Here is a 56,740-nt window from a genome sequence, read left to right on the forward strand (position 1 = left end):
CCCACCCCGCTCCGCGTCGCGGATCGACCCTCCCCACAAGGGGGAGGGTAAAGAACTCTCAGAACTCGATGCCTTGCTGCGCCTTCACGCCGGCCGAGAAATGGTGCTTGGTGACGCCCATCTCGGTGACCAGATCCGCCGCCTCCACGAGCGCCGGCTTGGCGTTACGGCCGGTGACGACGATGTGCAGGCCTTCGCGCCGCGCCTTCAGCGCCGCAACGACCTTGTCGAGATCGAGATAATCATAGCGCAGCGCGATGTTGAGCTCATCGAGCACGACCAAGCTGATCGAAGGATCGGCGATCAACTCCAGTGCCTTGGCCCAGGCGGCCTCGGCGGCGGCGATGTCGCGCTTCAGGTCCTGCGTCTCCCAGGTGAAGCCCTCGCCCATCGCGTGCCAGACGACACGGTCGCCGAAAGCAGCGAAGGCATCCTTCTCACCGGTGTGCCATTTGCCCTTGATGAACTGGACGACACCGACCCGCTTGCCATAGCCGAGCATGCGCAGCGCCAGGCCGAAGGCGGCTGTCGTCTTGCCCTTGCCCGGCCCCGTATTGACGATCAGCAGCCCCTTCTCGACGGTTTTGCTCGCCACCTCGGCATCCTGCACCGCCTTGCGCTTGGCCATCTTGGCGCGATGGCGTTCCGCATCCTTGTCTTCGGTCATGTCATTTCACCTTCAGCGGCAGCCCCGCCACCATCAACAGAACCGTGTCGGCAACCGCCGCGACCTGCTGGTTGAGCCGTCCAGCGTCATCGCGAAAACGGCGCGCCAGCGCATTGTCCGGCACAATGCCTTGCCCGACTTCATTGGACACCACGAACCACGGGCCGCGCGGCCGTGACAACACGTCCGCCAGCCGCCGGCACTCGGCGGCGACATCGTGATCGGCCAGCATGTGATTGGTCAGCCATAGCGTCAGGCAGTCGACGAGCACCGGCTGGTTGTCGGGCAAAGCCTCGAGCGCACCGGCAAGGTTGAGTGGCGCGTCGATGGTCGTCCAGCCGTCGACGCGCCGCAAGCGGTGCAGCGCGATGCGCTCACGCATCTCGTCGTCATAGGCTTCGGCTGTGGCGATATAGATCCATGGCGAGGGTAAAGTCGTCGCCAGGATTTCGGCGTGCGCGCTCTTGCCGGAGCGCGCACCACCGATGATGAAGGTCAGCTTGCTGCGATCAGGCAAAGCTGTCGCGCAGGCTGCCGGCGGTGCCGGTGAAGCGTCCGCGCACCACGCCGACGGCGGCGCCGAGCACCAGCCAGAACACCAGATTGGTCAGCGTCACCGCCACCACGAACTGATGATGCAGGCCCTCCGGGATCGGCGTCTCGAAACTGTCGGGCTGCGGCGCGCCGATGACATGTGGGGCGATGATCAGCAGGACGGCAAGGATGGTCAGCGGCGGCGATCTGCGGAACGCGATTAGGCCCAGTCCGATTGAGGTCGCGACCACGGTCGCCGCCCACCAGATCTGGCGCTGCATGAGGTCAGCCGCGGGCATGGCCGGCAGTTCCGGCGGCAGGCCGAGGCCGGGCGCCAACGTGAACACGGCAAAGCCGGCCAGGCCCCAGAACACGCCCTGGCGCCAGTTGCCGATACCGCCAGCGAATTCCGAGACCGCCACGAGGACCAGCGCGAAGCCGACACCGGTGACGATATTGGCAAGCACGCTGAAGCCAAAACGCTCGAAACCGTCGGCCGGAGCCCAGCCTTCGTCTTCCGCCGGGGCGGCTGCTTCAGCCGGTGCTGGCACGGCGGAGCTCATGGCGTTGGTCTCTGCTGCTGCCGGTGCGGCGTGGTCGTGATGGTGGCCGCCGCCGGCCTGCTCATAGACTTCAGCCTTGAGGATCAGCGGCACGGTGGCATAGGCCTGCATACAGGCGAGAACGACGCCAGCAACGAGCCCTGCGATCGCCGCGATGAACACGACGTTGCGAAATAGGTTCATGATGTCAGATCCTCGTCAGTGGCAGGGAAACGCCATCGAATGACGGTAATCGTGGGCGGCATTGTGGACCGCATCGATATGCGAGAAGCCGACAAAGCCAACAACGAAGAGTCCGAGCAGCGCCGCGAGCACAAGCTGCATGAGGCGCGACTGCGAGGAGACGGAGGCGCCGAGGGAGACGGAAGCGGTATTCATGTCTTGTCCTTTCACCCTCCACCCGAGGGCATCGAAGTCAGTTTCCTGTCGCCGGCAGGTCTCCTGGCTCGCGGATCAGCGCCCTTCCCCACCTTCCCAAAGAAAAATCTTCAGTGGCTTATGGAGAGGACTACCGCATACAGTTGCGGGGGCAGCCACGGCATTGGGCAACAACTCGAGCCCGCACCGCATTCCCTCTTGGCTCCAAACGGAACCGACGACAGCTTGGACTATAGGCAGAATCGATGCGTCCGGCAAACCCAATTCCGCCGGTGACCATTGTGAATGCGCCATGTCGAGATCAGTCGCTTGTACCGTATTTGACAATTCCGCTGGCCGGGTGGCGGCTTCCGTCTTCACAGGAAGCCAGCCATGCAGCCCGGTGGCAGCGAGCGCGCTCCTTACAACGGCCTTGCCCGGGCCGAACCGACGCTGCCGTCATCGGCCTACTTGGACGCGGAAGCCCAAAATCGCGACAGATGTCCGCCAGAGCGAATTCTGAAGGCCGGCTAAAGCGACTTCGGCAGATATCGCCAGGTCACGAAGCCGCAAAACGCCGCCAGCAGGCCGAGCGTCACGAATACCGAGCCAAGCCCGAAGAACGCCAGCACGACGGAATAGACCAGCGGCGGTGTCAGCTCGGAAAAATCGAGATAGGTGCGGTAGACCGCGGCCATCTGCGCGCGCTCATAGGTGCGCACCGAGCGCATGAAAGCGGTCGAACCCAGCGCGTCGAGCGCGATGGTGAAGAAGGCGCCGCACAGCAGGAAGGCGCCAGTGAGCAGCGGGGCGCTCTCGCCGACCGTGCCTGCCGCCAGAAGCGTGGCCGACATAGCGAAATAAGCGAAGGTCATGGTCTTGCGGCCACCAAAGCGTTTGCCGGCCTTGCCCCAGAAGATCGCCATGAACAAAAGCGCGTTGCCGGCCGAGACCAGGAGACCGCCGGCGAGATCGCCCTGCCCGGTGATGACCATGAACAGCGGTCCGTAGACGAAGAACGTCGTCCAGAAGCAGGAGCGGCCAAAGGCGATCAGCCAGGCGAGCCTCAGCCTGGGCTGTGCGATGAAGCGGCCGATATTGGCGAGCGGATTGGCCGGACGCGTCTTGCCCGGCTGGATCGACTGGTTGTCGCTGAGCCGGTAGAACCAGAACAGCGCCAGCAAGATCGTGGCAAACACCGCCACCGCACCATGCGCGGCATAGATGCCGAAATGCGCGTAAAGAAAGATGCCGAGTGTCGGCCCGCCGGTCCAGGCGAACATCGACCACGCCATGCGAAGCGATTCGGCCTGCATGAAGTCGGTCTTGCGGATGTGGTCCATGATGTAGAGGTTGAGCGTGATCGACAACGCACTGGCGCCCATGACCCGGCACAGCATGCCGGCCAGTTGTCCGGCAAGCGTATGGGTGACGAAGAACAGCGATCCGATGGCGAGCAGGCAGGCGCCGGCGGTGTAGACCCAGCGCCGCGCAAAGCGGCGGATGAGCATCGGCATGAACAAGGTTACCGACAGGCCGAGCAGCGCAACGATCGTATAGAGGATCGAGACGATCTGCTCATTGTGCAGGATCTCGTAGGCCTGGATCGGGATGACGCTCGACACCGTGGCGCGGGCGAAGGACTCGACCGCGTACAGCGAGGCGAAGGTGCGCGCATCCGCGGCCTTGAGGGCCGGGAGCCAGATCGGATGGCGCACATGGGTGGACATCGCTTCCCCAAAGCAGAATCACCGGCCAAATCTGCCTTAGCGATTTCAGTGCCAATAAGAGGAAACCGACGCGCGCGCGGTGAAAAACGAAGCTGGTCAAAGGCTTTCCGGCGCTGGCCTAAAGCGGGATCCCAAGCGGCCGGCGCGGCTCGGCGCTATGCCGACGGTCCCGGCCTTCTTCTGTCTGGTTGAACCGTGATAGTCCTCAAGCGGGCTGAATCAGATCGCGAGACCATGACCATCCATACACCGACCGCACCCGTTCCGGAGCCATCGAAGCGCATCGTCGCCATCGACATCGTGCGCGGCATCGCGCTGCTGGCCATGGCGAGCTATCACTTCACCTGGGACCTGGAGTTCTTCGGCTATACCGATCCCGGCCTCACCGCCTTCGGCTGGTGGAAGATCTACGCCCGCTGCATCGCTTCGACCTTTCTGTTCCTGGTCGGCGTCAGCCTCTACCTCGCCCATGGCAAGCAGATCCGCTGGAACGGCTTCTGGAAGCGGTTCGCCATGATCGCGGGCGCGGCGATCGCCATTTCGGTCGTCACACGCATCGCCACGCCCGACGGCTTCATCTTCTTCGGCATCCTGCATGAGATCGCGCTCGCCAGCCTGCTTGGCCTCGCCTTCCTGCGGCTGCCCGCGCTGCTGACGCTTGTCGTTGCCGCGCTGATCATAGCCGCGCCCGTCTACCTGCGCTTCGAGGCCCTGGATCATCCCTGGCTGTGGTGGATCGGCCTGTCGGCGATCAATCCGCGTTCCAACGACTACGTTCCGCTGTTTCCATGGTTCGGTGCGGTGCTCATCGGCATCGGGACGACGAAGCTCATGACCTCCTCCGGCATGCGAACGCGCCTGGCGAGTCTGATGCCCGGTCGCTGGGCCAACCCGCTGGTCTTCATCGGCCGCCACAGCCTCGCCTTCTATCTGATCCACCAGCCGCTGCTGATTGGCTGTGTCTGGCTGTTTTCGCAGGTGATGCCGGCCGAGGTCGAAACCCCGCAGGTCAATTTCCTGAAAACCTGCCAGCGCTCGTGCGAGCAGACGCGCAACGCAACCTTCTGTTCGAGCTATTGCGGCTGCATGCTCGATACGCTCGAAGGCGAAGCCTCTCTTGATCGGCTCTACAACAACGACCAGACTGCGGACTGGAGAGCCCATCTGTCCGATCTTGCCGGCATGTGCACCGGCAAGACCGAGGACAAGATGACGGAGGGAGGGACGCAATGACCGACAGCCAGCCGAAGCCCGGAATGATCCCTTGGCCACCGGTGATCTACGCCGCCGCCATCGCCATCAGCGTCATCCTCGGCATGCTCTATCCCTTGCCCTGGATCGACGATCTTCTGGGCGACATCCTGTTCGCGGCCGGCTGGGTGGCGCTGTTCGGCGCCGCGGCGCTCTGGGTCACCGCCATCCGCGCCATGATGCGGGCCAAGACCACGCTCAGCCCCACCGCCCTGCCGGACCATCTCGTCACCTCGGGCCCGTTCGGCATCACCCGCAACCCGATCTACCTGGCACTCACCCTGATGCTGATCGGCGTCGCCTTCGTCTCGGGGATAGCCTGGTTCTTCCTGTTTGCCTTCATCGCAGCGTTCGTTACGCAGAAGGTCGCGATCGAGGGCGAGGAAAAGATCCTGGCGGCGAAGTTCGGCAAGAAATACCGCGACTACACCAAACGGGTGCGACGCTGGATTTGAGGCAGCGTCGCCAGGCTCTGTAATGCCGTCAAGTGACCTTGGCCGCCAGACCGGTCATCTTGGTGGCGTTTGGCCGGAACCCGATGCTTTGCTTCGTCTCGTCATCCTAGGGCGGAGCAAGGAGCGAAGCGACGCGCGCAGACCCTAGGATCCATGCCGTGACGTTAAGGCGTTTGCAACGGTTCAGAATTCTGCCCCGTGGCACTCTACGATCAAGGTCACAGCATGGCTCCTCGGGTCTTCGCTCCGCTTCGCGTCGCTACGCCCAAGGATGACAAAGTTCGGGGGGCTCCGGCAAATCTCGAACGTCTGCGAAAGTTGGCCTGGACGAATGCTGAAGTCTTCCGCTGAGAGCGGGTTTACGTGTTCACACCCAGTTCCACCAGCCGCTCGACGCAGGATTCCTCGGCCTGGTCGAGTTCCGCCAGCGTCTCCTCGAGGTCGCGGCGCTTTTGCCGGAGGTCCTCGCGCTTTTCCTCGATGCGCTTGATCATCAGCTTCAACTGCCCGACCTCGCCCGGCGGCTCTTTATACATCTGGATGATCTCGCGGATCTCGTTGATCGAGAAGCCGAGCCTTTTGCCGCGCATGATCTGCCGGATGAGATGGCGGTCGGACGGGCGAAACAGCCGCGTGCGCCCACGCCGCACGGGCTGCACCAGTCCCTCATCCTCATAGAAGCGCAGCGTCCGCGTTGACACGTCGAATTCGCGGGTCAGTTCGGTGATCGAATAATATTCCCGCATTGTCACTCCGTGCCGGAATCCCGGGCGATCGTCATGCGCCGCCTTCTGTCCCGAACCAACCCTCGCCTCGCCGGAATCGACGCGGCACCCCATGCAAGCCTCGCACGGCATTTACGTAAAAGTCAATTGAGACAGCTACCTGACGCCGAACCACCAGCTTGCAAGGCCGAGGAAAGCGAAAAAGCCGACGCAGTCGGTGACGGTTGTGACGAAAACCGCCGACGCCACGGCCGGGTCGATCTTGAACCTGTCGAGCAGCAGCGGGATCAGGATGCCGGCTAGTGCGGCCGCGAACATGTTGATGATCATGGCGGCTCCTATGATCCCGCCGAGATTGGGATCGCGAAACCAGACGGCGGCGACGATGCCGATCAGAACGGCAAAGACAATGCCGTTGATGAAGCCCACACCCACTTCGCGGCGAATGATGCGGGCGGCATTGTAGATATCGAGGTCCTTGGTCGCCAGCGCCCGCACGGTGACGGTCATGGTCTGCGAACCGGCATTGCCGCCCATGCCGGCCACGATCGGCATCAGCACGGCGAGCGCTACGATCCGCTCGATCGTGTGGTCGAACAGGCCGATTACCGATGCCGCCAGGAATGCCGTGACAAGGTTGACCAGCAGCCAGGGAACGCGCGAACGCGAAGTTGCCAGCACGGTGTCGGAAAGCTCCTCGTCGCCGACACCGCCCATGCGCAACAGGTCTTCCTCGGCTTCCTGCTGGATGACGTCGACGACGTCGTCGATGGTCAGCACGCCGACCAGCCGCTGGTTCTCGTCGACGACGGCGGCCGAAAGCAGGTCGTACTGTTCGAACTCCCGCGCCGCTTCTTCCTGGTCCATGGTGGCCGGGATGGCGTGGCGCGTCTCGTGCATGACCTCCTCGACCTTGACCGCGCGCTTGGTGCGCAGGATCTGGTCGAGGTCGATGGCCCCTAACAGCTTGAAGGTCGGATCGATGACGAAGATCTGGCTGAAGCGATCGGGAAGGTTCTTGTCCTCGCGCATGTAATCGATGGTCTGGCCTATGGTCCAGAACGGCGGCACCGCGACGAACTCCGTCTGCATGCGCCGTCCGGCGGTCTCTTCCGGATAGTCCAGCGAGCGGCGCAGCCTGATCCGTTCGGTGAACGGCAGCTGCGACAGGATCTCGTCCTGGTCTTCCTTCTCAAGGTCTTCGAGGATGTAGACCGCGTCGTCGGAATCGAGTTCCTGCACCGCCTGCGCGATCTGCGCGTTGGGAAGGTTATCGACGATCTCCATGCGGATCGCCTCGTCGACTTCGGTCAGCGCGGAAAAGTCGAAATCGGCGCCCAGGAGTTCGACCAGAGCCCGCCTTTGTTCGGGATGCAGCGCCTCGATCAGGTCGCCGAGTTCCGACTGGTGCAGATGGTCGACTTCACGCTTGAGGGACAGCGTGTCGCGGTCGGCGATCGCAGCCCCGATCTGGGCAAGGAAGGACGAAAGCACCGCGCCGTCCTCGCCATAGATGTCGGCGTGGACCTCGTCAGCCGCCTTGGCGGAGGTCGTCTGCTTGTCCTGGCCTTCCACCAGCGCCTCCCGCCATCAGAATCCCGAAAAGGTGCCTGTCAGGTCTAGACCATGATCTTGAAAAGTGGAAACCGGTTTTGGGGTCCGACGCTGAAACAAAAGAAAGATAGAGCCACAGCATGATTCGAGTTCGCAACCTGTTGCTCTAACCCACGGAAATCCTGAACGAAACGGACACTTTCCATTGACGATGATTTGCGCCGATGCGGTGCTGGCAGTCGAGCCCGGACCCTGTCGAATTCACGAGAACAAGCTGCGCTTGGTGTTCAGGCGGCGCGACAGTGCATGTCGCAGGGGAAAGAGCACCCCTATGCAATTGGGGCAGAATTGTCATGATGCAGGTCCACGCATTGGCTGGACCGCCCAGGCCGTAACCCGAACAGCCGGAAGCCCTTGAAGATCAGCTCGCAGACATCGAACAAGACAATCGAAGAGCGGCGCGTTCGCGTGGTCGTCGCCGAACGCAATCCGCTCGTCATATCGGCCTTGCGCGAAATGCTGGAATGCGACGGCCGCTTCGAACTTCTCGCCTCTGTCCAAAGCGGCAAGCATTTCCTGGAGCTGGCAATGACGGGCGAATTCGACGTCGCGGTCATCGGCTGGAAGCTCTCCGACATGGATGGCGCGGATGTTCTGGCCGAGGTCCAGGGCCGCAAGCTCGATGTGCGCGTCACGGTGTTTTCAAACGACCATGACATCGGCATCCTGAAACAGTGCGTGCGGCTGGGAGCCCAGGGCTACTGCTTCCAATTCGACGATCCGGCCATCATCTTCGAGACGATCCTGGCCGTCGCCCACGGGCGCATCTGCATCCCCTTTATCGACATCAACAAGGTCAACGACACGCCGCTGGCGCAGCTCACGGTCCGCGAGCGCGAATTGCTGGCGGTGCTCTCCGACGGCTGGACCAATTTGCAGATCGCAACGCGGACGGGCATTTCCGAGAACACGGTGAAATACCACCTCAAGAACCTCTACGACAAGCTCGACGTCCGCAATCGGGCGATGGCCGTCGCGCTCTACGCGCGCGAGAAGCGCACTCAGAAACAGCCTTTCGGGTAGGCCAAACGGGTAGGCCAGTCCCACCCGCACGCGGCAAGATCTTACCCGCCAAGGTGTGGCTTCCATTCGCCATCCAAACGAAACTCCCCGTCACCGCTTTGCTTGATCAGGAGGAGTTCGCATCATGGCCGGTTTCACCCATCTTTTCATTCCGGGGCCGACCAACATCCCCGAACAGGTCCGGCAGGCGATGAACCTGCCAATGGAGGACATGCGCGCCGCGTCCTTCCCCGATCTCACGCTGCCACTGTTCGGGGACATCAAACGAGTCTTCAAGAACGAGACCGGCCGCGTCTTCATCTACCCATCCTCGGGCACGGGCGCCTGGGAAGCGGCGATGACGAATGTTCTCAGCCCCGGCGACCGCGTGCTGATGTCGCGCTTCGGCCAGTTCTCTCATCTGTGGGTCGACATGGCCGAGCGCCTCGGCTTCGAAGTCGATGTCATCGACTGCGAATGGGGGACCGGCGTGCCGCTTGAACTTTACGCGGAGCGGCTGAAGGCCGACAAGACGCACCGCATCAAGGCCGTCTTCTGCACGCAGAACGAGACGGCGACCGGCGTGACGAGCGACGTCGCTGGCTGCCGTGCGGCGCTCGACGATGCAAACCACCCTGCCCTCCTCTTCGTCGACGGCGTGTCGTCGATCGGCTCGATCGACTTCCGTCAGGAGGAATGGGGCGTCGACTGCGCGGTCAGCGGCTCGCAGAAAGGTTTCATGCTGCCCGCAGGTCTCGGTTTCCTGTCGGTCAGCAAAAAGGCGCTTATCGCTTCGAGAACCGCCACCCACCGGCGCTGCTTCTTCTCCTTCGAGGACATGATCCGCGCCAACGATGCCGGCTATTTCCCCTACACGCCGGCGACGCAGCTGCTGCGCGGCCTGCGTGCCTCGCTCGACCTGATCGAGGACGAAGGCCTGGACGCCATCTTCGCCCGCCACCATCGTCTCGCCGAAGGCGTGCGCAAGGCGGTCGACGCCTGGGGCCTGAAACTCTGCGCCAAGGCGCCGAAATGGCATTCCGATACGGTGAGCGCCATCCTGGTGCCGGAAGGCATCGACAGCGGCGACGTCGTCAAGCGCGCCTATGGCACCTACCAGACGTCGCTCGGCGGCGGCCTCAACAAGGTGTTCGGCAAGGTCTTCCGCATCGGCCATCTCGGCTGGCTGAACGAGGTGATGGTGCTTGCCTCGCTGTCGGCGGCCGAAATGGCGCTGCTCGATTGCGGCGTGCGGCTGGCGCCGGGCTCCGGCGTCGGCGCGGCCATCCAGCACTTCCGCGCCTCGGCGCAGGTGCCGGTCGCCGAAGCGGCATAAGGGGGAGCCGACGATGAGCCACACCATCAACCACCTCAAGAAATTGCGGCTGCAGCGCAGCGAGCTGGCGGTTCCCGGCTCCAGCCCGGAGATGATCGGCAAGGCGGCGAACAGCGCCGCCGACTTCGTCTTCCTCGATATCGAGGATGCCGTCGCACCACCCGACAAGGAACGCGCCCGCAAGAACATCATCCAGGCGCTGAACGACATCGACTGGCGCGCCAAGGGCAAGACCGTCTCGGTGCGCATCAACGGTCTGGACACCCATTACATGTACCGCGACGTGGTCGACGTGATGGAACAGGCCGGTGACCGCCTGGACACCATCCTGGTGCCGAAGGTCGGCGTGCCGGCCGACCTCTATATGGTCGAGGCCATGGTCAACCAGATCGAGATGGCCAAGGGTTTCAAGACCCGCGTCGGTCTCGAAGCGCTGATCGAGACCGCGCTCGGCATGGCCAATGTCGAGGCCATTGCCGCGACACCCGGCCGGCTGGAGGCGATGCATTTCGGCGTCGCCGACTATGCGGCAAGCTGCAAGGCGCGCACCGTCAACATCGGCGGCCTCAATCCCGACTATCCCGGCGACCAATGGCATTTCGCCCTGTCGCGGATGACGGTCGCCTGCCGGGCATACGGCCTGCGCGCCATCGACGGACCGTTCGGCGATTTCTCCGATCCGGAGGGTTATGTCGCTGGAGCCAGGCGCGCCGCAGCCCTTGGCATCGAAGGCAAATGGGCGATCCACCCCTCGCAGATCGCACTCGCCAACGACGTCTTCTCGCCTCCGGAAAAGGAGGTGACGCGCGCCAGGCGCATCCTCGAAGTGCTGAAGGAGGCCGAGGCGCTCGGCAAGGGAGCGGCCGCCCTCGACGGCAAGATGATCGACGCCGCGTCGGAGCGCATGGCGAGGAACGTCCTGGTGGTCAACGAAGCCATCGAACGCGCCGACCAGGCGCGCGCCGCCACGCATTGACGGTAATGGGAGGACAACAATGGACATCCACGAATATCAGGCCAAGGAACTGCTCGCCCGTCACGGGGTGCATGTGCCGCGCGGCGGGCTGGCCTACAGCCCCGAGCAGGCGACCTACCGGGCACGCGAGATCGGTGGCGGCAAATGGGTGCTGAAGGCGCAGGTTCATTCGGGCGCCCGCGGCAAGGCCGGCGGCATCAAGCTGTGCACCAACGACGAGGAGATCTCGAGCGCCGCCGAAGCGATGCTCGGCCGCAAGCTGGTGACCCAGCAGACCGGTCCGCGCGGCAAGCTGATCTCGCGGCTCTATCTGGAAGAAGCGGTCGACATCGCCCAGGAGCTCTATCTTGGCTTCGTACTCGACCGCAAGGAAGAACGCGTCATGATCGTGGCCTCCGCCGCCGGCGGCATGGAGATCGAGGACATCTCTGAGAAAAAACCTGATTCCATCATCCGCGCGACCGTCGATCCCGGCGTCGGCATGCAGCGCTTCCAGGCGCGCGAGATCGCCTTCGGGCTCGGGCTGGAGGACAGCCTTATCGGCAAGGCGACCGAGACCATCTTCAGCTGCTACCAGGTGTTCCGCGACTACGACGCCTCCATGCTGGAGATCAATCCGCTGGTGGTGACCCGCGACGGCAATCTGGTCGCGCTCGACGCCAAGATGTCGTTCGACGAGAACGCGCTGTTCCGCCGGCCGGAAATTTCGGAGCTGCGCGACAAGAGCCAGGAAGACCCGCGCGAGACCTTCGCCAGCGACCGCGGCCTCTCCTATGTCGGGCTCGACGGCAACATCGGCTGCATTATCAATGGCGCCGGCCTCGCCATGGCGACCATGGACATGATCAAGATCGCCGGCGGCGAGCCGGCCAACTTCCTCGACATCGGCGGTGGCGCCTCGCCCGAGCGGGTGGCGAAATCCTTCCGCGCCGTGCTTGGCGACAAGAATGTCGAGACCATCCTCGTCAACATCTTCGCCGGCATCAACCGCTGCGACTGGGTCGCCGAAGGCGTCGTCAAGGCGATCCGCGAGGTGGGCGTGACCGTGCCGCTGGTTGTGCGGCTCTCCGGCACCAAGGCCGAGGAAGGGCGCCGTATCCTGGCCGATTCCGGCGAGGCGGTGATCGTCGCCGACACGCTGGCCGAAGCCGCCGAAAAGGCCGTCGCCGCATGGCGTGCGGCCAACAAGAAAAAAGCAGCCTGAGGGAGGTCGAAAACATGGCAATCCTGCTCAACCGCAGCACGCGCGTTATCGTGCAAGGCTTCACCGGCAAGATCGGCAGCTTCCACGCCGAGGACATGAAGCGCTATGGCACCAAGCTCGTCGGCGGTGTCACCCCCGGCAAGGGCGGCCAGGCACATCTCGGCCTACCCGTCTTCAACACGGTAAAGGGCGCGGTGCGCGAAACCCGCGCCGAGGCCAGCATCGTCTTCGTGCCGCCGCCCTTCGCCGCCGATTCGATCATGGAGGCGGCGGATGCGGGGATAAAACTCTGCGTCTGCATCACCGACGGCATCCCCTCGCAGGACATGATGCAGGTCAAGCGCTACATGCGCCGCTACCGCTTCGAGGACCGGATGCGGCTGGTCGGCCCGAACTGCGCTGGCATCATCACGCCGGGACAGGCGCTGATGGGCATCATGCCCGGCTCGATCTACCTGCCCGGCCGCATCGGCATCGTCGGGCGCTCCGGCACGCTCGGCTACGAGGCCGCCTCGCAGATGAAGGCGCTCGGCATTGGTGTGTCGACCAGCGTCGGCATCGGCGGCGATCCGATCAACGGCTCGTCCTTCAAGGACATTCTGAGGCTGTTCGAGCAGGATGACGAGACCGATGCCGTGGTCATGATCGGCGAGATCGGCGGGCCGCAGGAAGCCGAAGCCGCGATCTGGGCGCGCGACAACATGCGCAAGCCATTGATCGCCTATATCGCCGGCCTTTCGGCGCCGAAAGGCCGCCGCATGGGCCACGCCGGCGCCATCATTTCGGCCTTCGGCGAGTCGGCGCAGGAGAAGGTCGAAATCCTGAAAGAGGCCGGCGTCGTCATCGTGCCGACGCCATCCTCCTTCGGCGAGGTCGTGGCCGACACGCTGGCACGCATAAAGAAGGCGGCTTGATGGCCAAGCGGCCGAAGACCGCATAGCGCGAACGCAAGCGGTGCATAAAAACAAATACTTGGAGCGGTTCAGCGTCTCATGCAGTCACTGAACCGCTCCAAGGGCGCGGCCACAGTGGCAATCGATGGACGGGTCAGGAAACTGATTTGGAACAGAGTAGGCGCATCAGATTTCGTGAGGACGAGCGCAGCCTTTTGTTGCGCCTGCTGCTTCAGGTCGCAAGCGCGCGTGAGCCCGAGATCGCCGCTGTTCTAAGCGGACGCAGGTCGCTTGTCTCGCTTGCCGCGGAGCAGCGCATCCCGGCACTTCAGGCGAGCGGCGTGTGGTTCCAGTTGCTGACGATTGCCGACGAGTTGCTTGCCATGCGAACGCGTCGCGAACTCGAACAAGGCGCCGGCGTCGACGAAGTGCCCGGGTCGTTCGCCAGCGTGATCGCGCAGATGGCGGCGAACGGCCACTCGGCGGAGGAAGTCCAGGCGGCGCTCGATGAGCTTTGCGTCGGCCCGACCATGACCGCGCACCCGACAGAGGCCAAACGCGTCACGGTTCTGGAAATCCACCGCCGTATCTATCGCAAGCTGACCGAACTCGACCAGCCGCGCTGGGCGCCGGGCGAACGCGACCTGTTGGTCGCCGATCTGGAAAGCGAGATCGAGCTTCTGTGGATGACGGGCGAACTGCGGCTGGAGCGTCCGACGGTCGAACGCGAAATCGCCTGGGGCCTGCATTTCTTTCGCGAAGTCATCTTCGAGGCAACGCCGCAGCTCTACGGCAAGCTTCAAGGCGCTTTCCAGCGTCACTATCCGGGAGAGCCGATCAGAATCCCTTCTTTCATGCGCTATGCCTCGTGGATCGGCGGCGACCGCGATGGCAATCCAAACGTGACGGCCGCGGTCACCGTCCATGCCGTGGCCGAGTACCGCAATACCGCCATAGGCTGGTATCTGACGCAGGTGCAGCGGCTGGTGACGGTGCTCAGCGCCAGCTCGAACGTCATTGAGCTGCCGGCCAGCTTCAAGCCGGTGCTGCAAACGGCGCTTGATAAAAGCGGACAGGCGCGAGAGATCGCCACCCGCAACCCTGACGAACCGCTTCGCCAGTTCGCTTCGGCCTTGCTTGCCCGGCTGGAGGCCACGCGAGACGGCGGCACGGCGGCGTACCTCTCGGCGGAGGCGTTTCGTGCCGATCTGAACAGCCTGTCATGCGTTCTCGAAGCGATTGGAGGGCGCGCGGTAGCCAGGCGTTTCGTGCAGCCCCTGCTTTGGCAGGTCGGAAGCTTCGGCTTCCGTACCGTCTCGCTCGACATCCGGCAGAACTCCACGGTCGTCAACCGGGTGCTGGCCGAGCTGTTTGCGCTGACAAATCCCACAGATCCGGTCGCGGCCGGCACACCGCAATGGTCGGCGCGCATTCGCGCGGCCTTAAGTGGGGGCGAACGGCTGGAGATCGACACAGGCCGGCTTTCGCCGGAAGCAGGTGAACTGCTTTCGACATTCTCCGTCATCCGCGAGCAGATCTCCAGCTCGGATGCCGACGCCTTCGGCTCTTTCGTTCTCAGTATGACCCGCTCGGCCGACGATCTGCTCGCGGTCTATCTACTGGCCCAATATTGCGGACTTTCAACCGCGCCTGGTGGCGGCGGCGCAATCAGGCTGCGGATCGTGCCATTGTTCGAGACCATCGCCGATCTGCAGGCAGCACCCGTCATCCTGAACGAATTGCTCGGCGTTTCGCTGGTGAGGCGGACGGTGCAGGATTTCGGCGCGCGCCAGGAGATCATGCTTGGCTACTCGGATTCCAACAAGGACGGCGGTTTCCTGGCCTCCAATTGGGAACTGGCAAAAGCGCAAAAGCGCCTCGCTGCCATCGGCCGTAAGCATAGGGTCAGGATCAGCTTCTTTCACGGTCGCGGCGGCTCTGTCAGTCGTGGCGGCGCGCCGACCGGCCGGGCAATCGCGGCACAGCCGGCAGGCACCGTTGCCGGAGCCATGCGGGTGACGGAGCAGGGCGAGGTCGTATCGTCGAAATTCGCCAATCGCGGCACCGGCCTCAACCAGCTCGAGGTTCTCGCCGCCGGCGTACTGGCCCATAGTGTCGGATCGGCGGGCGATGTCGTGCCGAAGGAAACGCCGGAGTTCGACGAAGCGCTGGAAGCGCTGGCGGGCATGTCGCAGGCATCCTATGCCAGGTTGATGGCCGAGCCGGGCTTCCTCGATTATTTCAACCAGGCGAGCCCGGTCGCGGAATTGGCGCTCCTGAAAATGGGCTCACGGCCGGATCGCCGTTTCGGCGCCAGCGGCATTGCCGACCTGCGCGCCATTCCCTGGGTGTTCGCCTGGAGCCAGAACCGGCACCTGTTGACCGGCTGGTATGGCATCGGCAGCGCACTCAGCTCGTTCGTCGCGGTGCGCGGCGAGGCCGGGCGCGAGCTTCTGGCCCGCATGTTCGAGCACTCGCGCTTCTTCCGCCTGATCGTCGACGAGGCCGAAAAGACGCTTTACCAGTCCGACATGGGGATCGCGCGGCTCTACGCCGGCCTGGTGTCCGACAGCCAAGCGGCTGGGCGAATCTACGCCCGCATCGCCGCCGAATACGAGTTGACGCGGCGCCTTATCGGTGACCTCACGGGAGGCGATCTTTCCGCCCGCTTTCCGATGTTCAAGCGGCGTTTCGACAATCTGCGGCGGCAGATGGATGACATTCACCGGCTGCAGGTCGAGCTGCTGCGCGAAGTCAGGTCAAAGACCGGGACAGCGGATCAAAAGCGGGCGACCGACGCTCTGCTCGTATCGATCAATTGTATCTCGGCTGGCCTCGGGTGGACGGGATAGGCGAGGTTTTCGTTGGGCTACCTACGTCACCTAGCGTCGTTTGCCCTTCGATTGGAAAGTCGGGTGTGCTGGGGCGACCCGGCGACCCCGATTCGCAGATTTCTGTGATTAGGCCTAAACGTAGGAACATCAGCTTCTAATCGTGTCAATTTCGTGAGTCGGTTCATGTCCTTCGAAATGCGCCTCCGCCGTATTGAGCAAATTGAGCAAGAAATTCTTCGGAAGGCATCGGCGCTGATGGAAGACGGCGCCGGCGTCTATCAATCAGATTTATTTGTCCTTGGAGCTACGAAGCGCGTTCTTTCGCTCGCATCCGGGTTCAGGATACTGATGGCCGCGCGAAATTTCACTTGCGGCGCCGCGCTGCTTCGAATGCAAATCGATACTGCGGCAAGAGTCCACGCGTTGAAACTCGTGGATAGCATGGACGCCCTCTGCAAGGCAGTGCTCTCCGGTCAGCGATTTGATAAGCAGAAGGATAGAGAAGGTGAATTCCTGAGGGACAATCGGCTGATTTCGAAGCTGATGGAAGAATTTCCATGGGTCGAGAATGTCTACAAAGAAACGTCGGGTTTCGTCCATCTATCAGAACGGCACATATTCTCTTCGATCGCCAAAACCGACGACGCCAGCAGAACGGTTCAGTTCGTCATTAGCGCCGAAGACCCTGAACGACCGGACGAGGACTATTTTGAGATACTGGACTGCTTTTTTGAAGCTACCAAGATGGCTGCAACCATCATACTTGGATATGTCAAATTCCGGAGCCTAACAGCGCAGGAGAAAGAGTTGACCGCAGAGGCTTCATAGCCGTGAGAGACCAAAGCCAAACCCGGCGCAGACTGCTAGGTCAACGGGTGGAGGAAAACCTTCATTTGCAAAGGTTTCAAGGCTTTGGCTAAGCGAGCATTTGGTGCGGTCGAGAAGACTCGAACTTCCACGGGTTGCCCCACAGCGACCTCAACGCTGCGCGTCTACCAATTCCGCCACGACCGCACGTGGTAGGAGCCGGAACCGACCGGCTCGCGGCGTGTAGCAAATCGTTTCCGGCGAAACAAGTGCGTGGCGAGCAATAATCTCAAGCGATTGGCATAACGGTCCACAGGATTGGAATGAGCGCCCGCAACTGGACGTTTACGCCCGATATCGCCATATGAGAGCGGATGCATGTCGCCCGGACACATGCTTCGGGCCTGACCCATGGGATGCACAAGCGAAAAACGAAAAAGCCATGCCAGAACGCAGCCAGATCGCCACGTCGTTCCTGCCGCTCCCCGGTTCGGCGCCGGTCGAATGGCTGGTCGAGCCTGGCCTCACCGCTTATCCCGATGCGCTGGCTTTCATGGAGGCGCGCGCCGAGGCGATCCGCAGCGGGGCCGCCGGAGAAATGGTCTGGCTGGTCGAACATCCCCCGCTCTACACCGCCGGCACCAGCGCCCGTATCGAGGACCTGATCGATCCCGACCGCTTTCCGGTGTTTTCGGCCGGGCGCGGCGGCGAATACACCTATCATGGGCCGGGCCAGCGGGTCGCCTATGTCATGCTCGACCTGAAACGGCGCCGAGAGGACGTTCGCGCCTTCGTCGCCGCGCTCGAACAGTGGATCATCGGCACGCTCGCCGCCTTCAACGTGCGCGGCGAACGGCGCGAAGACCGTGTCGGCGTCTGGGTGGTGCGGCCGGATCGCCCTGCCCTGCCGGACGGCTCGCCGGCCGAGGACAAGGTCGCCGCGATAGGCATCCGGCTGCGGCGCTGGGTGAGTTTCCACGGCATCGCCATCAATGTCGAGCCGGACCTTTCCCATTTCGGCGGCATTGTGCCGTGCGGTGTTCAGGACCATGGCGTCACCAGCCTCGTCGACCTTGGTCTTCCCATCACAATGGGGGACCTCGATCTGGCACTGAAATCCGCTTTCGAGGACGTCTTCGGCCCCACCGAGGCTCTGCCCGCCGAAGAGGCTCGCAAAGCCGGTTGAATCTTCCCGGCCCGGAGAACCTGCCTAGATCAGTTGCGCCGACGCCCACAGGACGCCGCAGCCATGGATGACGAACACCGCCAGCAGCGCGCCCGCGATAGCGAAGCGGTCGACCGTGCGGATCGGCTCCAGTTCGTGGCGCGGCTTCACCCCGCTGCCCATGGTCAGCAGGCTGAGGATCGAGAAGACCGCTCCCGCCGCGAGCAGAAAGCCGGACGAGAAACCCGCCTGCCGGCCAAGCATCAAGAATGCCGAGAGCAGGAAGAACGAGGCCAGCGCCAGCGCGATCGGCCCGGGGCAGATCTGGCGCAGCACCTGGCCGCCATCGAACTTCCACACCGGCACCAGATTGGCGATGTTGAACAGGGCCGCGCAGCCCGCCAGCGCCGCGAGCAGCGCGGCGGCGGCCTTGTGCCCCTCGGCGCCGGCAAGCGCGCTGCCGGCAATGACGATCGGCACCAGGAAGGCTGAGAACCCCGCCCCCATCAATGCCACGAAGGCCACTTCGAACCGGCTGTTGTAGGGCCGGCCGCCAATGGCGATGCCGCCGAGCAGCGGGATGAAGATCATTCGCGCCTTGCGGTGTCCCATCAGCCGGAACGCCGCCATGTGGCCGAGTTCGTGCAAGGCCACGACCGACGTCAGGATCGCGGCCAGCGCCAGCCCGCCAAGATGGAGACCGAAGAACGGCCACAGGATCAATGCCGACAGCACCGCAAAGCCGATCTGGCTCAGCGGATGCTCGAACCAGCCGCCTTTGCGATAACGCCCGGTCGTCGCCCAGCCTTGCAGCTTGGAGAGCTCGCGGCGCATGGCGAAGTAACGGAACACCAGGAAGGCGATGCCGCGGTAGCGGTCGGTCCGGCCAAGGGTCACCCTTGTGCCATGCCCCTCGCAAACCAGTTCGGTGGTCTCCCGATAGTCCTTCCAGAAAGAACTATCGAGCGCGGTATCCTCGATGACGCGCATCGAAAAGCGGCTGCCCTCGACAACGTCCTCAAACCTTGACCTTCGCTCGATCGGCTTGCCGTCGCGGCCTTCCCACGACAGCATGATGCGGGCCACGCCCTCCTTGTCCAGCGCTTCGGCCGACAGGATCTCACCGGACCAGCCGGCATCGCTGCCAAGCGGCCACAGCGCCTGCCAGAGGCGCTGGCGGTCCATGGCAACCACGCGGCTCACCCTGACCGTGCGCAAACCAAGCGGCAGGGTCATCAAGAGAAAGATCAGCCCGAGATTGCTGGCCACGAGAATGGCCGTAACGATCGGCGACACCTGGACGTTGCTCCCTGCCTTCAGGGCACCCTAACGTCGCGGCGGCAAGAAAGACTTAACGGGCGAAGCGGTCCCTCACCATCGAGGAAACAGCGACGGCACGCCGCCAGTTCACATGGCTCCGATCCAGATCGCCATGGAAATGAGGAATGTGCTCATGCAGACAAGCGAGACGACATCCTGAACCAGATCGGTCATAACTCTCTCCTGTTGTTTGTATGTTCGTATTTTGTTCTAATTTTGTTCGAATGTCAACGACCGAACGCAGGGGGACAGGAGGAGAATTTGACACAGTTAGTGAAGGGTTAACCGGTCCGGAAGGACGTTTGACAAAGCTGCCAGCAGACCGTTCAAAGGCTGTCGCGCCAACATGGCGCATGACGACGACGGATGGTTCTGACAATTGCGCCGCGCCACCACGCTTCCTGTCTCATTTCAAGACGAAGGCGCTGGCATCCGTCTTGCTCTGTAGGTGTTGCCGGTTGATCCCGGTCCTGATTGCGTACTCTGATCAGGTTGTAGGCTCGCCGGGCTTCGAGGTTGTTGGGGTCCGCCCGGCGAGTTTATCGGAATGATGATCACCCTATCCTGAGAGCCGCCAATGAGCCTTCAGTGCGATTAAGGCGGAACAGATCGCAATCGCCAACACGACCAGTGCCCATGTGACACCACCGCGGGAAAGTCGCCATCGGCGGCCTTGTCTCATGCACTTTCGCCAACGGTCAGCCTGATTGGCACCACCGTATTTTCCCTTGCCTGTCACCCGCTCGCCACCGCCTGCTTGAGGCGCGCTCAATCGGGATCGGCCTGTCCGATGTGCCAGACGACTTTGGGGAGTTCGATGCATTCTTCTCATCAAAGTACCCTCGTCACTGGCAAATCTCTCATGATATTTCGCGTGTGTGGCTATGGGGAGTCTCGTGATGACTTGGCGGGTTTTTGGAATTTTGGCGATGGGACTGATCCCGGTCGCTTTCCTTAGTGGCACTTCGGACGCAAAAGCCTCCAACGCCGAAATAGAGCGCTGTATTCATTCGAAGACACCGAACGACAAGGTCTACTATTGCTCGATTGCATTGAGAGGCCGACCTGGCGGAGAGATGACCGATCGCCTTCTTCTTCGAAGGGGCAATGCGCTCATGCAACTCGGAATATTTTCCGAAGCTGTCAAAGATTTCTCGCGCCTCATCGTGGCGAATCCGACCGTGGCTGGCTACGTCGACAATCGTTTGGCCGCCCTGCGATCCCTCGGCCTTTATCAGGAAGCACTCGCGGACGCCAATCACGCAATAGACTTGGCGCCGCACAAAGCCTTTGTCTATCACAGCCGTGGTCTTGTTTTTGAAGACCTGAAACAGTTTGCTTCTGCTTTGAGCGATTTTGACCGAGCAATTTCCCTCGATCCCAACAATGCAGGGTTCATGGTCGAACGCGCGAGGATCAAGATGGAAGCCGGCCGTGCGAGTGAGGCTGTCGAGGACCTCTCGCGCGCCATTGCCCAGGACCCCGGCAATTTGGCCGCGCTGAAGCAGCGCGGCATGGCACGTCTCGCCCTTGGTGATCTCAACTCCGCGGCAAGCGACCTTCACACATACAGCCGGGCAGTTCCCGACGATCGGGAAGTCGCGGCCGCGATTGCCAGCATCAAGCCCGCCGCAAGTAGGAGGCCTTCAACCCCTTGATGAGAGGCGCGGTGACTTGAGCAATTCCAGGAAAAGTATGAAACGGTTTTCCTGGAATTGCGTCAAAGAGTCAGAGCAGTTCACCGTTTCTGTGAAACTGTAAACCGCTCTAACCGGACGGCATGAATGCCTTTGCCATTGAAGTGGCTGTCGCAGCCGATTGCCGCTGCACCATTTGGGCGGCCGGTAGCTGCCAGCCGAGGTGCAAAATTTCCTTCTATCTCCAACTTACGGCGCCGGCTTCGATTGCTCGCGCACGGCAGCAGGATACTGGTCAGGCCATCTTTGCCATTACCTTGGCCATATCTGCCGTGTCGAACGCTCTCAGAGTCTGAGTTCTGATGTTGCCCAGCGATGCGATCGACAGGGATAATGCCGTCGCGGCAATGTCGTCGTCGGCTTCGGCAATCGCCACGACATCATGTTGGCCAAGTGTCCACAACAGGGTGTGTACCTTGACGCCGCTTTTGCTGGCCATCGCCTTGAAGGCCTCGGCACGCTTCTGAGTATCCTTTATGCTCTTGATACCTTGGTCTGTGAAATTCGAGAGCAGCACGTAGTAAGCCATTCGTTCCTCCCACAATGGGGAGCGGGCGGGCGCTCACGGCGCGTCCGCCGTCTCCCAGAGCCTACGATAACACGAGCCGGGTGTGCGAACCACAGGCGGCCAGACACGCCATCGCGCACCATTGCGCAGCCTACAATGGGACAACCTTGCCGTCGGCCAGCGTGACGCGCCTGTCCATGCGCGATGCCAGCTCGTGATTGTGAGTGGCGATCAGCGCCGCGAGGCCTGATTGCCGGACCAGCGCCTCCAGTGCCTCGAAGACATAGGAAGCGGTGACCGGGTCGAGATTCCCGGTCGGCTCGTCGGCCAGCAGCACCAGCGGCGCATTGGCAACCGCACGCGCAATGGCGACACGCTGCTGCTCGCCGCCGGAGAGCTCGGCGGGCCGGTGCGATGCGCGCTTGCCGATCTGCATGTAGTCGAGCAACTGCGCCGCGCGTTCAGCCGCTTCCTTGCGCGGCAAACCCTTGATCAGCTGCGGCATCATGATGTTTTCCAGCGCGGAAAACTCCGGCAGCAAGTGATGGAACTGGTAGACGAAGCCGACATCGTTGCGGCGGATCGCCGTGCGCTCGTCGTCGGACAGCCGGCCGCAGGCCCGGCCCGACAGGATGACGTCGCCGGCATCGGGACGCTCCAGCAGGCCGGCCGTATGCAGCAGTGTCGACTTGCCGGTGCCTGATGGCGCCACCAGCGCCACCATCTCGCCGCGCCGCAGCGAAAAATCGGCGCCGTTCAAAATGGTGAGCTTGCGCGGCCCCTGGACATAATGCCGCTCGACGCTCTTCAGTTCGATAATGGCCTCGGCCATCATTCATACCTCAAGGCTTCGACCGGATCGAGGCGGGCCGCCCGCCATGCCGGAAACACCGTTGCCAGGAAGGACAGGCCGAGCGCCATGATGATGACATAGGTCGTCTCGCGCGGATCCATTTTCGCCGGCAGCTGGCTGAGGAAATAGAGCTCCGGATTGAACAGCACCTTGCCGGTCATCCAGGAGAAGAACTGGCGGATCGATTCGATATTGAGGCAGATGACGACACCGAGCAGCACGCCGGCGATGGTGCCTGTCACGCCGATCGCGGCTCCCGTCATCAGGAAGATGCGCAGGATCGCCCCGCGCGAGGCGCCCATGGTGCGCAGGATGGCGATGTCGTGCCCCTTGTCCTTCACCAGCATGACAAGGCCGGAGATAATGTTGAGTGCCGCCACCAGCACGATCAGCGTCAGGATCATGAACATGACGTTGCGCTCGACCTGAAGCGCGGAAAAGAAGGTCTCGTTGCGCTGGCGCCAGTCGACGAGGTCGATCGGCCGTTGCGCCGCTTCCTCTATCTTCGGCTTCAGCGCGTCGACATCGTCGGGATTATCGACATAGATCTCGATCGTCTGCGCACGCCCGTCCATGTTGAAATAGAGCTGCGCCTCGGAGAACGGCATGTAGACGATGGAGCTGTCATATTCCGACATGCCGACTTCGAAGATCGCCGCGATCTTGTAGCCCTTCATGCGCGGCGTCGTGCCAAGCGGCGTCACGTCGCCCTCCGGCGAGATGAGCGTGATGGTGTCGCCCAGCGTCAGGCCGAGATTCTCGGCCATGCGCTTGCCGATGGCCACGCCCTCGCCGCTATCGAAGTTGGCGATCGAGCCCTGCTTGATGTTGCCGGCGACGATCGCGATCTTGCCGAGATCCTCGCCGCGAATGCCGCGCACCAGCGCGCCCGAGCCGCCGCCGACATTGCCTTGCGCCAACACCTGGCCATCGATCAACGGGAGAGCATATTTGACGCCGGCCACGCCGTTGATGCGGCTGGCGACCTGGGCATAGTCCTCGAGCGGCGAATCGAGCGGCTGGACGATCAGGTGGCCGTTGACGCCCAGGATGCGCGTCAAAAGCTCGGCGCGGAACCCGTTCATCACGGCCATGACCACGATCAGCGTCGCCACCCCCAGCATGATGCCGAGGAAGGAGATCGAGGCGATGACCGAGATCACCGTCTCCTTGCGCCGCGAACGCAGGTAGCGCCACGCCACCGTGCGTTCGAAGATGGAAAAGGGACCAGCGCCCGCCGATCTTGCCGCAACCGCCTCGCTCATGCGGCGACACCGAAGCGTTTTTTCGCGTCGGCGACCGGCAGCGTTACGCGCTCGCCGGTCTTGCGATTCTTGATTTCCACCTCGCCGGCGGCCACGCCGCGTGGGCCCACGATCACCTGCCAGGGCAGGCCGATCAGGTCGGCGGTGGCGAACTTGCCGCCCGGCCGCTGGTCGGTGTCGTCGTAGAGCACATCCTTGCCTGCAGCGGTGAAGGCGGCATTGAGTTCGTCGCAGACGCGATCGCAGTCGGCGTCGCCGACCTTCATGTTGATCAGGCCGATGTCGAAGGGCGCCACCGCCTCCGGCCAGATGATGCCGTTCTCGTCGTGGCTGGCCTCGATGATTGCCGCGACCAGCCGCGACGGCCCGATGCCATAGGAGCCGCCGGAGGCGAAATGATCCTTGCCGTCGGGGCCGGTCACCTTGGCGCCCATCGGCTTTGAATACTTCTCGCCGAAATGGAAGATGTGACCGACCTCGATGCCGCGTGCCGAAACCTTGTCGTTCTCGGGAACCTTTTCCCAGGCCGCCTCGTCATGCATTTCGTCGGTTGCGGCGTAAGGCGTCGTCCACGTCTTGACGATATCAGCGATCTCGCCGTCATTGGCGAAGTCGGTGTTCGCGCCGGGCACGGCAAGCGAAAGATAGTCGCGATGGCAGAAAACCTGGCTCTCGCCGGTGTCGGCCAGGATGATGAATTCATGGCTAAGATCGCCACCGATCGGCCCGGTGTCGGCGCGCATCGGGATCGCCTGCAGGCCCATGCGCGTGAAGGTGCGCAGATACGACACGAACATCCTGTTGTAGGCGGCTCTCGCACCCTCGAAGTCGAGGTCGAAGGAGTAGGCGTCCTTCATCAGGAACTCGCGCGAACGCATGACGCCGAAGCGCGGCCGCACCTCGTCGCGGAACTTCCACTGGATATGGTAGAGGTTGAGCGGCAAATCCTTGTAGGACTTCACATAGGCGCGAAAAATCTCGGTGACCATTTCCTCATTGGTCGGGCCGTAGAGCATGTCGCGGTCCTGACGGTCCTTGATGCGCAGCATCTCCTTGCCATAGTCGTTGTAGCGGCCGCTTTCGCGCCACAGATCGGCCGACTGGATGGTCGGCATCAGGATTTCCAGCGCGCCGGCGCGGTTCTGCTCCTCGCGGATAATTTGGCAGACCTTGTCCAGCACCCGCTTGCCGAGTGGCAGCCAGGAAAAACTGCCCTGCCCCTGCTGACGGATCATGCCGGCACGCAGCATCAACCGGTGCGAGACGATCTCGGCCTCGCGCGGATTTTCTTTGAGGATGGGCAGGAAGTAGCGCGACAAACGCATGGACTGGTCCGTGAATGAGAACGGCCACGCCAGAATCGGCGCGACGCAGGCTTGCTTGCCCCGGCTTCATAGCCATTTCATGACGGATTGGAAACCCGGCCACACCGGCACAATGCCGCGCCTCAGGCCGGAATCCTTCGGTTTCCGATCAGGCCGCGCTGGCAATGAAGCGCACCGAACGTCTTGGGGCTTGGCCTTCAATTCTTTGCGCGCGTCAATTCAGGACATGCCGCAAAGGCTGCGCTATGCCTTGCTGGTCGTTTCGAAAGCAAAGCATGCCATACTATTGTGCAGTGCAGCACGAGAATGCCTGTTTCGAGGCAAAATTCTTCGTGACATTTTCATTCGGCTTAGGCTAGTGTGCCGCGATAACCGAGAGGGCAGAGAAAAATCTGCTCTCCTACGCGGTCAAAGTCTTGGGAGGATGCGATCTAGGCGCGGTTACTCGCTGCCGCCGGAAACCGGAAACAGATCGGACGCGTTTAATTGCAAGGCCTTGTGCCTTGCATTTTTTTTGTGCAATCACCCGGTTAGCGCGATGAGTTGCCAAGTCACATGACCTCGCGTCAGCAGGTGTATGGCCGCGAAAACGCGGCAGCATTCTCACAATCTCGATGCAGCCGCAGCGGTCTTGCCAGGCGATCTACTTCGCTGGAGTCTGTCCGAAATCCGGCACGATGTGCGGGATGTCGTTGAGGCTGTATCCCAGCCCGTGCGTCAGGCCATAGAAGATGGCCATGAGAATGGCCGTGACGATGGTGGTGCGGATCACGGCGCGCAGCATGTGCGGCCCGCGCGGCGCGCTTGGAACGGTGCCCAGCGTCACGTCGTGATCATCATCCTGCGTGCGGACACTGAACGGCAGCACGGCAAACAGCACCACCCACCAGGTCGCGAAAAACAGGGCGGTGAACGAAACCCAGCTCATGATTGCTCCAGTTCGATCAGCGTGCCGAAGAAATCCTTCGGATGCAGGAACAGCACCGGCTTGCCATGGGCGCCGGCCTTCGGGTTGCCGTCGCCCAGCACGCGGGCGCCGGCGGCCTTGAGTTGGTCACGCGCGGCCAGGATGTCGTCGACCTCGTAGCAGAGATGATGCATGCCGCCGGTCGGGTTCTTCGCGAGAAACGCCGCGATCGGCGAGCTCTCGCCCAAAGGCTCCAGCAGTTCGATCTTGGTGTTGCCGACATTGACGAACACCACGGTGACACCATGCTCCGGCAAAGCCTGCGGCTCCGTCACTTCGGCGCCGAGTGTGTTGCGGTAGGCAGCAACGGCAGCGGCCAGATCCGGCACCGCAAGCGCGACATGGTTGAGACGTCCGAGCATTGGCTTTCTCTCAAGGCAGTAAGGCAATAGGGCAGTAGCAGTAGGGAAGACAGTCCACGAGGAGGCATCCGATTACTTTCGGCTTCCACCCTACTCCCCTACTCCCCTACTCCCCTACTCCCCTGTTCGTCACCTGGTGACGAAAACCGTCACCAGCGGCTTCTTGCCCCAGGCTTCGTTGGCCGCGCCACGCACCGCGCGCCGAACCGCCTCTTGCACCAGGTCGAGGTCCTTTCGGCGCTGACGAGGAATCGAATCCACCGCGCCGACGGCGGCATCGATCATCAGGTCCTCCAGCGTCTCGCCGCTGGCATCGGCCTCGGCGACGCCGATGGCGACCAGGTCGGGATCGCCGGCCAGCTCATATTTGTCGTCGAGCACGACATTGACCGCGACATGGCCGGCGAAGGACAATTTGCGCCGGTCGCGGATGCCCATTGCCTGGTCGGTGCCGATCAGATTGCCGTCCTTGTAGATACGGCCGAACGGCACCTGGTCGATGATGGTCGCGGGGCCGGGAGCGAGTCTAAGCATATCGCCGTCGCGCACCTGCGCCACCTGGCCGATACCGGAGGTCGACATCAGCGAGCCCTGCGCCACCAGATGCGCCGCCTCGCCATGCACAGGGACGCCGATCTGCGGGCGCACCCATTCGTACATCTTGCGCAATTCGCTGCGGCGGGGATGGCCGGAGACATGCACCAGGGCGTCGCCGTCCTCGATGATCTTGATGCCGAGATCGATGAGACGGTTCTTGATCTCGAGGATCGCCTTCTCGTTGCCGGGAATGGTGCGCGAGGAAAACACCACCGTGTCGCCCGCCGTCAGCGACACCGATTTCATCTCGTCACGCGAGAGTTTTGCAAGCGCTGCCAGCGGCTCGCCCTGGCTGCCGGTGCAGATGATCACCAGGTTTTCGCGTGGGATGAAGCCGAAATCCTCCTCGGCGATGAACTCCGGCAGGCCGTCCATATAGCCGAGCTCGTCGGCCACATCGATGACGCGCTTCAGCGAGCGCCCGAGCACGAGGCACTGACGGCCGGCATCGCGCGCCGCCCTGGCGATGGAAACGATACGGCCGACATTGGAGGAAAACGTCGTGACCGCGACGCGGCCCTTGGCGGCCTGAATAACGCCCTTGAGGCCCTCGCCGACGGCGACTTCCGAAGGCGAATCACCTTCCCGCAGCGCATTGGTCGAATCGCAGATCAGCGCCAGAACGCCCTTGTCGCCATAGGCGCGGAAGCGCGCCTCGTCGGTTTTGGGACCGATGGTCGGTTCCGGATCGATCTTCCAGTCGCCGGTGTGGATGACGGTGCCCGCCGGCGACGTGATCGCCAGCGACATCGGCTCGGGAATGGAGTGCGCGACCGGAATGGCTTCGATCTCGAAGGGGCCGACGGTGAATTTCTCGCCGGCGCGGTAGATCGTCAGCGGGATCTTCGGCGCGCCCTGCTCGCCTTGCCGCTTGGCTTCCAGCAACCCGGCGCTGAACGGCGTCATCCATACCGGCGCCTTTAGCCTCGGCCAGATGTCCAGCAGAGCACCATAATGATCCTCATGCGCGTGGGTGATGACGATGCCGCGCAGATTGGCGAGGTTCTCCTCGATGAAGCGCGTGTCGGGCAGGATCAGGTCGACGCCCGGATGCGCCGCGTCCGGAAAGGTGACGCCGACATCGATGACGATCCATTCGCGCGCACTCGGCGGGCCGTAGCCGTAGAGGGCGAAGTTCATGCCGATCTCGCCGACGCCGCCGAGCGGCACGAAGACGAGTTCGGCGTTTTCCGCTTTCGCCATTATTTTTCCCTTCCTGGCCCTCAGGCCAAGCCGTTGAAGCAATTCCGGGAAAAGTGTGTAACGGCTTTCCGTCCGGAATTGCGCAAAAACAAATCACACCCGGGCGGATGCGACCGCGCCGAAATGCACATCGCCGGCGGCGATCGTCACAACAGTCCCCTCATCGTCGCGGATCACGAAACGGCAGTCCTCGTCAATGGTCTCGAACACGCCACGCACCACATTACCGTCAATTCTGACAGCAACCTCGCCGCCAAGTCCCGCCGCGCGCATCAGCCAACGCCGCCTGACGGCGGCAAGGCCGCGCCCTTCATCCCACAGCCGTGCATTCTCGCTCCAGGCATCCGACAGCGCCAGGAACAGCGTTTCCGCGTCGCAAGTCGCACCGAGCGCGTGCAGCGATGTCGCCGGATAAGGCACGTCCTCGGGGTGCGCCACGACATTGACGCCGATGCCAACCGCAACCGCGAAGCGGCCGCCGTCCAGAACCGCCGATTCCAGCAGGATGCCGGCGAGCTTGGCGCCGGAGGCAAGCACGTCGTTTGGCCATTTCAACTCGAAACGGTTTTGTCCCTGGCTCGCGCCATCGAGCCCGACGGCGATGCGGCCCTTGGGCACCACCGCGTCGAGCGCATCGGCAAGCGAGAGGCCGGCAACGAAACCCAGCGTCGCGGCAAGGCGGAGTTCACCATCGGTGATGACGAGCAAGGTCGCCGCCAGATTGCCTTCGGGCGACACCCAGGCGCGGCCGCGCCTGCCGCGCCCGCTTTCCTGCTTTTTGGAAACCACCCATAATCTGCCCGGGTCGCCTGCCCGGGCATGATCGAGCGCCACTGTGTTGGTGGAACCGACGCTGTCGTGCGCCTCGAGCCGGAACCCTTCCGACATAGAGGTTGGAGCCAGCCGAAATGCCATACTAGTGGTCCGTTTCTAACATTCGCATCCCGTTCCAGCAGCGCAGTGAGCGAATGTCAGAATCAAAGGACCACCAGCCAAATATGAGTTTCCAGTGAAGTTTTCAAATCTGACATTCGCGCACACACTTGGCGCGCCCCGAGTGCGGACGTCAAACTTAGTCACCAGCTAGAAGAAGGTCTTGGCGGCGGCTTCGGCGTAGGTTCCGATCGGGCCGCCGATCAGCACATAGAACAGCACGAAGGCGCCGGAGACGCCGAGCACGAGGCGCAACTCGCTGGCCATCGGCACGAAACCACCAACCGGCTCATCGAACCACATGATCTTGATGATGCGCAGATAATAGTAGGCGCCCACCACCGAGGCCAGAACGCCGATGATGGCCAGCGCGTAGAGGCCGGCGTTGATTGCGGCGAGGAAGACATACCACTTCCCCCAGAAGCCCGCGAGCGGCGGAATGCCGGCCAGCGAGAACATCAGGATGGTGAGGATCGTCGCCATGATCGGATTGGTCGAGGCGAGGCCCGCCAGGTCGCTGATCTGCTCGACATTGCCTTCCTTGCGCCGCATGGCGAGGATGAAGGCAAAGGTGCCGAGCGTCATCACCAGGTAGATCAGCATGTAGATGGCGACGCCGCGCACGCCAGCCTGGCTGTTGGCGGCAAGGCCGACCAGCGCGTAGCCCATATGGCCGATCGAGGAATAGGCCATCAGCCGCTTGATGTTGCTTTGGCCGATAGCCGCAAAGGCACCGAGCGCCATGGAGGCGATCGAGATGAAGACGATGATCTGCTGCCAGTCGGAGGCGATCGGCTTGAACGCGCCCATCGTGACGCGCACGATCAGCGCCATCGCCGCCATCTTCGGCGCCGCCGCCAGGAAGGCGGTCACCGGCGTCGGCGCGCCTTCATAGACGTCGGGCGTCCACATATGGAACGGCACCGCAGAGATCTTGAAGGCGAGGCCGGCCAGCACGAAGACCAGGCCGAAAACGAGGCCAAGCTGACGCTCGCCGCCGCCGAGTGCGGTGGCGATCTCGTGGAAGCCGGTGTTGCCGGTGTAGCCGTAGACCAGGCTGATGCCGTAGAGCAGCATGCCGGACGACAGCGCGCCAAGGACGAAATACTTCAGACCTGCCTCGGTCGAACGCAGATTGTCGCGGTTGATCGCCGCCAGCACGTAGATCGCCAGCGACTGCAGTTCGAGGCCGAGATAGAGCCCGATCATCCCGTTGGCCGAGATCATCAGCATCATGCCGAGCGTGCACAGCAGGATCAGCACCGGATATTCGAACTTGTCGAAACGTTCCGCCTTGGCAAAGCGCATCGACATGACCAGCGTCACCGCAGAGCCGACCAGGGCCAGCACCTTCATGAAGCGGGCGAAGGAATCCTGGACGAAGGCGTTGCCATAGGCATTGCCCTGTCCCGTGGAAAAGATCAGCCAGGCGCCTGATATGACCAGTACGGCGACACCAAGGCCAGTCACCGTATTGGCGGTGTTGGAACGGGAATAGGCTCCGACCATCAGCAGCGCGAGCGCACCGATGGCAAGGATCAGCTCGGGCGTCGAGAGCGACAGGCTGGAGAGAAGGTCCGGCGTCATGATTCGCAAAACCCTTGGGTTAATTCGCCGCCGCGGTCTGCGCGGCGCCGATGGATGCGGTGACATTGGTGACGAGCGACTTGACCGATTGGGCCGTCGCGTCGAAGACGGGAGCGGGATAGACGCCGAAGAAAATGACCAGCACGACCAGCGGGTAGATGATGGCCTTTTCGCGCGCCGACAGATCGAGCAGCCCCTTCAGGCTGTCCTTGGTCAGCGCGCCGAAGATCACCCTGCGGTAAAGCCAGAGCGCGTAAGCCGCCGACAGGATGACGCCCGTGGCGGCGAAGAACGCCACCCAGGTGTTGACGCGGAACACGCCGAGCATGGTCAGGAACTCGCCGACGAAGCCGCTGGTGCCGGGCAGCCCCACGTTGGCCATGGTAAAGACCATGAACACGGTGGCGTATTTGGGCATGTTGTTGACCAGCCCGCCATAGGCGGCGATCTCACGCGTGTGCATGCGGTCATAGATGACGCCGACGCACAGGAACAGGGCGCCCGAGACGAGGCCGTGGCTGAGCATCTGGAAGATCGCGCCCTGCACGCCTTCCTGGTTCAGCGCGAAGATGCCCATGGTGACGAAGCCCATATGGGCGACCGACGAATAGGCGATCAGCTTCTTCATGTCCTCCTGCATCAACGCCACCAGCGACGTGTAGATGATGGCAACGACGGACAGCGTGAACACCAGCGGCGCGAACATTTCGGACGCCAGCGGGAACATCGGCAGCGAGAAACGCAGGAAGCCGTACCCGCCCATCTTCAAGAGGATGGCGGCCAGGATTACCGAGCCGGCCGTCGGCGCCTCGACGTGCGCGTCCGGCAACCAGGTGTGCACGGGCCACATCGGCATCTTCACCGCGAAGGACGCGAAGAAGGCGAGCCACAGCCACGTCTGCATGTTGGCCGGGAAACTATGCGTCAGAAGCGTCGGAATGTCGGTCGTGCCGGACTGGTAGAACATCGCCATGATGGCGAGCAGCATCAGCACGGAGCCGGCGAGCGTATAGAGGAAGAACTTGAACGAGGCATAGACGCGCCGCTTGCCGCCCCATACGCCGATGATGATGAACATCGGGATCAGGCCGGCTTCGAAGAAGACGTAGAACAGCACGATATCCAGCGCGCAGAACACGCCGATCATCAGCGTCTCCAGCAGCAGGAAGGCGATCATGTAGGCCTTGACGCGCTTCTCGATCGCGTCCCACGACGCCAGGATGCAGAGCGGCATCAGGAAGGTCGTCAGGATGACGAACAGCATGGAAATGCCGTCGACGCCCATATGGTAGGAGATTCCGGAGTCGAGCCAGGCCGCCTTCTCGACGAACTGGAAGCCGGCTTGCGAATTGTCGAAGCCGGTCCAGATGAACAGCGAGATGATGAATGTGAACGCCGTGGTCAACAGCGCGATGGCGCGAATGTTGCGGCGTGCGTTTTCGCTGTCATCGTTGATGAACAGGATCAGCAGCACACCAACCAGCGGCAGGAAGGTGACCAGCGAGAGGATTGGCCAGGCGGTCATCAGAGCATCATCCAGGTGACGAGTGCGGCAACGCCGATCAGCATGGCGAAGGCATAGTGGTAGAGATAGCCGGTCTGCAGCTTGACGACGCGGTTGGTGACATCGACGACCCGCGCCGAAATGCCGTCCGGACCAAGGCCGTCAATGACGGTCCCGTCACCGGTCTTCCACAGGAAATGGCCGAGACGCTTGGCGGGCCGCACGAACAGGAAGTCGTAGAGCTCGTCGAAATACCACTTGTTGAGCAGGAAGCCGTAGAGCAAGCGATGGTTGGCGGCGACGCTCGGGGGCAATTCTGGCGAGCGGATGTAAAACTTCCACGCCACCGCCAGGCCGATCAGCATGGCGATGAAGGGCGACAGTTCGACCCAGAGCGGCAATTCGTGGATCTCGTGCAGGATGTGGTTGTCCGGCAGCGTGAACAGCGACGCCTTCCAGAACTCGGCATAGCCCTCGCCGATGAACGCGCCGTGGAAGATGATGCCGGCGAACAGCGCGCCAGCCGCCAGGATGAACAGCGGCACCAGCATGACCGGCGGCGATTCATGGACGTGGTGCATCACCTCATGGCTTGCCCGCGGCTTGCCGTGGAAGGTCATGAAGATCAGCCGCCAGGAGTAGAAGGAGGTGAAGCAGGCGGCGATGACCAGGAGCACGAAGGCAAGGCCCGCGACCGAATTATGGCCGGCGAAGGACGCTTCGACGATGGCGTCCTTGGAGAAGAAGCCGGCGGTGCCGATGACGGTCACCGGAATGCCGACGCCGGTCAGCGCCAGCGTGCCGACCACCATCATCCAGTAGGTGGTCGGGATCAGCTCTCTCAGGCCGCCCATCTTGCGCATGTCCTGCTCGTCGGAGACGGCATGGATGACCGAGCCCGAGCCGAGGAACAGCAAAGCCTTGAAGAAGGCATGCGTGAACAGATGGAAGATCGCAGCCCCATAGGCGCCGACGCCGAGCGCCACGAACATGTAGCCGAGCTGCGAGCAGGTCGAATAGGCGATGACGCGTTTGATGTCGTTCTGCACCAGACCGACGGTCGCCGCGAAGAAAGCGGTGAAGGCGCCGATGAAGGTCACCACCGTCAGCGCCGAATGCGAAAGTTCGAACAGCGGCGAAAGCCGTGCCAGCATGAACACGCCGGCCGTCACCATGGTGGCAGCATGGATAAGCGCGGAGACCGGCGTCGGGCCTTCCATGGCGTCCGGCAGCCAGGTGTGAAGCGGCACCTGCGCCGACTTGCCCATGGCGCCCATGAAGAGCAGCAGGCAGACGACGGTCATTGCCGTCTGCTTGTCCAGCGCATGGCCAAGGAAGGTCAGCACGGCTGCGCCCTGTGACGCGCCTTCAGCCGGAATGAATGTCGCCGCATTGGCGAAGATGGTGCCGAGATTGACCGAGCCGAACAGCACGAACACGCCGAAGATACCGAGCGCGAAGCCGAAATCGCCGACGCGGTTGACGACGAAGGCCTTGATGGCCGCGGCATTGGCCGAGGGCTTCTTGTACCAGAAGCCGATCAGCAGGTAAGATGCGAGGCCCACCCCTTCCCAGCCGAAGAACATCTGCACGAGGTTGTCGGCGGTCACGAGCATCAGCATGGCGAAGGTGAACAGCGACAGATAGGCGAAGAAGCGCGGCCTGTCAGGATCATGATGCATGTAGCCGATCGAATAGATGTGAACCAGCGCCGAGACGGTGTTGACCACCACCAGCATCACCACCGTGAGCGTGTCGATCCGGAGCGCCCAGGACGCCTCCAGCCCGCCGGACTGGATCCAGCGCAGCACCGGCACGGTGAACACCTCGCCATGGCCGAAGCCAACGGTGAAGAAGGCGACCCACGACAGAACGGCTGATATCACCAGGAAGCCCGAGGTGATGTATTCGGACGCCTTGGCGCCGAGCGACGTGCCGAACAGGCCGACGATCAGGAAGCCGAGCAGCGGAAGGAAGACGATCGCTTGATACATGATAGTCCCGTCAACCCTTCATCATGTTCACGTCCTCGACCGCGATCGAGCCGCGGTTGCGGAAGAAGACGACGAGAATGGCAAGTCCGATGGCAGCCTCGGCCGCCGCGACCGTCAGCACGAACAGCGCGAACACCTGGCCGACCAGATCGCCAAGTGCGGCCGAAAAGGCGACGAAGTTGATGTTGACCGCAAGCAGGATCAGTTCGACCGACATCAGGATGACGATGACGTTCTTGCGGTTCAGGAAGATGCCGAACACGCCGAGCGTGAACAGGATCGCCGATACGGTCAGATAATGTGCGATGCCGACGACCATCTCAGACTCCTTCGCCCGACTTGACCTTGCGGATTTCCATGCCGGTCGCCGCGGTGCGGCCGACCTGGGCTGCGATCGACTGCCGCTTGATCCCTTCCTTGTGGCGCAGCGTCAGCACGATGGCGCCGATCATGGCGACCAGCAGGATGAGGCCCGAAACCTGGAAGTAGTAGAGGTAGTCGGTGTAGAGGATGTCGCCCAGCGCTGCCGTGTTCGAGCGGGTGGCGAGATCCGGAATGGGCTTCGAGACCGCCGTGGCGAGTTGCGGCGCGAATGTATAGCCGCCCAGCACCACGATCAGTTCCGCCGCCAGGATCAGCCCGACCAGCGCACCGATCGGTGCGTATTGCAGGGCGCCTTCCTTCATCTCGGCGAAGTCGACGTCAAGCATCATGACGACGAACAGGAACAGCACCATGACCGCGCCGACATAGACGACGAGCAGGATCATGGCCAGGAATTCGGCGCCGGTCAGCATGAAGAGGCCGGCTGCGTTGAAGAAGGTCAGGATCAGGAACAGCACCGAATGCACGGGGTTGCGCGACGAAATGACCATGAACGCCGATGCCACCGCGACAAAGGCGAAGAGGTAGAAAAAGGCCGCCTCTAATCCACTCAGCATGGGGTTCCCCCAGGTTCCTAATTCCGACTCCGTCCCGACTCCGGTCCGAATTCGCGTGTTCCTTAGACGGGCGACGTTGCGCCGTCCACTTTCTTGTTCCTTCTCCCCGTTTAAGGGGAGAAGGTGGCCCGAAGGGCCGGATGAGGGGCAACGCAAAGATTGGCGACCTTGGCGCCGCCCCTCATCTGCCTGCCGGCATCTTCTCCTCGTAAACGGGGAGAAGGACGCCAATCACCGATAGGGCGCGTCCAGCGAGATGTTGCGCGCCAGCTCGCGCTCCCACCGGTCGCCATTCGCCAACAGCCTGTCCTTGTCGTAGTAGAGCTCTTCGCGCGTTTCCGTCGCGAATTCGAAATTCGGCCCCTCGACAATGGCGTCGACCGGACAGGCTTCCTGGCAGAAGCCGCAATAGATGCACTTCACCATGTCGATGTCGTAGCGCACCGTGCGGCGCGTGCCGTCATTGCGGCGCGGACCGGCCTCGATGGTGATGGCCTGAGCCGGGCAGATCGCCTCGCACAATTTACAGGCGATGCAGCGTTCCTCGCCGTTGGGATAGCGGCGCAGCGCATGCTCGCCGCGGAAGCGCGGGCTCACCGGCCCCTTCTCGTGCGGATAGTTGATCGTCTCCTTCGGCGCGAAGAACTGGCGCATCGACAGGAAGAAGGCGCTGACGAAATCCTGCAGCAGCAGCGATTTTGCGGCCTGAGCTAGCGCGTTCATTGGCCACTCCCATACAGGTTTATTGCAATGAAATAGCCCGCACATCCAAACAGGATGGGCGTCACGACACGAAACACAAATACTATCGGCTTTACAGCGTCCGCGCTTAGTTGCTTCAAAATACGAGGCAGCAGAACCAGATACTCGAACAACGCGATAAGAAGGCCGACAATTGCTCCCAAAAAGCCGACAGACAAATTACTCATCACGCAAACCCCGTGATCTTGAGGAAGGCGGCGGTGGCGACCACCATGAACAGCGAGATCGGCAGGAACACCTTCCAGCCAAGCCGCATCAACTGGTCGTAGCGGTAGCGCGGCACGAATGCTTTCACCATCGAAATGCCGAAGAACACGAAGCAGACCTTCAGCACGAACCAGATGACGCCCGGCACCCAGGTGAAGGGCGCGAAGTTGAAGGGGGGCAACCAGCCGCCAAGGAACAGGATGGTGGCCAGCGCGCACATCAGCACGATGGCGACGTATTCACCGAGGAAGAAGAGCAGGAACGGCGTCGACGAATATTCGACCATGTGGCCGGCGACCAGTTCCGATTCGGCTTCCACCAGATCGAAAGGCGGCCGGTTCGTCTCGGCCAGGGCCGAGATGAAGAAGATGATGAACATCGGGAACAGTGCCAGCCAGTTCCAGTCGAGGAACGTGTTGGGCAGGCCAAGCCGCGTGCCGAGTCCACCCTGCTGCGATAGCACGATATCGCTGAGGTTGAGCGAGCCGGCGGTGAGCAGCACGGTGACGATGACGAAGCCGATCGAGACTTCGTAGGACACCATCTGCGCCGCCGAACGCAGCGCGCCGAGGAACGGATATTTCGAGTTGGAGGCCCAGCCGCCCATGATAACGCCATAGACCTCGAGCGAGGAGATGGCGAAGACATAGAGGATGCCGACATTGACATTGGCGATTGCCCAGCCCTGGTCGACCGGAATGACCGCCCAGGCCGAGATCGCCAGCACCGCCGACACAAGCGGCGCCAAAAGGAAGACGCCCTTGTTGGCACCCGACGGGATCACCGGCTCCTTGAAGACGAATTTCAGCAGGTCGGCGAAGGCCTGCAGCGTACCGAACGGGCCGACCACATTCGGACCGCGGCGCAGCTGCACCGCCGCCCAGATCTTGCGGTCGGCATAGAGGATGTAGGCGACAAAGATCAGCAGCACCACGATCAGCACGACCGATTTCAACAGGATCAGCAGCGCCGGCAGCACGTAGAAGGAGAAGAAAGTGTCCATGCTTATTCCGCCGCCTGCTTGAAGCCGCTCTTGGCCAGTGCCGAGCATTCCGCCATCACGGCCGATGCCCGCGCGATCGGGTTGGTCAAATAGAAATCCTTCACCGGCGAGGTGAAGGTGCCCTTGTTCAGCCGCCCGCCGAGTTTCGCCGCGCTGGCGATATCCGCGGCGCTGCCGGCCGCGATCTGGTCGATGCGGGCAAGATGCGGGTACTCGCCGTAGAGCTTGTGGCGCAGTTGCGGCAGCGAATCGAACGGCAGCTTCTTGCCCAGCACATCCGACAGCGCCCGCAAAATGGCCCAGTCCTCGCGGGCATCGCCCGGCGCGAAGCCGGCGCGGTTGGTCTGCTGCACGCGCCCTTCGGTGTTGACGTAGGTGCCGGACTTTTCCGTGTAGGCGGCCGCCGGCAGGATGACATTGGCGCGGTGCGCGCCGGCATCGCCATGGGTGCCGATATAGACGACGAAGGCGCCGCCTGTCTTGCCCATGTCGATCTCGTCGGCACCGAGCAGGAACAGCACGTCCGTTTCACCCAGCATGCCGGCGACGTTCTTGCCGCCCTCGCCCGGCACGAAGCCGAGATCGAGGCCGCCGACACGTCCGGCCGCGTTGTGCAGAACGGCAAAGCCGTTCCAGTCAGCGCGGGCGGCGTTGACGGCAGCGGCAAGCCTTGCCGCCTGGCCGAGCACGGCCGCGCCGTCGGCGCGCGCCAACGCGCCCTGGCCGACGATGATCAGCGGATGCGTCGCCTTCTTCAGCGTCTGGAAGAACTTGCCATTGCCGTCGGCCAAATCCTTCAGCGAGTCCGGCCCGGCGCCCAGCAGTTCATAGTCATAGCGCGTGTCGCCGATCTCGCCGATGACGCCGACCGGCAGATCGCCAATCCGCCAGCGCTTGCGGATGCGGGCGTTGAGCACCGAGGCTTCGAAGCGCGGATTGGCGCCAATGATCAGCACCGCATCGGCCTGCTCGATACCCTCTATGGTCGGGTTGAAGATGTAGCTGGCGCGTCCGAGCGCCGGATCGAGCGCGGCACCGTCCTGAAGGCAGTCGACATTCTTCGAACCGAGCGAGGCCATCAAGAGCTTCAGCGCGTAGATTTCCTCGACCGCGGCGAGATCGCCAGCAATGGCGCCGATCTTGTCGGGCGATGTCTTCGACACCGCGTCCTTGATCGCGGCGAACGCTTCGGCCCAGCTTGCCGGAACCAGCTTGCCGTCCTTGCGCACATAGGGCCGGTCGAGGCGCTGCGTGCGCAATCCGTCCCAGATGAAGCGGGTCTTGTCGGAGATCCACTCCTCGTTCACCTGCTCGTTGACGCGCGGCAGGATGCGCATCACTTCGCGGCCACGGCTATCGATGCGGATCGCCGAACCGACCGCGTCCATCACGTCGATGGATTCGGTCTTGGTCAGTTCCCACGGCCGCGCCTGGAAGGCGAACGGCTTGGACGTCAGCGCACCCACGGGGCACAGGTCAATGACATTACCCTGCAGCTCCGAGGTCATCGCCTGTTCGAGATAGGTGGTGATCTCGGCGTCCTCGCCACGGCCGATCAGGCCGAGTTCGGAAATGCCGGCGACTTCGGTGGTGAAGCGGACACAGCGCGTGCAGTGGATGCAGCGGTTCATCACCGTCTTGACCAGCGGCCCGATATACTTGTCTTCGACCGCGCGCTTGTTTTCGTGATAGCGCGAGGAATCGACGCCGAAGGCCATCGCCTGGTCCTGCAGGTCGCACTCGCCGCCCTGGTCGCAGATCGGGCAATCCAGCGGATGGTTGATCAGCAGGAATTCCATCACGCCTTCCCGGGCTTTCTTGACCATCGGCGTGTTGGTGAAGATTTCCGGCGGCTCGCCGTTGGGACCGGGGCGCAGGTCGCGCACGCCCATGGCGCAGGAAGCCTGCGGCTTGGGCGGCCCGCCCTTCACCTCGATCAGGCACATGCGGCAATTGCCGGCGATCGACAGCCGCTCGTGAAAGCAGAAGCGCGGCACTTCCGCACCCGCGTCCTCGGCCGCCTGCAGCAGCGTGTAGTGGTCGGGTACAGTAATTTCTTTCCCGTCGACCTTGAGCTTTGCCATTCGTCTCAAACCCCTGCGGATTTCCCGCAATCTCATTTCCCGGGCGCGACAGACGCAGCGCCCGACATTTCATTCACGTCTTCGCGGCCAATGCCGCCGCCTGGGCAGTCCAGTCGTCGCGGCCGATGCGGCCCTTGAACGACAGATAGTCGTCGACCCAGGCGATCTCTTGCGGCGACCACGCGGCGATCTGGGCGAACGTCCAGATACCGAGACCGTTCAGCACCTTCTCCAACTTCGGGCCAATACCCGATATCGCCTTCAGATCCGAAGGCTTCGCCGGTCTGTCGATGGCCTTGGGCTGGCGGAAATCCTCCGGCAGCAGCACATCGGCGGCCTCGCCCGCTGCCGGACCGGCATCAGCCACCGGCCCCGTGGTGGCGGCTTCCTTGGCGGCGATGTCCGTGACTTCCTGCGCGAAGGACTGCGCCTCGGCAATTAGGCTCTTCGCCGTCACGCGCGCCTTGGTGGACGACGAGTTCGCGTCCTCGAATTGCTCGATGCGCGCCTCGAAATCCTCGATCAGCGGCTGCATAAGGCGCTGGGATGCCTCGGCGGCTCCCGAAAGCGCGCCCATCCAGACGCCGAACGCATGGTTGGCGAACCCGATGCCAAGCGCCGACATCGCCGCCGCGCCCGCGACAGGGTGCGCGAGAAGGTTGACGGCGCTGGCCATCTCCTTCGGCATCATCCTGGTCAGGTCCTGGTTCATTTTCTCGAGCTGGTCCAAATTGGGCATCAATGAGTAGGGTGTCGAATACGGCGCCATAGAAATTCTCCTGGTCGTTTCTTCGTTTGCCCCGCCCCGTTATTCCCGCAGTCGCAAATTCTTCTATTCCGCCGCCACCATCACCGGTTCGGCCCGGTGCGCGTTGCGCGAAAACTCGTCGATGCGCCGCTCCACCTCGCCGCGGAAATGCCGCATCAGACCCTGGATCGGCCACGCCGCCGCATCGCCCAGCGCGCAGATCGTGTGACCCTCGACCTGCTTGGTGACATCCAGCAGCATGTCGATCTCGCGCTTGTGCGCCTCGCCGCGCACCAGGCGCTCCATCACCCGCCACATCCAGCCGGTGCCTTCGCGGCATGGCGTGCACTGGCCGCAGCTCTCATGCTTGTAGAAGTAGGACAGCCGCGCGATCGCCTTCACGATATCGGTCGACTTGTCCATGACGATGACGGCCGCCGTGCCAAGGCCAGATTTGAGATCGCGCAGCGCGTCGAAATCCATCGGCGTGTCGATGATCTGCTCGGCCGGCACCAGCGGCACCGAGGCGCCGCCCGGAATGACGGCAAGCAGATTGTCCCAGCCGCCGCGAATACCGCCGCAATGCGTCTCGATCAGTTCACGGAACGGGATCGACATCGCCTCTTCGACGGTGCACGGATTGTTGACGTGGCCGGAGACGCAGAACAGCTTGGTGCCGACATTGTTCGGCCGGCCGAAGGACGAAAACCATGCCGCGCCCCGGCGCAGGATGGTCGGCGCCACAGCGATCGATTCGACATTGTTGACGGTGGTCGGGCAGCCATAGAGGCCGACATTGGCCGGGAATGGCGGCTTCAGCCTGGGCTGGCCCTTCTTGCCTTCGAGGCTTTCCAGAAGCGCCGTTTCCTCGCCGCAGATATAGGCGCCGGCGCCGTGATGCATATAGACGTCGAAATCATAGCCGGACGTGTTGCCCTTGCCGATCAGCTTGGCTTCATAGGCCTCGTCGATGGCGCGCTGCAGCGCCTCGCGCTCGCGGATGAACTCGCCGCGCACATAGATGTAGGCGGCTATCGCGCCCATGGCGAAGCCGGCGAGCAACGCGCCCTCGACCAGCGTGTGCGGGTCATTGCGCAGGATGTCGCGGTCCTTGCAGGTGCCGGGCTCTGATTCGTCGGCATTAATGACCAGATAGCTCGGACGGCCGTCGCTCTGCTTGGGCATGAACGACCATTTGAGGCCCGTCGGGAAACCGGCGCCGCCACGGCCGCGCAGGCCCGACGCCTTCATCTCGTTGACGATCCAGTCGCGCCCCTTGGCGACAATGCCGGGGGTGTTGTCCCAGGCGCCGCGCGCCATCGCACCAGCCAGCGACCTGTCGAAGAGGCCATAGATGTTTGTGAAGATGCGATCTTTGTCCTGAAGCATTGTTCGTTCCTCAGACCGGCTTCTTGCCGAAGACGCGGATGTATTCGGCGATGCCGCCCTTGGCGAGCGCCTTGGCCTGCTTGACCCAGTCGTCCCGGTCGATGCGGCCCTGGAAGGAGAGATAGCCGTCCACCCACTCGCGCTCGGCCTTCTGCCACGAAGCGACCTGCGCGAAGGTGTAGATGCCCAGCGAATGCAGGATGCCCTCGATCTTCGGCCCGACGCCCGAGATCAGCTTGAGATCGTCGACCGAAGCCGGGCGCTCGATTCCGGCCGGACGGTTCTTGTCTTCGAGCGAGGGCTTTGCCGTCTTGGCGGCAGGCTGCTTGGCTTCCGGCGACTTGAAAGCGCCGGCCGGTTCGGACTTGGGCTTCGGCCCGCTGCGCGGCTTCGAAACCGCCTCGACTTCCGGGGCAGCTTGATTGGCGTTAGCGGCGGAGTGGCGCGGCGGTCTGACGCTTGCCGCCTTCTCCTCGGCCAGCGCGACCTTGACCGGCGACGGTGTCGTCATCGCCGGGCTCGTTTCCAGCGCATCGGTCTTCGGCTTGCTGGACTTCGATGGCCCGACCGGAGCCGTCGGTGCCGGAGCAGCAGGCGGCTGCGAGACAACGGCCGCAGGCGCGCTCGCCGGAACGGCCGCAGCCTTGGCTGCTTTCGCCGCCGCCCTGGCGTCCCTGTCCCGGGTCGATTTCAGGATCGCTTTCTCGCTTGTCAGCGTCGTCAGGCCCGAGGCCGGTTCCGAGCCTGTGCGGCCGTTCTGCGGTCCCGGCGGCACCGAAGCCCCCTTGCCCGCATCATAGAGATCGATGATCTCGGCCAGCCGTTCGGGCGTCAGGTCCTCGAACGTATCCTTGAAGATCATGACCATTGGCGCGTTGACGCAGGCGCCAAGGCACTCGACCTCCTCCCACGAAAGCGTACCCTTGTCGTTGGTGTGGAACTGGTCGTGGTGGATTTTCGAGCGGCACACATCCATCAGCGCTTCCGAACCGCGCAGCATGCAAGGTGTGGTGCCGCAGACCTGGATATGCGCGCGCGTGCCGACTGGACTAAGCTGGTACTGCGTGTAGAAGGTCGCGACCTCTAGCCCGCGGATACGGGGCATTTCAAGCATGTCGCAGATGCTCTCGATCGCCGCCTTGGTGACCCAGCCTTCCTGTTCCTGCGCCAGCATCAGAAGCGGGATGATCGCCGACTGCTCGCGGCCCTTCGGATACTTCTTGATCCATTGCTTCGCCGCTGCCGCGTTCGCCCTGTTGAAGGCGAAGGAGGCTGGCTGGACGCTGGCTTCTGCGAGACGGCGGACTGACATTTAGCGATCGACCTCACCAAACACGATGTCGAGGGAGCCGAGGACGGCGGTGACGTCGGCCAGCATGTGGCCGCGGCACAGGAAATCCATGGCCTGAAGATGCGCGAAGCCGGGGGCGCGCAGCTTGCAGCGGTAGGGCTTGTTGGTGCCGTCGGAAACCAGATAGACACCGAACTCGCCCTTCGGCGCCTCGACGGCCGCGTAGACCTCGCCGGCCGGCACGCGGTAACCCTCGGTATAGAGTTTGAAGTGATGGATCAGCGCTTCCATCGAGCGCTTCATCGCCGCGCGCTTCGGCGGCACCACCTTGCCGTCGAGGTTCGACACCGGACCGGCGCTTTCCTTGCCGAGCAGCAGATCGACGCACTGGCGCATGATCCGGGCCGACTGGCGCATCTCTTCCATGCGCACGAGATAGCGGTCGAAACAGTCGCCGTTCTTGCCGATCGGAATGTCGAAATCCATTTCCGAATAGCATTCGTAGGGCTGCGATTTGCGCAGATCCCACGCCGCGCCCGAACCGCGCACCATCACGCCCGAAAAGCCCCAGGCCCAGGCGTCGGCCAGCGAAACCGTACCGATATCGACATTGCGCTGCTTGAAGATGCGGTTGCCGGTGAGCAGTGCATCAAGGTCGTCGATCGACTTCAGGAACGGATCGATCCACTTGCCGATATCCTCGACCAGCTTCTGCGGCAGGTCCTGATGGACGCCGCCGGGACGGAAATAGGCCGCATGCATCCGCGAGCCGGAAGCCCGCTCATAGAATACCATCAGCTTTTCACGCTCGACGAAACCCCACAGCGGCGGCGTCAGAGCGCCGACGTCCATCGCCTGCGTCGTCACATTGAGGATGTGCGACATGATGCGGCCGATTTCGCAATAGAGCACGCGGATCAGCTGGCCACGCTTCGGCACGTCGATGCCGAGCAGGCGCTCGGCGGCAAGCGCGAAGGCATGCTCCTGGTTCATCGGCGCGCAATAATCCAGCCGGTCGAGATAGGGCACCGCCTGCAGGTAGGTCTTGGCCTCGATCAGCTTCTCGGTGCCGCGGTGCAGCAACCCGATATGCGGATCGACGCGATCGACCACTTCCCCGTCAAGCTCCAGCACGAGGCGCAAAACGCCGTGTGCGGCCGGGTGCTGCGGGCCGAAGTTGATGTTGAAATTGCGGACGGAGGTTTCAGCCATTCTGGCGCCTCTGGCGACGAGTCAGTAGTGAGTAGTGAGTAGTGACCATCAATCTCAATGCCTACTTCATTCCGCCTGCTTGGCCTGCACTGTGCGAATGAGAGATCTCGTCATCTTTCCAATCTCTTCGCATCGCAGCAGCAGTTCAATCTCGTTGTCTTTTTCTAACAAGCCAACCCGGCCTGCCAGCAATATGTGCGTTTCCAGTTCCTTCAACGAACCCTGCGCCATGCGCAAAAATTGAACGAACGAACCTCTGTTTTCCCGACCGTAGCCCTCTGCGATGTTGGCCGCGATCGAAACCGCCGATCGGCGCATCTGCGAGGTCATGCCGTAGATCTCCTCCTTCGGAAACTCTCTGGTGAAGCGATAACAGTCTTCTGCGAGTGCCATCGCCGATTGCCACACCTTCAAGTCGCGATAAGATTCGATCCGTTGCTCCAATTCTTCCCCACCGACTACTGACTACTTCCCTACTCACTGCTTCGCTTTTTCGTCCCCGGGCAGCACATAATCGGTGCCTTCCCAAGGGGACAAAAAATCGAAATTGCGGAATTCTTGCTTGAGCTCGACCGGCTCGTAGATGACGCGCTTGGCCTCGTCGTCGTAGCGAACCTCGACAAAGCCGGTCAGCGGGAAATCCTTGCGCAGCGGATGGCCTTCGAAACCATAGTCGGTCAGCAGGCGGCGCAGGTCCGGATGGCCCGAGAACAGCACGCCATAGAGATCGTAGGTCTCGCGCTCGAACCAGTCGGCGCCGGGATAGACGCCGGTGATCGACGGCACCATCGTCTCCTCGTCGGCCTGCACCTTGACGCGGATGCGCACATTCTGTTTCGGCGACAGCAGATGGTAGACGACGTCGAAGCGTTTGGCTCGCGACGGATAGTCGGCGCCACAGACATCGATGATCGAGATGAACTGGCAGCGCGCATCGTCACGCAGGAAAGTCATCACGTCGACCAGGTCGCGAGGTTCGACATGGATGGTGAGTTCGCCATAGGCGAACACCGCGTCCGAGATCCGTCCGCTCAGTTTCTCGCCGAGATAGCTCGACAGTTCGCTCAGTGATGCGGCCATGGATTTACCGTTCGATCGTGCCGGTGCGGCGGATTTTCTTCTGCAGGAGAAGAATGCCGTAGAGCAGTGCTTCGGCGCTCGGCGGGCAGCCGGGCACATAGATGTCGACCGGCACGACGCGGTCGCAGCCACGCACCACCGAATAGGAATAGTGATAATAGCCGCCGCCATTGGCGCACGAGCCCATCGAGATGACGTAGCGCGGCTCCGGCATCTGGTCGTAGACCTTGCGCAGCGCCGGCGCCATCTTGTTGGTCAGCGTGCCGGCGACGATCATGATGTCGGACTGGCGCGGAGACGCGCGCGGCGCCACGCCGAACCGCTCCGAGTCATAGCGCGGCATTGAGGTGTGGATCATCTCGACCGCGCAGCAGGCGAGGCCGAAGGTCATGAACATCAGCGAGCCGCTACGCGCCCAGGTGATCAGCGCCTCTGTCGAGGTGACCAGAAAACCCTTGTCGGCGAGCTCATTGTTGATTTCGAGGAAAAAGGGATCGTCCTCTCCCACCGGCCTGCCGGTGTTGGGATCGATGATGCCCTTGGGCTTCGGCGCGACGAGGGTGCCTGAACTGTCGTTCAATCCCATTCCAGCGCTCCTTTTTTCCATTCATAGGCAAAGCCGATGGTCAGCACTGCCAAAAACACCATCATCGACCAGAAGCCGAGCATGCCGATCTTCGAGAACGACACCGCCCAGGGAAACAGGAAGGCCACTTCCAGGTCGAAGATGATGAACAGGATCGACACCAGGTAGAAACGGATGTCGAATTTCATGCGGGCGTCGTCGAACGAGTTGAAACCGCACTCGTAGGCGGAAAGCTTTTCAGGATCGGGGTTGCGGTAGGCCACCAGGAACGGTGCGGCCAGCAGCGCCAGGCCGACGACCAATGCCACGCCGATGAACAGGACGATGGGCAGGTACGAACTGAGAAGTGCGTTCATGCAGCGGCTTTCCGTTGGCGCCAATCCACTTTTGTTACAGCACCGGACCTTAATGCGGAAGCGTGACAGTTTAACCGCTGAACCGTTTTAGAGGGGCCCATGCTGCAACGCGGCGAGGGTTAGCGCAGCACTTCCAGCGAAGCAAGTCAAACCTTGTTCAAAACGCCGACCTGGACGGCATTACAGGAGAAACTGGTCCGATGCGCTCCTGTTTGATTTCCTTCGCGTTCTACTCCACTTTTATCTCCTGACATGGTTGCCGCCAAAACCCTGCTAGCATGGGCTGGAATCACCGGTCTGAACCGCCATAAATCGCCCTCTGAGTGACACCTGCATGAAGGAAAAGATCTCGCTTGCCGCCGCTCGGCGCGTTGCACTCGCCGCCCAGGGGTTTCTCGATCCTCGCCCGAATGGCACGCCAGACCGCCGCCACTTCGCCCGGGTTCTTTCCCGCACCGGCCTGCTGCAGATCGATTCCGTCAGCGCGGTGGTGCGCGCGCACTATATGCCGCTCTATTCGCGGCTTGGCCCCTACCCGCTCGCGCTCCTCGACAATGCCGCCGTGACGCGCAAGCGCATGGTGTTCGAATACTGGGCGCATGAAGCCTCGTTCCTGCCGGTCGAGACATACCCCTTGATGCGCTGGCGCATGCAGCGCGCCGAGCAAGGCGACGAAATGTATCTGGGCCTCGCCAAATGGGGCCGCGAGCACGCCGCCTACATCGAAGAGATCTATCGGGAAGTCGCCGATCGCGGCCCGATCGCCGCCTCGGCGCTTGAAGGCCAGAAAGGTTCCGGCGGCTGGTGGGGCTGGAGCCATGCCAAGCATGCCTTCGAATGGCTGTTCTGGGCCGGCCGCATCACCACCGCGCACCGCCGCGGCTTCGAGCGCTTCTATGACCTGCCCGAACGCGTGCTGCCGCAGGCGATCCTCGATTTGCCGGTGCCCGCTGCCGAGGACGCGCATCGCGAATTGCTGCGCATTTCAGCCCGCGCCCATGGGGTGGCTACAGCCGGGGACCTGCGCGACTATTTCCGTCTGTCGCCCGCCGACATGAAAGGCCGGCTGGAGGAACTGGCCGAGTTGGGCGAGTTGCTGCCGGTGCGTGTCGAGGGCTGGAACAAGCCGGCTTACCTCTATAAGGACGCCCGTTTGCCCCGCAAGATCGAAGCGCGCGCCTTGCTGGCGCCTTTCGACCCCGTCGTCTTCGAACGCTCGCGCACCGAGCGGCTATTCGATTTCCATTACCGCATCGAAATCTACACCCCTGCCGAAAAACGCCAGTACGGCTACTATGTCCTGCCCTTCCTGCTTGGCGACAGGATCGTCGCTCGCGTCGACCTGAGAGCCGACCGGCCGGCAAGCGTGCTGCGCGTCCACGCGGCCTACGCCGAGCCCGGAGCGCCGCCTGAAACAGCCGCCCAGCTCTTCGACGAATTGAAACAGATGCAAGGCTGGCTCGAGCTTGAACGAATGGAAGTGACGCCTGCCGGCGATCTAGGCCCGGCGCTGGCCGACATCGCCATGTCGTAGCCGCGCGTTGACACCGCTGCCTGCAAAAGCCTAAATCCCGTCCAGACGGTCCCCTGCCCGCAACGGCTGGGGCTAAGAGGGAATGCGGTGCGGGATTTCGGTCTCAAATCCGCGGCTGTCCCCGCAACTGTAAGCGAAGAGCCAAGGCCGAAAGCCACTGGGAGTTCCCGGGAAGGCGGCTAACCAAGGCGATGACCCGCGAGCCAGGAGACCTGCCGTCTGCGACAGAAGAATCCGATCGCCCGGCGGGTTTCCGGGCAAGGAGCCCGGTTTTTGGACCATAACGGCAGTTTTTCGGCTGGTGCAGCGGATATATCTTCCGCCAATGGCGACGCCTTGTCCGACGTCACCGTCATCGTCTGCGCGTCCTGCCGCGACGAAACCGGCTCCGACGCCCATCCCCGCGCCGGCGAATCGCTGGCGCAGGACACGCGCCGCGCGGCAGCATCCGAGAACGTCCGCGTCCGCACGGTCGAATGTCTCGGCAATTGCAAACGCCGGCTCAGCGCCGCGATCCTGCGCGACGGCTGCTGGAGCTATGTCTTCGGCGACCTGACCACGAGCAGCGGCGCCGACCTCGTTACCGGCGCCAGACTCTTCGCCACCTCGAGCGACGGCCTCATCCCTTGGCGCGGCCGCCCTGATTCCCTGAAGCGCGGCCTCGTTGCCCGCATCCCTCCCCTAGACCTGCTGAAAGACTGACCATGACCGCTTCCGTCTCCCGCGTTCCCTGCACCGTCGTCACCGGCTTTCTCGGTGCCGGCAAGACGACACTGGTCCGCCATCTCCTGGAAAACGCCGGCGGCAAGCGCATCGCGATTATCGTCAACGAGTTCGGCGACATCGGCATTGACGGCGAGATCCTCAAGGGCTGCGGCATCGACACTTGCCCGGAGGAAAACATCGTCGAACTGGCCAATGGCTGCATCTGTTGCACCGTGGCCGACGATTTCGTACCGGCACTCGACCAGATCCTGTCACTGACGCCGAGGGTCGACCATATCCTGATCGAAACCTCCGGCCTCGCTTTGCCGAAGCCGCTGGTCCAGGCCTTCCAGTGGCCGACGGTGAAGAGCCGCGTGACCGTCGACGGCGTGATCGCCGTGGTCGACGGCCCCGCACTGGCCGAAGGCCGCGTCGCCAACGACATGGACGCCCTGCAGGCCCAACGCGCCGGGGATGACAGCCTCGACCATGACGACCCGGTCGAGGAAGTGTTCGAGGACCAGATCGCCTGCGCCGACCTGATCATCCTGTCGAAGAGTGACCTGATGGACGCCGCCGGTTCGGCCCGCGCCAACGCCATCGTCAACGAACACTCCGCCCGGGCCGTCAAGATCGTGCCGACGTCCCACGGCAAGGTCGATCCCTCCGTACTGCTCGGGCTCGGCCTCGCCGTAGAGGACGACATCGAGAACCGCAAGTCCCATCACGACGGCGCATTCGACCACGAGCATGACGACTTCGACACCTTCATTGTCGACATCCCCTCGATCGCCAATCCGGACGAACTGGCAAAACGCGTCGCTGCCGCCGCCGAACAGGAAAACGTGCTGCGCGTGAAAGGCTTCGTAGAGGTCGGCGGCAAGCCGATGCGGCTTTTGCTGCAGGCCGTCGGCCCGCGCGTCAACCATTACTATGACCGCGCCTGGACCGCCGAGGACGACCGCCGCTCGCGTCTCGTCGTCATCGGCCTCAAGGGGCTGAACCGCCCTGCGATCGAGCGTATACTCGCCGGCTGATTTTCAGGCACGGGCCGCGATGCACATCCTCACCACGACATCCGCGTCGCTCGACGATCTCGCCGAGCCGGTCGATCTGCGGCAGACGCCGGCGGATATCGTGGCCCTGTCCTTCACCGACAGCGATCTCGCCGGCCTCGCCGCCGCGTGGAAGGCCGATGCCGGCCGCCTGCCCTCGATGCGGCTGGCCGCGCTGCGTGACCTGCGCCACCCCATGTCCGTCGACCTCTGGATCGACAGCGTCGCCCGCCACGCCAGGATCATCCTGGTGCGTATCCTCGGCGGCTACGACTGGTGGCGCTATGGCTGCGACCAGCTTGCCGCGACCGCCCGCGAGCGCGGCATAAAACTGGCGCTGCTGCCTGGCGAAGGCCACGATGACGATTTCCGGCTGATCGAAGCCTCGACGCTGCCGCGCACGGAACTGGACGCGCTGCTCGGCTATTTCCGCGAAGGCGGCCCGGCCAATATGGGTGCGCTGGTGCGGAGGTTGGCAGGGCTGGCAGGACAGGATGAAGCAGCAGCCGCGCCGGTAACCGTGCCCAAAGCGGGCTACTACGAGCCAGGACGTGGCGTCGTCGAGTGCGGCGTCCCCCTCCCCCTCGAGGGGAGGGTCCGGCCGCAGGCCGGGGGTGGGGTCGCCGGTGAAGTGCGCCGACTTCGAGAAACACCATATCCAGTCGCACCGACCCCACCCGGCCCTGCGGGCCACCCTCCCCTCGAGGGGGAGGGAAAGATCGTGCCCATCCTCTTCTACCGCTCGATGCTGCTCGCCCCCGATGTCGCGCCAATCGATGCGCTTTTCGACGCCTTGCAGCAGCGCGGCGTCACCCCCGTGCCGATCTTCGTCTCCAGCCTCAAAGACCCAGCATCCCTCGCGTTCGTCGAAACCGCTCTCGCCACGCTGAAACCGGCCGCCATCATCACCGCGACCGCTTTCGCGTCCGGCGCGGAGCCCGATGTCGAAACCCTGTTCGATCGCGCCGGCGTCCCCGTCTTCCAGGTGATCGTCGCCACCACGCGCCGCGACGTTTGGGAAAATAACCAGCGCGGCCTGGCACCCGCCGACCTCGCCATGCATGTCGTGCTGCCCGAACTCGACGGCCGCATCCTCGCCGGCGCCATTTCCTTCAAGGACGAAAGCGATGTCGATCCCGCACTTGGCCACCGCGCCTTCGCCAACCGGCCGGAGCCGGACCGCGTGGCCCAGGTTGCCGATCGTGTAGCAGCTTTTGTCCGCCTGCAGGAGACATCTCGCGCCCAGCGCAAGCTCGCCATCCTGATCCCGGATTACCCGAGCGCCCCCGGCCGCACCGGCTATGCCGTCGGCCTCGACGTCCCGTCGAGCGTGCTGGCCATGCTGCATGACCTCAGCGAACAGGGCTATGCCGTTGACGGGATTCCGCGAACGCCGCGGGAACTGCTGGATTTGCTGGAGCATAGCAACGACGGATTGGCCCTACAGGAGTATTTGGGCTTCTCGAAGGAGTTGCCGAGAGCTGTGATTGCCGCAGTAGAAGCAGCATGGGGAAAACCAGAAGATGAGGCAGGTTTATGCGAGGCACCCCCCTCTGTCCTGCCGGACATCTCCCCCGCAAGGGGGGAGATTGGCAGCTCGGATGCCGGCGCTGTTCCTGCGAGGCCAATAGCTGGCGAGAGCTTCGATGAAAGCTCGATCTCCCCCCTTGCGGGGGAGATGTCCGGCAGGACAGAGGGGGGTGGGCCGGAACACCAGCGTCCGAGATTTTTCCCCTTCCGCGCCGCCACCTTCGGCAACATCACCGTAGCGCTCGCCCCGGATCGCGGCCGCTCCGCCGACCGCCGCGCCGATTACCACGACCCCACGCTCCCCCCGCGCCATGCCCTACTCGCCTTCGGTCTGTGGCTCCGGAAATCGCTGGGCGTCAACGCCCTCATCCACGTCGGTGCCCACGGCACGCTGGAATGGCTGCCGGGCAAGACGGTCGCGCTGTCGCAAAACTGCTTCCCCGAGATCGTCGCCGGACCCCTGCCTGTCATCTATCCCTTCATCGTCTCCAATCCCGGCGAGGCGGCACAAGCCAAGCGGCGCATCGCCGCCGTCACGCTCGGCCATCTGCCGCCGCCGCTGACCGGCGCTGGCCTCGACCAAGACCAGCACCGGCTGGAACGCCTGGTCGACGAATATGCCCAGGCCGATGGGCTCGACCGGCGGCGCCGCGACCAGCTGGCGAAGCTGATCGTCGACACCGCGCAACAGACCGGCCTCGCCTCCGAAGCAGGCGTTGCGAGGACCGACGCGCCTGATGAGGCTTTGCGCCGTATCGATGCGTGGCTCTGCGACCTCAAGGATTTCTCCATCAAGGACGGGCTGCACATCTACGGTCGCGCCTCCGACGACGAACCCGATGCCATGCGCCGCCAGAGCGCGAACGCCGAAAAGGCCGCGCTGCTTGCCGCGCTCGATGGCCGTCACGTCAAGGCCGGCCCGGCCGGCGCACCCGCGCGAGGCCGCTCCGATGTGCTGCCCACCGGCCGCAACCTGTTCACGTCGGATCCCCGCACCATGCCGACGCCGACCGCCTACGACATCGGCAAGGCGGCGGCAGAGGAGGTCGTGCGCGCCTACTTGCAGTCGCATGGAGACTGGCCACGCTCGCTGGTGATCGACCTCTGGGGCTCGGCGTCGCTGCGCACCGGCGGCGAGGAGATCGCGCAGGGCCTGGCGCTGATGGGCTGCCGGCCGCAATGGAACACCGCCACCGGCCGCATCACCGGCATCGAGGTGCTGCCGCCGGCCACGCTTGGCCGCCCCCGCGTCGATGTCACCTGGCGGATATCAGGCCTGTTCCGCGACATGTTCCCGACGCAGATCGCGCTCATCGATGCCGCCGCCGGCGCCGTCGCCGCCCGCGACGAGGACGATTCGGAAAACCCGCTCGCCGCGAAGACCCGCGCTGACGGCAAGATCAGCCCCCGCATCTTCGGCACCTCGCCAGGCACTTACGGCGCCGGCGTCGAGGAGCTGTTGTCGAACGGCGACTGGCGCGCGCGCGAAGAGATCGGCCGTGCCTATCTCGATGCCACCTCGCACGCCTATGGCGGTGCCGGGGGTGATGGCATCTCCGCACCCGGCGCTTTCGAGGGACGCATCGCCGAGGCCGATCTTCTCGTCCACACCGGCGACGATCCCGGCCGCGACATTCTCGAAGGATCAGCCGATGTCGCCTTCATCGGCGGCTTTTCGGCCGCGCTTGCGGCCCTCGGCCGGAATGCCGACGTCATCGTGCTCGACACGACAGATCCGCAAAAGCCAAAGCCGCGCTCTGTCGGTGAGGCCGTATCGCGGGTGGTGCGCGCCCGTGCGGTCAATTCACGCTTTATCGCTGGTCAGATGCGCCACGGCCCGCGCGGCGCATCGGAATTCGCCGAAACGGTCGACCGGCTGGTCGGCTTCGCCGAGACCACCCATGCCATTTCAGGCGCGCTGATCGAGGCCGTGCACGATGCCTATGTTGGCGATCCCGAAGTTCGCGCCTTCATCCTGCGCGAAAATCCCGCCGCCGCGAAAGTCATCGCCGAACGCTTTCTGTCGGCGCGCCGGCGCGGTCTCTGGCATCCCCTGCGCAATTCGATCGACGACGACCTCGCCGCGCTGATTGCCGAGGCCGAGGCGCTTGGGGTGGCGGCATGAACGCCTTTTCGCGCCGCGGCGCCTGTCCTGCTCTCAGCGCCCCCATGCAGACCGGCGATGGTCTGCTGGTGAGGCTCAACCCGGTCGCTGGAGGATTATCACCGCAGTCGCTAATCGGGCTCGGCGAATCCGCCTTGCGCCATGGCAATGGCATCATGGAAGTGACCGCGCGCGGCAGCTTGCAGATACGCGGCCTGACAACGGAAAGCGCACGGTCGCTGGCGGCGGAAGTCGACGCATTGGGCATCGCGGTGCGTACCGGCGTGCCGGTCGAGACTGGGCCGCTGGCGGGCATCGACCCCCGGGAAATCGCCGACCCGCGATCGCTGGCTGAGCGGATCAGGGGCGCGATCGAGGACGCCGGGCTGACGGCAAGGCTTGGCCCGAAGGTTTCGGTTGTCGTGGACGGCGGCGGGCAATTGGCGATGGATGCGGTGACGGCCGATATCAGGGTGGTTGCTGTTCAGATGGGTGACGAAGTTCAGTGGCAGGTGTTGATTGCCGGAGACGGAAGGCAAGCGAAGCCGGTCTGCATGGTCGATGAGGACGCAGCGTGCGACATCGCTGTTGGTGCACTCAGGATGGTTGCCGAGAAAGGTCGAGAAGCTCATGCGAGAGATTTGTCGGAGAGGCAATTGGCATCTCTCGCAGGCTGGCACTCCGTCGCGCCCCCCTCTGTCCTGCCGGACATCTCCCCCACAAGGGGGGAGATTGCGCCCTCATCTCTGCTTTCGCCAACCGCCAACGTCCAGCCAAGCTCCAACGTGGAGGAAGAAGCGCCGTCGGCCGAACTGCTGATCTCCCCCCTTGTGGGGGAGATGTCCGGCAGGACAGAGGGGGGCGCCGTAGAGCGCCCTCGCACGCCGATTGGCCTTTTCGACCTAAGCCACGGCCACACCGTCGGCATCAGCCTCCCCTATGGCAGCATGCCGGCCCAAAACCTGATCGACCTCGCCAGCCAAGCATCGAACCTCGGCACTACCGAAATCCGCCTCGCCCCGGGCCGTGCCTTGCTCTTCCTCGGTCAGCCGGCGCACACCAACCAACCCCTTCAGGACGCCGCCTTCTCCCTCGGCTTCGTCACCTCGCCTGCCGACCCCCGCACCCGCATCGCCGCCTGCCCCGGGACGCCGGCCTGCGCCTCCGGTCGGATCCCGACACGCGACATCGCCGAAACGATTGCCGCCGGGAATGCCGACATTCTAGACTTCACGCTGCACATTTCCGGCTGTGCCAAGGGCTGCGCGCACCCCGGTCCGGCGACACTAACAATTGTCGGCGACGAAAACGGAGCCGGACTTGTCGTGAACGCGACGGCAAAGGCTCTTCCTGCCGGCTACAGGCCGGGCTATGACGCCGCGCGCGGCATGAGCCGCGTCGCGGCGGTGATCCGCAGCGCACGATATCAAGGCGAAACCGCCGCTGCTTGCCTGACAAGGCTGGGGCCGGCCGCCATCGCAGAGGCTTACCGACAGGAATAAGCATGGCCGCCTACGACTACATCCACGACGGCACGGCGATCTACGAGCGCTCCTTCGCCATCATCCGCGCCGAGGCCGATCTGTCACGCTTTTCGGAAGTCGAGGCCGATGTCGCCATCCGCATGATCCATGCCTGCGGACAAGTCGAAGCCGCCAGTCAATTTGTCTTCTCCAGCGATTTTGTTGCCGCCGCGCGCAAGGCACTTGCCGCCGGCGCACCGATCTTCTGCGACGCGGAAATGGTCTCGCATGGCGTCACCCGTGCCCGGCTGCCGGCCGGCAACGAGGTGATCTGCACCTTGCGCGACCCGCGCACGCATGAAATCGCCAGGGAGATCGGCAACACCCGCTCGGCCGCGGCGATCGACCTGTGGGGCGAGCGCATGGCCGGCGCGGTGGTCGCCATCGGCAACGCGCCGACAGCGCTTTTCTACCTGCTGGAAAAACTGCGTGACGGCGCGCCGAAGCCGGCGGCCATCATCGGCATGCCGGTCGGCTTCGTCGGTGCCGCCGAATCGAAGGACGCGCTGGCTGAGAATTCCTATGGCGTGCCCTATGCCATCGTGCGCGGCAGGCTTGGAGGCAGCGCGATGACCGCAGCCGCGCTCAATTCGCTGGCGAGGCCGGGCCTGTGAACGCCCTCGTCAAGGAAGGATCGGCAAAAGGCCGACTCGTCGGCGTCGGCACCGGTCCCGGCGACCCCGAACTGTTGACGCTGAAGGCCGCGCGCGCCTTGGCGGAAGCCGATGTGGTGGCGTATTTCGCCAAGCGCGGCAACAACAGCAATGCGCGCGCCATCGTCGAAACGCGCTTCCGGCCCGATATGCTGGAACTGCCGCTGCTCTACCCCGTGACCACCGAGATCGACAAGGATCACGACGACTACCGCTCGCAGATCACCGGCTTCTACGAGGAATCGGCCGAGAAGGTCGCCGAACATCTCGGGGCTGGCAGGATCGTGGCTGTGCTGTCCGAAGGCGATCCGCTGTTCTACGGCTCCTACATGCATCTGCATGTCAGGCTGGCGCATCGTTTCCCGACCGAGGTTATTCCCGGCATCACCGCCATGTCAGGTTGCTGGTCGGCGACCGGCCTGCCGATCGTCCAGGGGGACGATGTGCTGACCGTTCTGCCCGGCACGATGAGCGAATTCGAGTTGACGCGCCGCCTCGCCGACACCGATGCCGCCGTCATCATGAAGGTCGGCCGCAACCTGCCCAAGATAAGGCGGGCGCTGGAGGCGACAGGAAAGCTGACGCGCGCCGTCTATGTGGAGCGCGGCACCATGGCCGGCAGTATCTCGATGCGGCTGGCCGACAAGCCGGATGACAAGGCGCCCTACTTCGCCATCGTGTTGGTCGCCGGCTGGTCCGGCCGGCCCGGCGCCCTGGGAGCGCAGGCATGAGCGGCCGCCTCACCGTCATCGGTCTCGGCCCCGGCAATGCCGATCAGGTCACGCCGGAAGCCCGCCGCGCCGTGGCGGAAGCGAAATTCTTCTATGGCTACAAGCCCTATCTCGACCGGCTTGACCTACGCCCGGACCAGACCCGCGTCGCCTCCGACAATCGCGAGGAACTCGCCCGCTCCAAGGATGCGCTGGTCAAAGCCGCCGAGGGCAATGACGTCGCCGTCGTTTCCGGTGGCGATCCGGGCGTCTTCGCCATGGCGGCCGCCGTCTGCGAGGCGATCGAGGCCGGCCCGGCCGAATGGCGTGCGGTCGATCTTTCCGTCGTGCCCGGCATTACAGCCATGCTCGCGGTCGCCGCCCGCATCGGCGCCCCGCTCGGCCATGATTTCTGCGCCATATCGCTGTCCGACAATCTGAAGCCATGGGAGCTGATAGAGCTTCGTCTTCTGGCGGCGGCCGGCGCCGGCTTCGTCATCGCGCTCTACAATCCGATCAGCAAGGCGCGCCCCTGGCAGCTCGGCCGCGCCTTCGAATGCCTGAGCGCGATCCTGCCCGGCACCACCCCGGTGATCTTCGGCCGCGCCGCCGGCCGCCCGGACGAACGCATCGAGGTTTTCCTGCTGGCCAACGTCGACGCGCAAAAGGCCGACATGGCGACCTGCATCATCATTGGTTCACCGGAAACCCGGATCATCAAGCGCGGCGACAAGCCGGCGCTGGTCTACACGCCGCGTTCGGCCGCGGGCTCGACGAAATGATCCACCATCGCGCCCAGGGCTTCGACGGTTTCAGCCGAAGGCACTTCCGGCAGCGCTGGCCTGCGGACCATGATCACCTCGATGCCGAGCGCCCGCGCGGCGGCAATCTTGCCGTAAGTGGCCACGCCGCCGCTGTTCTTGGAAACGACAATCTCGATGCGCTGTTCGCTGAGCAACGCACGCTCGTCCGGCTCACGGAACGGACCGCGCGCCAGCAGATAATCAGCATCGGGCACGGCCAGTTTCGGCTCAATCGG

Annotated in this window: 52 protein-coding genes, 1 tRNA gene and 2 riboswitches (1 of these 55 cut by a window edge); of the genes, 19 read left to right on the forward strand and 34 right to left on the reverse strand. The window is 63.3% G+C overall.

Features of this window, described 5'->3' with window-relative positions; all coding sequences use genetic code 11:
- Positions 1-58: 58 nt before the first annotated feature.
- The 5 genes from cobO to FJ930_RS23225 form a co-directional block, all read right to left on the reverse strand.
- The gene (gene cobO, locus FJ930_RS23205; RefSeq protein WP_140740827.1) at positions 59-667 is read right to left on the reverse strand and encodes a cob(I)yrinic acid a,c-diamide adenosyltransferase; all 609 of its coding nucleotides are present in this window, start codon (positions 665-667) and stop codon (positions 59-61) included.
- A 1-nt stretch (position 668) separates the two neighbouring features.
- Positions 669-1,184 carry a bifunctional adenosylcobinamide kinase/adenosylcobinamide-phosphate guanylyltransferase gene (cobU, locus tag FJ930_RS23210; protein WP_141840264.1) on the reverse strand — a complete coding sequence of 172 codons (516 nt, stop codon included), beginning with the start codon at positions 1,182-1,184 and terminating at the stop codon, positions 669-671.
- Positions 1,177-1,947 carry a CbtA family protein gene (locus tag FJ930_RS23215; RefSeq protein ID WP_141840265.1) on the reverse strand — a complete coding sequence of 257 codons (771 nt, stop codon included), beginning with the start codon at positions 1,945-1,947 and terminating at the stop codon, positions 1,177-1,179. Before FJ930_RS23215 ends, cobU begins: the two co-directional genes overlap by 8 nt.
- 15 nt (positions 1,948-1,962) lie before the next feature.
- Entirely contained in the window at positions 1,963-2,142 is a 180-nt protein-coding gene (locus FJ930_RS23220) for a CbtB domain-containing protein (RefSeq protein ID WP_141840266.1), read from the reverse strand.
- Positions 2,143-2,177: 35 nt separating this feature from the next.
- A riboswitch (cobalamin riboswitch) is annotated at positions 2,178-2,376 on the reverse strand.
- 275 nt (positions 2,377-2,651) lie between these two features.
- The gene (locus tag FJ930_RS23225) at positions 2,652-3,851 is read right to left on the reverse strand and encodes an MFS transporter (protein WP_140749237.1); all 1,200 of its coding nucleotides are present in this window, start codon (positions 3,849-3,851) and stop codon (positions 2,652-2,654) included.
- Positions 3,852-4,085: 234 nt separating this feature from the next.
- On the opposite strand from FJ930_RS23225, the gene FJ930_RS23230 reads away from it, so the two are divergent.
- Both FJ930_RS23230 and FJ930_RS23235 read left to right on the forward strand, forming a co-directional pair.
- Complete coding sequence (locus FJ930_RS23230; RefSeq protein ID WP_141840267.1) at positions 4,086-5,084, forward strand: DUF1624 domain-containing protein; 999 nt, start codon at positions 4,086-4,088, stop codon at positions 5,082-5,084.
- Positions 5,081-5,557, forward strand: coding sequence for an isoprenylcysteine carboxylmethyltransferase family protein (locus FJ930_RS23235; RefSeq protein WP_140749231.1), 477 nt, complete (start codon positions 5,081-5,083; stop codon positions 5,555-5,557). The genes FJ930_RS23230 and FJ930_RS23235 overlap by 4 nt, the downstream gene beginning before the upstream one ends.
- 359 nt (positions 5,558-5,916) lie before the next feature.
- Here FJ930_RS23235 and FJ930_RS23240 read toward each other — a convergent pair whose 3' ends face one another.
- Positions 5,917-6,303 carry a MerR family DNA-binding transcriptional regulator gene (locus FJ930_RS23240; protein ID WP_006203215.1) on the reverse strand — a complete coding sequence of 129 codons (387 nt, stop codon included), beginning with the start codon at positions 6,301-6,303 and terminating at the stop codon, positions 5,917-5,919.
- Positions 6,304-6,438: 135 nt separating this feature from the next.
- Positions 6,439-7,857 carry a magnesium transporter gene (gene mgtE / locus FJ930_RS23245; RefSeq protein WP_141840268.1) on the reverse strand — a complete coding sequence of 473 codons (1,419 nt, stop codon included), beginning with the start codon at positions 7,855-7,857 and terminating at the stop codon, positions 6,439-6,441.
- Between the two features lie 393 nt (positions 7,858-8,250).
- On the opposite strand from mgtE, the gene FJ930_RS23250 reads away from it, so the two are divergent.
- From FJ930_RS23250 to FJ930_RS23280, 7 genes are all read left to right on the forward strand, one after another.
- A complete protein-coding gene (locus FJ930_RS23250; protein ID WP_141840269.1) occupies positions 8,251-8,919 on the forward strand; it encodes a response regulator transcription factor in 669 nt (222 codons plus the stop codon).
- 124 nt (positions 8,920-9,043) lie between these two features.
- Positions 9,044-10,234: an aminotransferase class V-fold PLP-dependent enzyme gene (locus tag FJ930_RS23255; protein ID WP_141840270.1), complete on the forward strand. Its 1,191-nt coding sequence runs from the start codon at positions 9,044-9,046 to the stop codon at positions 10,232-10,234.
- A gap of 13 nt (positions 10,235-10,247) precedes the next feature.
- The gene (locus FJ930_RS23260) at positions 10,248-11,210 is read left to right on the forward strand and encodes a CoA ester lyase (RefSeq protein ID WP_141840271.1); all 963 of its coding nucleotides are present in this window, start codon (positions 10,248-10,250) and stop codon (positions 11,208-11,210) included.
- Between the two features lie 19 nt (positions 11,211-11,229).
- A complete protein-coding gene (locus FJ930_RS23265) occupies positions 11,230-12,414 on the forward strand; it encodes a malate--CoA ligase subunit beta (RefSeq protein WP_141840272.1) in 1,185 nt (394 codons plus the stop codon).
- A gap of 14 nt (positions 12,415-12,428) precedes the next feature.
- Positions 12,429-13,328 (forward strand): succinate--CoA ligase subunit alpha, encoded by a 900-nt coding sequence (gene sucD / locus FJ930_RS23270; RefSeq protein WP_141840273.1) that lies wholly within the window; start codon positions 12,429-12,431, stop codon positions 13,326-13,328.
- 146 nt (positions 13,329-13,474) lie between these two features.
- On the forward strand, positions 13,475-16,159 hold the full coding sequence (locus tag FJ930_RS23275; RefSeq protein ID WP_141840274.1) for a phosphoenolpyruvate carboxylase: 2,685 nt from the start codon (positions 13,475-13,477) through the stop codon (positions 16,157-16,159).
- A gap of 165 nt (positions 16,160-16,324) precedes the next feature.
- On the forward strand, positions 16,325-16,969 hold the full coding sequence (locus FJ930_RS23280; protein WP_141840275.1) for a hypothetical protein: 645 nt from the start codon (positions 16,325-16,327) through the stop codon (positions 16,967-16,969).
- Between the two features lie 101 nt (positions 16,970-17,070).
- Here the strand turns inward: FJ930_RS23280 and FJ930_RS23285 are convergent.
- Positions 17,071-17,155, reverse strand: a tRNA-Leu gene (locus FJ930_RS23285).
- Positions 17,156-17,390: 235 nt separating this feature from the next.
- Here FJ930_RS23285 and lipB point away from each other — a divergent pair.
- The gene (lipB, locus tag FJ930_RS23290; protein ID WP_141840276.1) at positions 17,391-18,134 is read left to right on the forward strand and encodes a lipoyl(octanoyl) transferase LipB; all 744 of its coding nucleotides are present in this window, start codon (positions 17,391-17,393) and stop codon (positions 18,132-18,134) included.
- A 24-nt stretch (positions 18,135-18,158) separates the two neighbouring features.
- Here lipB and FJ930_RS23295 read toward each other — a convergent pair whose 3' ends face one another.
- A complete protein-coding gene (locus tag FJ930_RS23295) occupies positions 18,159-19,409 on the reverse strand; it encodes a site-2 protease family protein (protein ID WP_141840277.1) in 1,251 nt (416 codons plus the stop codon).
- Between the two features lie 923 nt (positions 19,410-20,332).
- On the opposite strand from FJ930_RS23295, the gene FJ930_RS23305 reads away from it, so the two are divergent.
- A complete protein-coding gene (locus tag FJ930_RS23305; RefSeq protein WP_181763455.1) occupies positions 20,333-21,091 on the forward strand; it encodes a tetratricopeptide repeat protein in 759 nt (252 codons plus the stop codon).
- 274 nt (positions 21,092-21,365) lie between these two features.
- Here FJ930_RS23305 and FJ930_RS23310 read toward each other — a convergent pair whose 3' ends face one another.
- The 24 genes from FJ930_RS23310 to FJ930_RS23425 all read right to left on the reverse strand — a co-directional run bounded on the left by FJ930_RS23310 (position 21,366) and on the right by FJ930_RS23425 (position 45,887).
- Entirely contained in the window at positions 21,366-21,659 is a 294-nt protein-coding gene (locus FJ930_RS23310) for a GYD domain-containing protein (protein ID WP_140610489.1), read from the reverse strand.
- 130 nt (positions 21,660-21,789) lie between these two features.
- Positions 21,790-22,473, reverse strand: a complete 684-nt coding sequence (locus tag FJ930_RS23315) for an ABC transporter ATP-binding protein (RefSeq protein ID WP_181165635.1) — start codon at positions 22,471-22,473, stop codon at positions 21,790-21,792.
- Complete coding sequence (locus tag FJ930_RS23320) at positions 22,470-23,756, reverse strand: lipoprotein-releasing ABC transporter permease subunit (RefSeq protein ID WP_141840280.1); 1,287 nt, start codon at positions 23,754-23,756, stop codon at positions 22,470-22,472. Before FJ930_RS23320 ends, FJ930_RS23315 begins: the two co-directional genes overlap by 4 nt.
- Complete coding sequence (gene proS, locus FJ930_RS23325) at positions 23,753-25,081, reverse strand: proline--tRNA ligase (RefSeq protein WP_140749197.1); 1,329 nt, start codon at positions 25,079-25,081, stop codon at positions 23,753-23,755. Before proS ends, FJ930_RS23320 begins: the two co-directional genes overlap by 4 nt.
- A gap of 643 nt (positions 25,082-25,724) precedes the next feature.
- On the reverse strand, positions 25,725-26,009 hold the full coding sequence (locus FJ930_RS23330; RefSeq protein ID WP_140749194.1) for a DUF1467 family protein: 285 nt from the start codon (positions 26,007-26,009) through the stop codon (positions 25,725-25,727).
- Positions 26,006-26,410: a methylmalonyl-CoA epimerase gene (gene mce / locus FJ930_RS23335; RefSeq protein WP_141840281.1), complete on the reverse strand. Its 405-nt coding sequence runs from the start codon at positions 26,408-26,410 to the stop codon at positions 26,006-26,008. The genes FJ930_RS23330 and mce overlap by 4 nt, the downstream gene beginning before the upstream one ends.
- Before the next feature lie 129 nt (positions 26,411-26,539).
- The gene (locus FJ930_RS23340; protein ID WP_140743073.1) at positions 26,540-28,210 is read right to left on the reverse strand and encodes a ribonuclease J; all 1,671 of its coding nucleotides are present in this window, start codon (positions 28,208-28,210) and stop codon (positions 26,540-26,542) included.
- A 93-nt stretch (positions 28,211-28,303) separates the two neighbouring features.
- Positions 28,304-29,125, reverse strand: a complete 822-nt coding sequence (locus tag FJ930_RS23345) for a biotin--[acetyl-CoA-carboxylase] ligase (protein ID WP_141840282.1) — start codon at positions 29,123-29,125, stop codon at positions 28,304-28,306.
- 168 nt (positions 29,126-29,293) lie between these two features.
- On the reverse strand, positions 29,294-30,730 hold the full coding sequence (gene nuoN, locus FJ930_RS23350; protein ID WP_141840283.1) for an NADH-quinone oxidoreductase subunit NuoN: 1,437 nt from the start codon (positions 30,728-30,730) through the stop codon (positions 29,294-29,296).
- Between the two features lie 19 nt (positions 30,731-30,749).
- A complete protein-coding gene (locus FJ930_RS23355) occupies positions 30,750-32,255 on the reverse strand; it encodes an NADH-quinone oxidoreductase subunit M (RefSeq protein ID WP_140743079.1) in 1,506 nt (501 codons plus the stop codon).
- Positions 32,255-34,228 carry an NADH-quinone oxidoreductase subunit L gene (gene nuoL / locus FJ930_RS23360; RefSeq protein WP_141840284.1) on the reverse strand — a complete coding sequence of 658 codons (1,974 nt, stop codon included), beginning with the start codon at positions 34,226-34,228 and terminating at the stop codon, positions 32,255-32,257. The genes FJ930_RS23355 and nuoL overlap by 1 nt, the downstream gene beginning before the upstream one ends.
- A gap of 10 nt (positions 34,229-34,238) precedes the next feature.
- Entirely contained in the window at positions 34,239-34,547 is a 309-nt protein-coding gene (gene nuoK, locus FJ930_RS23365; RefSeq protein ID WP_019858930.1) for an NADH-quinone oxidoreductase subunit NuoK, read from the reverse strand.
- 1 nt (position 34,548) lies between these two features.
- On the reverse strand, positions 34,549-35,169 hold the full coding sequence (locus FJ930_RS23370) for an NADH-quinone oxidoreductase subunit J (protein WP_140743083.1): 621 nt from the start codon (positions 35,167-35,169) through the stop codon (positions 34,549-34,551).
- Between the two features lie 231 nt (positions 35,170-35,400).
- Positions 35,401-35,892, reverse strand: a complete 492-nt coding sequence (nuoI, locus tag FJ930_RS23375; protein WP_140610478.1) for an NADH-quinone oxidoreductase subunit NuoI — start codon at positions 35,890-35,892, stop codon at positions 35,401-35,403.
- Positions 35,893-36,097: 205 nt separating this feature from the next.
- Positions 36,098-37,141 carry an NADH-quinone oxidoreductase subunit NuoH gene (gene nuoH, locus FJ930_RS23380; RefSeq protein ID WP_141840285.1) on the reverse strand — a complete coding sequence of 348 codons (1,044 nt, stop codon included), beginning with the start codon at positions 37,139-37,141 and terminating at the stop codon, positions 36,098-36,100.
- A 2-nt stretch (positions 37,142-37,143) separates the two neighbouring features.
- Positions 37,144-39,225 (reverse strand): NADH-quinone oxidoreductase subunit NuoG, encoded by a 2,082-nt coding sequence (gene nuoG / locus FJ930_RS23385; RefSeq protein WP_141840286.1) that lies wholly within the window; start codon positions 39,223-39,225, stop codon positions 37,144-37,146.
- A 73-nt stretch (positions 39,226-39,298) separates the two neighbouring features.
- A complete protein-coding gene (locus FJ930_RS23390) occupies positions 39,299-39,994 on the reverse strand; it encodes an NADH-ubiquinone dehydrogenase (protein ID WP_141840287.1) in 696 nt (231 codons plus the stop codon).
- 63 nt (positions 39,995-40,057) lie between these two features.
- Positions 40,058-41,362, reverse strand: a complete 1,305-nt coding sequence (nuoF, locus tag FJ930_RS23395; RefSeq protein ID WP_141840288.1) for an NADH-quinone oxidoreductase subunit NuoF — start codon at positions 41,360-41,362, stop codon at positions 40,058-40,060.
- A gap of 10 nt (positions 41,363-41,372) precedes the next feature.
- Positions 41,373-42,674 carry an NADH-quinone oxidoreductase subunit E gene (locus tag FJ930_RS23400; RefSeq protein WP_141840289.1) on the reverse strand — a complete coding sequence of 434 codons (1,302 nt, stop codon included), beginning with the start codon at positions 42,672-42,674 and terminating at the stop codon, positions 41,373-41,375.
- Positions 42,675-43,865, reverse strand: coding sequence for an NADH-quinone oxidoreductase subunit D (locus tag FJ930_RS23405; RefSeq protein ID WP_140743095.1), 1,191 nt, complete (start codon positions 43,863-43,865; stop codon positions 42,675-42,677).
- Between the two features lie 66 nt (positions 43,866-43,931).
- The gene (locus FJ930_RS23410; protein WP_140743097.1) at positions 43,932-44,309 is read right to left on the reverse strand and encodes a four helix bundle protein; all 378 of its coding nucleotides are present in this window, start codon (positions 44,307-44,309) and stop codon (positions 43,932-43,934) included.
- Positions 44,310-44,342: 33 nt separating this feature from the next.
- The gene (locus tag FJ930_RS23415; protein WP_140743099.1) at positions 44,343-44,945 is read right to left on the reverse strand and encodes an NADH-quinone oxidoreductase subunit C; all 603 of its coding nucleotides are present in this window, start codon (positions 44,943-44,945) and stop codon (positions 44,343-44,345) included.
- Positions 44,946-44,949: 4 nt separating this feature from the next.
- On the reverse strand, positions 44,950-45,531 hold the full coding sequence (locus FJ930_RS23420) for an NADH-quinone oxidoreductase subunit B (RefSeq protein WP_015317338.1): 582 nt from the start codon (positions 45,529-45,531) through the stop codon (positions 44,950-44,952).
- The gene (locus FJ930_RS23425) at positions 45,522-45,887 is read right to left on the reverse strand and encodes an NADH-quinone oxidoreductase subunit A (protein WP_010910112.1); all 366 of its coding nucleotides are present in this window, start codon (positions 45,885-45,887) and stop codon (positions 45,522-45,524) included. Before FJ930_RS23425 ends, FJ930_RS23420 begins: the two co-directional genes overlap by 10 nt.
- Before the next feature lie 334 nt (positions 45,888-46,221).
- Here FJ930_RS23425 and FJ930_RS23430 point away from each other — a divergent pair, with 334 nt between their 5' ends.
- From FJ930_RS23430 to FJ930_RS23465, 8 genes are all read left to right on the forward strand, one after another.
- Positions 46,222-47,421, forward strand: a complete 1,200-nt coding sequence (locus FJ930_RS23430) for a winged helix-turn-helix domain-containing protein (RefSeq protein ID WP_140743101.1) — start codon at positions 46,222-46,224, stop codon at positions 47,419-47,421.
- A gap of 29 nt (positions 47,422-47,450) precedes the next feature.
- A riboswitch (cobalamin riboswitch) is annotated at positions 47,451-47,656 on the forward strand.
- A gap of 38 nt (positions 47,657-47,694) precedes the next feature.
- Complete coding sequence (locus tag FJ930_RS23435; RefSeq protein ID WP_140743103.1) at positions 47,695-48,123, forward strand: DUF1636 family protein; 429 nt, start codon at positions 47,695-47,697, stop codon at positions 48,121-48,123.
- A 2-nt stretch (positions 48,124-48,125) separates the two neighbouring features.
- Entirely contained in the window at positions 48,126-49,163 is a 1,038-nt protein-coding gene (cobW, locus tag FJ930_RS23440; RefSeq protein ID WP_140743105.1) for a cobalamin biosynthesis protein CobW, read from the forward strand.
- Positions 49,164-49,182: 19 nt separating this feature from the next.
- On the forward strand, positions 49,183-52,836 hold the full coding sequence (locus FJ930_RS23445) for a cobaltochelatase subunit CobN (RefSeq protein WP_141840290.1): 3,654 nt from the start codon (positions 49,183-49,185) through the stop codon (positions 52,834-52,836).
- On the forward strand, positions 52,833-54,317 hold the full coding sequence (gene cobG / locus FJ930_RS23450) for a precorrin-3B synthase (protein WP_141840291.1): 1,485 nt from the start codon (positions 52,833-52,835) through the stop codon (positions 54,315-54,317). The genes FJ930_RS23445 and cobG overlap by 4 nt, the downstream gene beginning before the upstream one ends.
- Positions 54,318-54,319: 2 nt before the next feature.
- Positions 54,320-54,952 (forward strand): precorrin-8X methylmutase, encoded by a 633-nt coding sequence (locus tag FJ930_RS23455; protein WP_140743111.1) that lies wholly within the window; start codon positions 54,320-54,322, stop codon positions 54,950-54,952.
- Complete coding sequence (locus FJ930_RS23460; RefSeq protein ID WP_141840292.1) at positions 54,949-55,722, forward strand: precorrin-2 C(20)-methyltransferase; 774 nt, start codon at positions 54,949-54,951, stop codon at positions 55,720-55,722. Before FJ930_RS23455 ends, FJ930_RS23460 begins: the two co-directional genes overlap by 4 nt.
- Positions 55,719-56,483, forward strand: coding sequence for a precorrin-3B C(17)-methyltransferase (locus tag FJ930_RS23465; protein ID WP_141840293.1), 765 nt, complete (start codon positions 55,719-55,721; stop codon positions 56,481-56,483). Before FJ930_RS23460 ends, FJ930_RS23465 begins: the two co-directional genes overlap by 4 nt.
- Here FJ930_RS23465 and FJ930_RS23470 read toward each other — a convergent pair.
- Positions 56,447-56,740, reverse strand: partial view of a cobalt-precorrin-6A reductase gene (locus FJ930_RS23470; protein WP_141840294.1) — the end only. 465 nt of this gene lie beyond the right edge of the window; the window shows 294 of its 759 coding nt (coding positions 466-759); the start codon falls outside the window, past its right edge; the stop codon is at positions 56,447-56,449. The two genes, FJ930_RS23465 and FJ930_RS23470, sit on opposite strands and share 37 nt — an antisense overlap.

It is taken from the genome of Mesorhizobium sp. B2-4-15 (assembly GCF_006658505.1).
Lineage (GTDB): Bacteria > Pseudomonadota > Alphaproteobacteria > Rhizobiales > Rhizobiaceae > Mesorhizobium.

Excerpts from the sequence above, each read along its gene's own strand:
- FJ930_RS23355 (WP_140743079.1), bottom strand. The coding sequence starts at position 32,255 with ATGACCGCCTGGCCAATCCTCTCGCTGGTCACCTTCCTGCCGCTGGTT.
- FJ930_RS23340 (WP_140743073.1), bottom strand. The coding sequence starts at position 28,210 with ATGGCGAAAGCGGAAAACGCCGAACTCGTCTTCGTGCCGCTCGGCGGC.
- FJ930_RS23415 (WP_140743099.1), bottom strand. The coding sequence starts at position 44,945 with ATGGCCGCATCACTGAGCGAACTGTCGAGCTATCTCGGCGAGAAACTG.
- FJ930_RS23445 (WP_141840290.1), top strand. The coding sequence starts at position 49,183 with ATGCACATCCTCACCACGACATCCGCGTCGCTCGACGATCTCGCCGAG.
- cobO (WP_140740827.1), bottom strand. The coding sequence starts at position 667 with ATGACCGAAGACAAGGATGCGGAACGCCATCGCGCCAAGATGGCCAAG.
- sucD (WP_141840273.1), top strand. The coding sequence starts at position 12,429 with ATGGCAATCCTGCTCAACCGCAGCACGCGCGTTATCGTGCAAGGCTTC.
- nuoG (WP_141840286.1), bottom strand. The coding sequence starts at position 39,225 with ATGGCAAAGCTCAAGGTCGACGGGAAAGAAATTACTGTACCCGACCAC.
- FJ930_RS23390 (WP_141840287.1), bottom strand. The coding sequence starts at position 39,994 with ATGGCGCCGTATTCGACACCCTACTCATTGATGCCCAATTTGGACCAG.
- FJ930_RS23405 (WP_140743095.1), bottom strand. The coding sequence starts at position 43,865 with ATGGCTGAAACCTCCGTCCGCAATTTCAACATCAACTTCGGCCCGCAG.
- proS (WP_140749197.1), bottom strand. The coding sequence starts at position 25,081 with ATGCGTTTGTCGCGCTACTTCCTGCCCATCCTCAAAGAAAATCCGCGC.
- mce (WP_141840281.1), bottom strand. The coding sequence starts at position 26,410 with ATGCTCGGACGTCTCAACCATGTCGCGCTTGCGGTGCCGGATCTGGCC.
- FJ930_RS23230 (WP_141840267.1), top strand. The coding sequence starts at position 4,086 with ATGACCATCCATACACCGACCGCACCCGTTCCGGAGCCATCGAAGCGC.
- FJ930_RS23370 (WP_140743083.1), bottom strand. The coding sequence starts at position 35,169 with ATGCTGAGTGGATTAGAGGCGGCCTTTTTCTACCTCTTCGCCTTTGTC.
- lipB (WP_141840276.1), top strand. The coding sequence starts at position 17,391 with ATGCCAGAACGCAGCCAGATCGCCACGTCGTTCCTGCCGCTCCCCGGT.
- nuoL (WP_141840284.1), bottom strand. The coding sequence starts at position 34,228 with ATGTATCAAGCGATCGTCTTCCTTCCGCTGCTCGGCTTCCTGATCGTC.
- nuoK (WP_019858930.1), bottom strand. The coding sequence starts at position 34,547 with ATGGTCGTCGGCATCGCACATTATCTGACCGTATCGGCGATCCTGTTC.
- FJ930_RS23330 (WP_140749194.1), bottom strand. The coding sequence starts at position 26,009 with ATGAGCTGGGTTTCGTTCACCGCCCTGTTTTTCGCGACCTGGTGGGTG.
- FJ930_RS23265 (WP_141840272.1), top strand. The coding sequence starts at position 11,230 with ATGGACATCCACGAATATCAGGCCAAGGAACTGCTCGCCCGTCACGGG.
- FJ930_RS23215 (WP_141840265.1), bottom strand. The coding sequence starts at position 1,947 with ATGAACCTATTTCGCAACGTCGTGTTCATCGCGGCGATCGCAGGGCTC.
- FJ930_RS23455 (WP_140743111.1), top strand. The coding sequence starts at position 54,320 with ATGGCCGCCTACGACTACATCCACGACGGCACGGCGATCTACGAGCGC.
- nuoH (WP_141840285.1), bottom strand. The coding sequence starts at position 37,141 with ATGGACACTTTCTTCTCCTTCTACGTGCTGCCGGCGCTGCTGATCCTG.
- FJ930_RS23425 (WP_010910112.1), bottom strand. The coding sequence starts at position 45,887 with ATGAACGCACTTCTCAGTTCGTACCTGCCCATCGTCCTGTTCATCGGC.
- FJ930_RS23280 (WP_141840275.1), top strand. The coding sequence starts at position 16,325 with ATGTCCTTCGAAATGCGCCTCCGCCGTATTGAGCAAATTGAGCAAGAA.
- FJ930_RS23420 (WP_015317338.1), bottom strand. The coding sequence starts at position 45,531 with ATGGGATTGAACGACAGTTCAGGCACCCTCGTCGCGCCGAAGCCCAAG.
- FJ930_RS23320 (WP_141840280.1), bottom strand. The coding sequence starts at position 23,756 with ATGAGCGAGGCGGTTGCGGCAAGATCGGCGGGCGCTGGTCCCTTTTCC.
- FJ930_RS23260 (WP_141840271.1), top strand. The coding sequence starts at position 10,248 with ATGAGCCACACCATCAACCACCTCAAGAAATTGCGGCTGCAGCGCAGC.
- FJ930_RS23240 (WP_006203215.1), bottom strand. The coding sequence starts at position 6,303 with ATGCGGGAATATTATTCGATCACCGAACTGACCCGCGAATTCGACGTG.
- FJ930_RS23345 (WP_141840282.1), bottom strand. The coding sequence starts at position 29,125 with ATGGCATTTCGGCTGGCTCCAACCTCTATGTCGGAAGGGTTCCGGCTC.
- FJ930_RS23235 (WP_140749231.1), top strand. The coding sequence starts at position 5,081 with ATGACCGACAGCCAGCCGAAGCCCGGAATGATCCCTTGGCCACCGGTG.
- FJ930_RS23220 (WP_141840266.1), bottom strand. The coding sequence starts at position 2,142 with ATGAATACCGCTTCCGTCTCCCTCGGCGCCTCCGTCTCCTCGCAGTCG.
- FJ930_RS23225 (WP_140749237.1), bottom strand. The coding sequence starts at position 3,851 with ATGTCCACCCATGTGCGCCATCCGATCTGGCTCCCGGCCCTCAAGGCC.
- FJ930_RS23400 (WP_141840289.1), bottom strand. The coding sequence starts at position 42,674 with ATGTCAGTCCGCCGTCTCGCAGAAGCCAGCGTCCAGCCAGCCTCCTTC.
- cobW (WP_140743105.1), top strand. The coding sequence starts at position 48,126 with ATGACCGCTTCCGTCTCCCGCGTTCCCTGCACCGTCGTCACCGGCTTT.
- FJ930_RS23465 (WP_141840293.1), top strand. The coding sequence starts at position 55,719 with ATGAGCGGCCGCCTCACCGTCATCGGTCTCGGCCCCGGCAATGCCGAT.
- FJ930_RS23315 (WP_181165635.1), bottom strand. The coding sequence starts at position 22,473 with ATGATGGCCGAGGCCATTATCGAACTGAAGAGCGTCGAGCGGCATTAT.
- FJ930_RS23255 (WP_141840270.1), top strand. The coding sequence starts at position 9,044 with ATGGCCGGTTTCACCCATCTTTTCATTCCGGGGCCGACCAACATCCCC.
- FJ930_RS23310 (WP_140610489.1), bottom strand. The coding sequence starts at position 21,659 with ATGGCTTACTACGTGCTGCTCTCGAATTTCACAGACCAAGGTATCAAG.
- FJ930_RS23305 (WP_181763455.1), top strand. The coding sequence starts at position 20,333 with ATGACTTGGCGGGTTTTTGGAATTTTGGCGATGGGACTGATCCCGGTC.
- cobG (WP_141840291.1), top strand. The coding sequence starts at position 52,833 with ATGAACGCCTTTTCGCGCCGCGGCGCCTGTCCTGCTCTCAGCGCCCCC.
- nuoN (WP_141840283.1), bottom strand. The coding sequence starts at position 30,730 with ATGACGCCGGACCTTCTCTCCAGCCTGTCGCTCTCGACGCCCGAGCTG.
- FJ930_RS23430 (WP_140743101.1), top strand. The coding sequence starts at position 46,222 with ATGAAGGAAAAGATCTCGCTTGCCGCCGCTCGGCGCGTTGCACTCGCC.
- nuoF (WP_141840288.1), bottom strand. The coding sequence starts at position 41,362 with ATGCTTCAGGACAAAGATCGCATCTTCACAAACATCTATGGCCTCTTC.
- nuoI (WP_140610478.1), bottom strand. The coding sequence starts at position 35,892 with ATGAACGCGCTAGCTCAGGCCGCAAAATCGCTGCTGCTGCAGGATTTC.